The organism is Pseudomonas sp. RIT623 (assembly GCF_004519305.1).
In the GTDB taxonomy this organism is placed as follows: Bacteria; Pseudomonadota; Gammaproteobacteria; order Pseudomonadales; family Pseudomonadaceae; genus Aquipseudomonas.
Genome location: NZ_SOZA01000033.1, coordinates 1 through 54,081, shown reverse-complemented (window position 1 = coordinate 54,081; position 54,081 = coordinate 1). Strand labels below are relative to the sequence as shown.

Sequence of the window (54,081 nt, the reverse complement as noted above, 5' to 3'; positions counted from 1 at the left end):
AGGGTTTGGCGTTAGCCTCTTGATCGGCAACGGCAACGGCCTCCCGGTTTTTTCGCGAATTGGCCATTTGCCCCCGGCAACCCCGGGCTTAACCTGAAAGTAGTTGCCACTCAGGAGAAACCCGATGCGAATCATCCACCTGCCCATTGCCCTGCTGACCCTAGGCCTGCTTGCCCCGCTGTCGCCCGCCTGGGCCCATGGCGACAAGCCTGACCAGGTGAAGATCCTGCAGGAGCAAGCCCCCAGCAATGCCCCCGGCAAGAAAGCCGTGATGCTCACTGTCAGCTATGGCCCAGGCCAAGCCTCCCCGGCGCATCAGCACCCAGGCGCGGTCATGGCCTACGTGCTGGAAGGGGCCGTCACCTCGAAACTCAACGACGAAGCAGAGAAAACCTACAAGGCCGGCGAGTTCTGGTACGAGGCGCCAGGTACCGTGCATAGCGTCTCGCGCAACGCCAGCAAGACTCAACCGGCCAAGCTGCTGGTCTGGAGCCTGGTGGACGAGGGGCGGCCAGTGACCGAGCCCCTGTCCCAATGATTGACAGCGGGGTTTACAGCGCGCCCTTCGCAGCCTGGATCAGGGCGTCATCCAGCACTTGGCTGGGCGCGACCTGGACGCTCTGGGTGTAGAAGGGCGGCAGCTTCTGCGCCAACTGCGCCACGGCCTGCGGCGTAACCCCCGGGTGCAGCAGCACGTATTGCAGGTTGGACGGGAACGACTGCGGCACCGGCCCCTCCATGGTCGAGCCATACGCACCGAAGGTCATCACCGCCTCGCTGGTGCGCGGGTCGGGAATGTACAGAAACACGAACGTACCGTATTTGGGATGGGTGAGGTACTGCTGCGCCTCGGCGCGCACCTGCGGGTCGTTGCTGTTCATCAGTTCCCAGCGCATCAGGGCATAGCGGCGCGTGGTTTCCATGAACGCCGTGCGAATGGGTGACTGCTTTTCCTGGCCGCCCAGGCATGCTAGCAGGTTGCCGAACGGATCCAGCAAGGCCACGGCGTTCATCGTGTCGGCATGGCGCGCGGTTTCCGTCAATGGTTTGGCCAGGCCCGCGCCCGGCATGCGCGGGTCGTCGAACTTGACCGTCAAGGCCCATGGGCTGAGTTCGGTCAGTGCCTTGCGCACCGGGCTATTGGCCGGTAGTGACGCCGGGTTCTTCAGTTGGTCAGGCGCCAGGCCGCTGTTGTTGCTCGCCTCGCGCACCGTATTGACGCTGGCGTCGAAGATCGAACCGGTCAGGCTGAACACCCGTGCGTCGATGATTTCCTTCGCGAAGATGGGGCCTGTCGAGCCTTGGTACTGCCGATTGATAGGTGTATCCACTGCGTAGTAGCCCCAGGTTTTCTGGGCTGTCTGGCGTACTTCCGGCGGCAGGGTCGGGAAGTTGAACTGGCTGTTGTAGTTGACCCCGGCATAGGTGTCGATGGCGCTGACGGCGACATTGAAGCCAGCGGTCAGCAGTGAGCCCGCGCACATCGCGCATGGGTCCAGGGTGGTGACCACGGTGAGCTTGCTGGGCTCCGGCAGGTTCATGGCCTGACGGTTGTCGTAGTACCACTGCACCAACTGGCGCTCGCCGTGGGCTGTCGGGTCATGAGGCAGGAATGGGGGCTGCGCGGTGCTGTTGGGGTAGGGCATCAGCACATTGTTGTGCATGGCCTTCAACACCTTGCCGGTGGCATTCTCGATGATGCAGCCGCCTACCGCGAAAGTCTTTTGCTGCGCGGCGAGAATGGCTTGGTCGGCGACGGTTTCCACGGCCTGCTGGGCGTTGCGAACGGTGTCCATGTTGACTCCCTGTCGTTGCTGCGCGAGGTGCGCAGGCAGACGATAGTCCAGGGCAGTCGGAACACAAGCGCCAGGCCGGAAAAGAAAAAACCTCCAGTGCTTGCGCATCTGGAGGTTTTCAGTGTTTGGCTCCGCGACCTGGACTCGAACCAGGGACCCAATGATTAACAGTCATTTGCTCTACCGACTGAGCTATCGCGGAATCTGCGCGTATCTTACCCATGGCCCGAGGGAAGTCAAGCTTCCCTCGGACAATCAAGCAGTTACAGCACCTCGACGATGGCCTTGGTGACCACGTGGATGTTGCTCTGGTTCAGTGCGGCGACTGCGATGCGGCCGGTGTCCAGGGCGTAGATGCCGAACTCGTTCTTCAGGCGTGCGACCTGGTCAACGGTCAGGCCCGAGTAGGAGAACATGCCGACCTGGCGGCCGACGAAGCTGAAGTCGCGGTTGGCGCCGTACTCGGCCAGCAGCTGGACCATCTGCTTGCGCATGCCGTGGATGCGAGTGCGCATCTCGGCCAGCTCGGTTTCCCACATCTGGCGCAGCTCGGCGCTGTTGAGCACGGCGGCGACGATGCTGGCGCCGTGGGTCGGCGGGTTGGAGTAGGTGGTGCGGATAACCCGCTTGACCTGCGACAGCACGCGGGTGCTCTCGTCCTTCGAGGCGGTGACGATCGACAGCGCGCCGACACGCTCGCCGTACAGGGAGAACGACTTGGAGAACGAGCTGGAAACGAAGAATTCCAGGCCCGACTCGGCGAACAGGCGCACGGCGAAGGCGTCTTCGTCGATGCCATCGCCGAAGCCCTGGTAGGCCATGTCGAGGAACGGCACGTGGCCCTTGGCCTTGACCACTTCCAGCACGTTCTTCCAGTCGTCCAGGGTCAGGTCGACGCCGGTCGGGTTGTGGCAGCAGGCGTGCAGGACGATGATCGAGCCGGCTGGCAGCTTGTTCAGGTCTTCGAGCATGCCAGCGCGGTTGACGCCATTGCTGGCCGCGTCGTAGTAGCGGTAGGTCTGCACCGGGAAGCCAGCGCTCTCGAACAGGGCGCGGTGGTTTTCCCAGCTCGGATCGCTGATGGCGACCACGGCGCCCGGCTGCAGGCGCTTGAGGAAGTCGGCGCCGATCTTCAGCGCGCCGGTGCCGCCAACGGCTTGCACGGTGACCACGCGGCCTGCGGCCAGCAGTGGTGATTCGGCGCCGAAGATCAGCTTTTGCACGGCCTGGTCGTACTGGGCGATGCCGTCGATCGGCAGGTAGCCGCGGGAGGCGTGCTGGGCGGCACGGGCGGTCTCGGCTTCGATCACCGCGCGCAGCAGCGGGATACGGCCTTCCTCATTGCAGTAAACGCCCACGCCCAGGTTCACCTTGTCGGTGCGGGTATCGGCGTTGAATGCTTCGTTGAGGCCCAGGATGGGATCGCGGGGTGCCAGCTCGACAGCGGAAAACAGGCTCATTGTTACCTTGGCTCTGATAGGAGAGTGATAGGGGCGCCACGCTCCAGCCGAAGGCACTGAAGCGGTGCACAAACGGGGAGTCAGTATAGTGATACCGACCGGTCACCGCGACAGTCTGCCGCTGCTTTTCCAGCGGTTTGCGCAAATATTTTTCGACCATTGGTCGAATTGCCCGGTCCATTGCAATGCGCGTTCACAGCTTGGCCTTGAAAGCCGCGCCCGGCGCGCGCATTTGGGTATAGACTACTGGCTAAATTTACAGTTGCCGCGACATCCACGAGGTCCGTCATGTCCGAGTTCCAGCTCGTCACCCGATTCCAGCCGGCCGGCGACCAGCCCGAGGCCATCCGCCTGATGGTCGAGGGCATCGACGCGGGCCTTTCGCACCAGACCCTGCTCGGGGTGACCGGTTCGGGCAAGACCTTCAGCATCGCCAACGTGATCCAGCAGGTGCAGCGCCCGACCATGGTGCTGGCGCCGAACAAGACCCTGGCGGCCCAGTTGTACGGCGAGTTCAAGGCGTTCTTCCCGAACAACGCGGTGGAGTACTTCGTTTCGTACTACGACTACTACCAGCCCGAAGCCTATGTGCCGTCGTCGGACACCTTCATCGAGAAGGATGCCTCGATCAACGACCATATCGAGCAGATGCGCCTGTCAGCGACCAAGGCGCTGCTGGAGCGGCGCGACGCGATCATCGTCACCACCGTTTCGTGCATCTACGGCCTGGGCAGCCCCGAGACCTATCTGAAAATGGTCCTGCACGTCGACCGCGGCGACAAGCTCGACCAGCGCGCCCTGCTGCGACGCCTGGCAGACCTGCAGTACACCCGCAACGAGATGGACTTCGCCCGCGCCACGTTCCGGGTGCGGGGCGACGTGATCGACATCTTCCCGGCCGAATCCGATCTCGAGGCCATTCGTATCGAGCTGTTCGACGACGAGGTGGAGAACATCGCCGCCTTCGACCCGCTGACCGGCGAGGTGATCCGCAAGCTGCCGCGTTTCACCTTCTACCCCAAGAGCCACTACGTAACCCCGCGGGAGACCCTGCTCGACGCGGTGGAGGGTATCAAGGAAGAGCTCAAGGAGCGCCTGGAGTACCTGAACACGCACAACAAGCTGGTCGAGGCCCAGCGCCTGGAGCAACGCACCCGCTTCGACCTGGAGATGATCCTCGAGCTGGGCTACTGCAACGGCATCGAGAACTACTCGCGCTACCTTTCCGGGCGCCCGGCGGGCGCGCCGCCACCCACCCTGTATGACTACCTGCCGCCGGACGCGCTGCTGGTGATCGACGAGTCCCATGTCAGTGTTCCCCAGGTCGGCGCCATGTACAAGGGCGACCGCTCGCGCAAGGAAACCCTGGTGGAGTACGGCTTCCGCCTGCCGTCGGCGCTGGACAACCGGCCGATGCGCTTCGACGAGTGGGAGGCGGTGAGCCCGCAGACCATCTTCGTTTCCGCCACCCCGGGGCCCTACGAGGCCGAGCACGCCGGGCGCGTGGTCGAGCAGGTGGTGCGCCCGACCGGCCTGGTCGACCCGCAGGTCGAGGTGCGTCCGGCGCTGACCCAGGTCGACGACCTGCTGTCGGAGATCGGCAAGCGTGTCGCCCAGGGCGAGCGGGTGCTGGCTACCACCCTGACCAAGCGCATGGCCGAGGACCTCACCGACTACCTGGCCGACCACGATGTGCGGGTGCGCTACCTGCACTCGGACATCGATACCGTGGAGCGGGTCGAGATCATTCGCGACCTGCGGCTGGGCACCTTCGATGTGCTGGTGGGCATCAACCTGCTGCGCGAAGGCCTGGACATGCCCGAGGTGTCGTTGGTGGCGATCCTCGATGCCGACAAGGAAGGTTTCCTGCGTTCCGAGCGCTCGCTGATCCAGACCATTGGCCGCGCCGCGCGCAACCTCAACGGCAAGGCGATCCTCTACGCCGATAACATTACCGGCTCGATGCAACGCGCCATCGACGAGACCGAGCGTCGTCGCGAGAAGCAGTTGGCCTTCAACCAGGCCAACGGCATCGTGCCCAGGGGGGTGGTCAAGGACATCACCGACATCATGGAAGGCGCCACCGTGCCAGGCGCGCGCAGCAAGAAGCGCAAGGGCATGGCCAAGGCTGCGGAGGAGGCCGGGCGCTACGAGGCCGAGCTGCAGAGCCCGGCCGAGATCACCAAGCGCATCAAGCAACTGGAGGAGAAGATGTTCCAGTTCGCCCGCGACCTGGAGTTCGAGGCCGCGGCGCAGTTGCGCGACGAGATCGGCAAGCTGCGCGAGCGGTTGCTGGCTAGCTAAAGCCCTATGCAATCCTTGTAGGAGCGGACTTGTGTCGCGAAAGGGCTGCGGAGCAGCCCCAGGATCTCAGCGTCAAGGCAGAAATGGTCGGGGCCGCTTTGCGGCCCCGCGACACAAGGCCGCTCCTACAGGTCAGGTGCAACTCGATCAGTGCGCTTCGCCCGCCTTCAACCCCTGCGGCAACTTGCGCGTAAGCAACACCGCCAACATGCTCACCGCCAGCCCGATCCCGACAAAATGGAAGGCGTCGTTGTAGGCCATGATCAACGCCTGCTGGTGGGTGATTTCGCTCAGCTTGCCCAGCGCGGCGTTGTCGCTGCCCAGGCGCTCGGCCAGTTGCGCCAGGCGCTCGGCCACTTGCGGGTTGCTTGGTACCAGCGCCTCGCGCAGGTAGTCGAAATACACCTTGGTGCGGGCATCCAGCAGCGTCGCCAGCAGGGCGATGCCGATGGCGCCGCCCAGGTTGCGCAGGATGTTGAACAAGCTCGACGCCGACCCCGCATCCTGGGGTTGGATATACGCCGTGGCGATCAGCGAGATGGTGACCATGATCATCGGCTGGCCAATGGCGCGGATTACCTGGATCTGGTTGAACTGCGGCCCAGCGAAGTCGGGGTTGAGCACCCCGGAGCAGAAACTGGCCACGCCGAACAGGCAAAAGCCCAGGGCGCAGAGCACCTTCGGCGAGATCACCTTCATCAATTGCGGCACGAGCGGAATCAGGAACAGCTGCGGGATGCCCATCCACATGATCACCTCGCCGATCTGCAGGGCGTTGTAGCCCTGGATCTGCGCCAGGTACAGCGGCAGCAGGTAGATCGATCCGTACAACCCCACGCCCATGCCCAGGCTGGCGATGCTCGACAGGCCGAAGTTGCGGTTGCCGAGGATGCGCAGGTTGATCAGAGGGTGGGCGCGGGAGAACTGCAGGATCACGAACAGGATCAGGCTGAGCAGGGCGACCGTGCCAAGGCTGACGATCAGGCTCGATTCCAGCCAGTCCTTGCGATGGCCTTCCTCGAGAAACACTTGCAGGCAACCCAGGCCCAGGCCGAGGCTGACAATGCCGGCGTAATCGGTGCTTTTCAGCAGTTCCCAGTGCGCGGCCTTCTTTTCCAGGCCGTAGAGCAGGCCGGCGATCATCACCAGCCCCGGCGGGATGTTGATGTAGAAGATGTATTCCCAGCCCCAGTTCTCGGTCAGCCAGCCGCCCAGGGTCGGGCCGATCGAAGGGGCGAAGGTGGCGGTCATGGCGAACATGGCCATGCCCTTGGCGCGGTGGTGTTCGGGCAGCTTGATCAGGGTCAGGGTGAAGGCCAGTGGGATCAGCGCGCCACCGGTGAAGCCCTGCAACGCGCGGAACAGGATCATGCTTTCCAGGTTCCAGGCCATCGAGCACAGCAGCGATGACGCCAAAAAACCCAGCGATACCCACACCGCCAGTCGTCGTGCCGAGAGCAACTGCACCAGCCAGGCGGTGAGGGGGATCATGATGATCTCCGCCACCAGGTAGGACGTGGAGATCCATGAGCCTTCCTCCAGGGTCGCCGATAGCGCGCCCTGGATGTCCTTGAGCGACGAGTTGGTGATCTGGATGTCCAGCACCGCCATGAAGGCACCCAGCATCACGCTCATCACCGCGATCCAGTCGCGCCGGCTCGGCTCCTGCGTTGGGCGCAGCAGTTGGTCACCGGCCATCCGCGTTGCCGTCGCGCAGGTCGACCGTGGCCGTGACCGACATGCCCGGGCGGATGCGGCCATGCAGCGGATTGTCGGCGGCGAAGGTCAGCTTGACCGGGATGCGTTGCACCACCTTGGTGAAGTTGCCGGTGGCGTTGTCGGGCGGCAGCAGGCTGAACTGCGCGCCAGAGGCGGCGAACAGGCTGTCGACGCGGGCTTCGATGGGCGTGTCGGGGTAGCTGTCGAACAGCAGTTCGGCGCGTTGACCGGGGTGCATCCTGCCGATCTGGGTTTCCTTGAAGTTGGCCTGCACCCAGATGTCCTCGTCCGGGACGATCGACAGCAGGTAGGCGCCAGCCTGCACAACCTGGCCATTGCGCGCGCTGCGCTGGCCTATGGTGCCGCTGATCGGCGCATGGATCGCGCAGCGGGTGAGGTTGAGTTCGGCCTGGGCCAGGTCGGCGCGGGCGTTGGCAATTTGCGCGTCGAGGCGCTTGAGCTCGGCACCCAGCGCATCGACCTGCTGGCGCTGGCCCTTGAGGTCGGCCTGGGCCTTGTCCACCTGCGAACGGGCGACGTGGCTTTCCGCCGCGAGGGTGGTGACCCTTTCCTCGGAGACGAAGCCCGGCTTGCGCAGGGCCTGGGCGCGGTTGAGGTCGAGCTGCGAGCGGTCGAGGGTGGCCTGGCTGGCCGCCACCTGGGCCTGGCCGGCGGCGATCAGGCTGCCCTGTTGGACCAGGCGGCTCTGCGCCTGTGCCAGCTCCGCCTCACGGGTGGCCAGGGCGGCGCGGGCGCGGGCCACGGCCAGTTCGAAGTCAGCCGTCTCCAGGCGCACCAGCAGGTCGCCTTGACGCACATGCTGGTTGTCCTCCACCGGAACCTGGTCGATGCGCGCGGCCAACTGGCTGGAGATGCGGGTGATCTCGCCCTGGACGTAGGCGTTGTCGGTGCTCTCGTAGAAGCGCCCCTTGAAGTACCAGTGGGCAAGGAAGGCGAGGGCGACCAGCAGCACCAGGGTGATGAAGATCAGCAGGCGGCGTTTGAGTTGGGCGGGCATGGGGGACCAGGATTGCAAAAGTGTAAGCAAATTTAACAGCGGTACCCGGCCGGCTCACAAGTGACGATAGCGCCATTGCTGGAGCCCGGTGCCTGCTCCCTGCTAACATTCGGCCTTTGTTTGAATCTTCGTTCGAGACTCACCATGACCACCGTTCGCACGCGTATCGCGCCATCGCCCACCGGCGACCCCCATGTCGGCACCGCCTACATCGCCCTGTTCAACTACTGCTTTGCCAAGCAGCACGGCGGTGAGTTCATCCTGCGGATCGAAGACACCGACCAGTTGCGCTCGACCCGCGAGTCGGAGCAGCAGATTTTCGACGCCCTGCGCTGGCTGGGCATCGAATGGAACGAAGGGCCGGATGTCGGCGGTCCGCATGGCCCCTACCGGCAGAGCGAACGTGGCGAGATCTACGCCCAGTACGCCAAGCAACTGGTCGATGCCGGTCACGCCTTCTATTGCTTCTGCACCGCCGAAGAGCTGGAGCAGATGCGCGCCGAGCAGATGGCCCGCGGCGAAACCCCGCGCTACGATGGCCGCGCCCTGTTGCTGAGCGCCGAGGAAGTGCAGCGTCGCCTGGCCGCCGGCGAGCCGCACGTAATCCGCATGAAAGTGCCGAGCGAAGGCATCTGCGTGGTGCCGGACATGCTCCGTGGCGACGTCGAGATCCCGTGGGACCGCATGGACATGCAGGTGTTGATGAAGAACGACGGCCTGCCGACGTACTTCCTGGCCAACGTGGTCGACGACCACCTGATGGGCATCACCCACGTCCTGCGTGGCGAGGAATGGCTGCCGTCGGCGCCGAAGCTGATCAAGCTGTACGAGTACTTCGGTTGGGAGCAGCCCAAGCTGTGCTACATGCCGCTGCTGCGCAATCCGGACAAGTCCAAGCTGTCCAAGCGCAAGAACCCGACCTCGGTGACCTTCTACGAGCGCATGGGCTTCATGCCCGAGGCGATGCTCAACTACCTGGGTCGCATGGGCTGGTCGATGCCCGACGAGCGCGAGAAGTTCTCCCTGGCCGAGATGGTCGAGCACTTCGACCTGTCGCGCATCTCCCTGGGCGGCCCGATCTTCGACATCGAGAAGCTGTCGTGGCTCAACGGCCAGTGGCTGCGTGAGCTGCCGGTGCAGGAGTTCGCCGCGCGGGTACAGAAGTGGGCGTTCAACAGCGACTACATGATGCAGATCGCCCCGCACGTGCAGGGCCGGGTCGAAACCTTCAGTCAGATCGCCCCGCTGGGCGGCTTCTTCTTCGAAGGCGCGCTCAAGCTCGACGCCAAGCTGTTCGAAAGCAAGAAGTTGTCCGCCGACCAAGTCCGCCAGGTGCTGCAGTTGATCCTGTGGAAGCTGGAAAGCTTGCGCCAGTGGGAAAAAGACCGTATCACCGGCTGCATCCAGGCCGTGGTCGAGGCGCTGGAACTCAAGCTGCGTGACGCCATGCCGCTGATGTTCGCCGCCATTACTGGCCAGGCCAGCTCGGTGTCGGTACTCGACGCCATGGAAATCCTCGGCCCCGACCTGACCCGCTACCGTCTGCGCCAGGCCCTGGACCTGCTGGGCGGCGTGTCGAAGAAAGAAAACAAGGAATGGGAAAAGCTGCTGGCGAACATCGCCTGATCCAGCTTTCGCTGAACCTGTAGGAGCGGCCTTGTGTCGCGAAAGGGCCGCATGGCGGCCCCGGCGATTCATGTACTGATGTTGAAATCGAGGGACCGCCATGCGGTCCTTTCGCGACACAAGGCCGCTCCTACACGGGCCGTGGCTGCGAAGTACACCGGGGCAGGGCGGTAAGTGATTGTTATCTGTGAAAAAAATTTTGAATAATTTCAAAAATTCGTTTGACAGCCTCGTAATCCGATCTTAATATGCGCCCCGTCCACAGCGATGAACGCAAACGAAACGCCAGGCACCCAGCCAGCGCTTCGGTTCAGAGCGACATTGTGGGGCTATAGCTCAGCTGGGAGAGCGCCTGCATGGCATGCAGGAGGTCAGCGGTTCGATCCCGCTTAGCTCCACCAAATTCCGCTTGATGGCCAAGGCTGTCAGGCAAGACCGGTTCCAGCAAACGGGTCTTGAAGGTAAGAAGGTTCGTCCCCTTCGTCTAGTGGCCTAGGACACCGCCCTTTCACGGCGGTAACAGGGGTTCGAGTCCCCTAGGGGACGCCAGTTTTGCACAAGCGATGTTCAACATGTCGCTGGGCCGAGAGGCTAGAAATCCGGGGCTATAGCTCAGCTGGGAGAGCGCCTGCATGGCATGCAGGAGGTCAGCGGTTCGATCCCGCTTAGCTCCACCAATTTTGCCGCGATTCGCGAAAGCGGGTCGGCACGAAGGTTACGTCCCCTTCGTCTAGTGGCCTAGGACACCGCCCTTTCACGGCGGTAACAGGGGTTCGAGTCCCCTAGGGGACGCCACTTTTACCCGCGTTTTGCGGGAGTTGAAAGGCTCATCATCAGATGGATGAGCCTTTTGTTTTACTCGGGGCTATAGCTCAGCTGGGAGAGCGCCTGCATGGCATGCAGGAGGTCAGCGGTTCGATCCCGCTTAGCTCCACCAATTCGCCGCGTTGCGTGAAAACGTAACGGCACGAAGGTTATGTCCCCTTCGTCTAGTGGCCTAGGACACCGCCCTTTCACGGCGGTAACAGGGGTTCGAGTCCCCTAGGGGACGCCAATTTTTTACCCGCGTTTTGCGGGACTTATAAGGCTCATTCGATTATTGAATGGGCCTTTTGTTTTTTCCGTCCTCCCAAAAGCTGCCGCGGCGAACCCAGGCCGAAAATTCTGCTTGCCAATAAATATTATAAGCATAATATGTCGATCATAATATTCGAGGTGAGCCATGAGCGACAAAAAGAGCCAAACCCGCGAACGGATCCTCGAGGCTGCCCGCGCTGCGGTGATCCAGCAGGGGCCCGCCGAGCCAAGCGTCAGCCAGGTGATGGGCGCTGCCGGGTTGACCGTGGGGGGCTTCTACGCTCACTTCCAGAGCAAGGACGAGTTGATGCTCGAGGCGTTTCGTCAATTGCTCGATGAGCGTCGGGCCTTGCTGGCCCAGCTCGACCCGAACCTGGTGGGTACCGAGCGGCGGGCATTGGCTGCGGCGTTCTACCTGTCGCGCAAGCACCGTGACACTGAAGTGCAGGCTTGCCCCATCCCCAGCGCCCTGGGCGAGATGCAGCGCCTGCCGGATGCTTTCCGTGAGGTGCTGGGCGAGCACATCGAGCTGATGACCGCGCAAATGGTCGACCGCCCGGAAGACATCGACAAAGCGCTCGCCGACCTGGCCCTGATGATCGGTGGCTTGTCTTTGGCCCGTGCCCTGGGGCCTGGCGAGCTGTCCGACCGGATCCTGCGTGCTGCCAAATCGGCAGTGATCTGAACCTCCTGACCCCTGGAGCAAGGCGATGACCACCCTTAGCTGGATTCGCCGTGTCAACGGCACTCTCGGCCACTTGGCCCCCGAACATGTCGCCGGCAGGATGCACCGCGCCTTCATGAGCCCGCGAAGTCTGCCGCCCAAACCGTGGGAGTTGCCACTGCTGGCCAAGGCCGAACGCATCACCCTGCGCTTCGGTCTGTCGGCATTGCGCTGGGGGCAGGGTCCGACCGTGCTGTTGCTGCATGGTTGGGAAGGGCGGCCGACCCAGTTTGCCGCGTTGATCGAAACCCTGGTCGACAGCGGGCACACCGTGGTGTCGCTGGACGGGCCGGGGCACGGCCGTTCACCGGGTGAGAAGGCCAATGTGGTGTTGTTCGCCCGCGCCCTGCTGGAAGCGGCGGCCGAACTGCCGCCGTTGCGCGCCGTGATCGGCCATTCCATGGGTGGCGCCAGCCTGTTGCTGGCCCTGCAATGGGGGCTGCGCACCGATGCCGCGGTCAGTATCGCCGCGCCGGCGCAGCTGCTTGGGGTGTTGCGCGGTTTCGCCCGGCGGCTTGGCCTGCCGGCGCGCGCCCGGGCGGCGTTCATACGCCAGGTGGAGCGCGATGTCGGGGTGCAGATCAGCCGTCTCGATGTCAGTGGCTACCAGTTGGACATACCCGGGCTGGTGGTGCATGCCGAGGACGACAAGCTGGTTCTGGCCAGCGAAGCGCCGCTGATCCACAAGGCGTGGTTCGACAGCCGCCTGCTATTGCTCGAGGAGGGTGGCCACCTGCGGCTGCTGGCCGATCCACGCCTGGGCCAGGCCGTGCTGGAGCTGCTGGCGCGCAGCACCCAGCGCGCGCGGCAAAGCGCCTGAGCATCCGTTACACTCTGGCCGGTCACTGGAATCGCGGGAGCGGGCATGAGCTGGGATCTGGCAGCACCATTCATTATCGACCTTCGGGTCGGCAGCGAGGACATCGATGGCCTCGGCCACGCCAACAACGCCGTCTACGTCACCTGGCTGGAGCGTTGCGCCTGGCGCCATTCCCAGCGCCTGGGCCTGGACCTGGCCGAGTACCGGCGCCTGGACCGGGCCATGGCGGTGGTCCGCCATGAAATCGACTACCTCGCCGCCGCCTACGAAGACGACGAGTTGCAACTGGCCACCTGGATCATCGACTGGGACCAGCGCCTGCGCATGACCCGGCGTTTCCAGCTCAAGCGCCCGGGGGACGGTGTCACTTTGCTGCGCGCGCAGACCACCTTCGCCTGCATCGAGCTGTCCAGCGGCAAGCCGCGGCGCATGCCGGCGGAGTTCCTCGACGGTTACGGCCCGGCGCTGATCGGCAGCTGAACGGCGGCGGATTTTTGCTAGACTGCGGCCTTTTTCGCGGCGAGACCCTGACATGCAAATTGCCCTGGCCCCCATGGAGGGGCTGGTCGACAACATCCTGCGCGACGTCCTGACCCGGGTGGGCGGCATCGATTGGTGCGTCACCGAGTTCATTCGCGTCTGCGACCGCCTGCTGCCGGCGTCGTCGTTCGACAAGCTGGCTCCGGAGCTGCGCCAGGGCGCGCGCACGGCGGCAGGCGTGCCGATGCGCGTGCAGCTGCTTGGCTCCGACCCGGTGTGCCTGGCCGAGAATGCGGCCCTGGCCTGCGAGCTGGGCGCGCCGGTGATCGACCTGAACTTCGGCTGCCCGGCCAAGACCGTCAATAAGTCGCGGGGCGGGGCGGTGCTGCTCAAGGAGCCGGAATTACTGCATGCGATCCTGTGTGAGGTGCGCCGCGCGGTGCCGGCGCATATCCCGGTCACGGCCAAGATGCGCCTGGGCTACGACAGCCCCGATGGCGCGCTCGATTGTGCCCGGGCCTTGGCCGAGGGCGGCTCGGCGCACCTGGTGGTGCATGCGCGTACCAAGGTCGAGGGTTACAAGCCACCGGCCCATTGGGAATGGGTGGCGCGGGTGCAGGATGTGGTCAAGGTGCCGGTGTTCGCCAATGGCGAGATCTGGACCGTCGACGATTGGCGGCGCTGCCGTGAGGTCAGTGGAGCCGAGGACATCATGCTGGGGCGTGGGCTGGTGTCGCGCCCGGACCTGGCCCTGCAGATCGCCGCGGCCCGTGATGGCGTCGAGTACCAGCCGATGAGTTGGGAAGAGCTGCTGCCGCTGCTGCGCGAGTTCTGGCGCCAGGCCCAGGCCAAGCTGTCGCCGCGCTACGCGCCGGGACGGATGAAGCAGTGGCTGGCCATGCTGACCCGTGGCTACCCCGAGGCGGTGGCGTTGTTCGCCGAGTTGCGTCGGGAGGATGACTGCCAGCGGATCAGTGGCTTGCTGGGGGTGCAGATGCAGGCTGTCGAGGCATGTGTCGCCTGAGCTGGCTCTATCGCGGGGCAAGCCCGCTCCCGTGAAGCCATATGGCGATGAGTTTCACTCGATCGTGAATTTTTTCAGCCCAGCCCTTGAAAGCCTTTCGCCCGGACATATCTCTTGAGTACGCGATGCCGAAGTCGGGTCGCGTAATGACTTTACTTGCTGAATCTCAGGAGTTCATGACCATGACCACCGCTTTCTCTCTCGCACCTCTTTTCCGCAACTCTGTGGGTTTCGACCGTTTCAACGACCTGTTCGAAGCCGCCGCACGTAACGAGGCCGGTAGCAGCTACCCGCCCTACAACGTGGAAAAGCATGGCGATGATCAATACCGCATCGTGGTTGCCGCCGCCGGCTTCCAGGAACAGGATCTCGACCTGCAGGTTGAAAAAGGCGTCCTCACCGTTATCGGCGGCAAGCGCGACAACAGCAGCGAAGGCGTCACCTTCCTGCACCAGGGCATTGCCCAGCGCGCCTTCAAGCTGTCGTTCCGCCTGGCCGACCACATCGAGGTCAAGGGCGCTGGCCTGGCCAACGGCTTGCTCAGCATCGAGCTGCTGCGCGTGGTGCCGGAAGAGGCCAAGGCCAAGCGCATCCCGATCAATGGCGAAAAGCCTGCGCTGAACTGAGTTCGGCGGGATGAATGAAAGGGCACCTGCGGGTGCCCTTTCTGCTTTGCAGGCCCCTGTAGGAGCGGCCTTGTGTCGCGAAAGGGCCGCATGGCGGCCCCGGCGATATCAGCTTGATGCACGAATCCGGGGCGTTTCGCACCCCTTTCGCGACACCAGGCCGCTCCTGCAGGGGCGCGTGGTTTTCAGTAATCCGCTGGTGTTTCCAGCAGCATCTGGCGGAACTCCGGCAGGGGTAATGGCCGGCTATGCAGGTAGCCCTGGTATAAATGGCAGCCCAGCCGCTCGAGGAATTCCAGCTGCTCGCTGAGCTCGACGCCCTCGGCGATCACCGTCAGTTCCAGGCTGCGGGCCATGGCGACGATGGCGCGGACGATCTCGGCGTCGTTGGGGTCTACCGGGGCGTCGCGCACGAAGGTCTGGTCTATCTTCAGCGTGTCCACCGGCAGGCGCTTGAGGTAGGTCAGCGACGAATAACCGGTGCCGAAATCGTCCATGGCGAAGCTCACGCCGTAGCGCTTGAGTTCGCGCATCTTGCTGATGGTGTCTTCGAGGTTCTGGATGACGATGCCCTCGGTGATCTCCAGCTTGAGGATGTGCCGGGGCAGGCGGAAGTCGTCCAGGCTGCGCAGTACCCGCTCGACGAAGTCGTTCTGGCGAAATTGCCGTGGGCTGATGTTGACGCACAGGCTGAAGTCGTTGGCGTCGATCAAGCCGTCGGCCAGCATGCGCGCGCAGGCATCGCAAGCTTCGTCGAGGATCCAGCTGCCAACTTCGAGGATCAGGCCGCTTTCCTCGAGTACCTGGATAAACTGCGCCGGCGGTTGCTGGCCCAGTTGCGGGTGGTGCCAGCGCAGCAGCACCTCGGCGCCGACGATGCGATTGTCGCGGGCGTCGACCTGGGGTTGGAAGTGCAGCGCCAGCTCGCCCCGGGCCAGGGCCAGGCGCAGGTCGCTCTCCATGCGCAGGCGCTCGCTGGCGGCCTTTTGCATGGTGGTGTGGAACAGCTGGGTAGTGTTGCGCCCGGAGTCCTTGGCCCGGTACAGGGCGATGTCGGCGCGCTTGAGCAGGTCGGCCGGGGTGGCGCCGTGGTCGGGGATCAGCGCCACGCCGATGCTCGGCGTCACCTGCAGGCGCTGGCCGTCCAGCGACATGGGCTCGGCCAGCAGCTCGCGCAGGGTGTCGGCTAGTTCCCGGACCTTGCCCTCCACCAGCTCGCGACTGCCTTCAAGACCACTGAGCAGCACCACGAACTCGTCGCCGCCCAGGCGCGCCACGGTGTCCTCCAGGCGCACGCTGGCCTCCAGGCGCGCGGTGATGATCTTCAGCACCGTGTCGCCCACTGGGTGGCCCAGCGAGTCGTTGATGTGCTTGAAGTGGTCAAGGTCGAGGAACAACAGCGCGCCGCGCAGGTTGTGGCGCTTGAGCAGGGCGATCTGCTGGCTCAGGCGGTCCATCAGCAGGGCGCGATTGGGCAGGTTGGTCAGCGGGTCATGGTAGGCCAAGTGGCGGATCTGCGCCTGGGCGTTCTTCAGCAGGCTGACATCGCGGGCGGTGAGCAGCAGGCAGTCGGTTTCGTTGAGGCTGATCGGCTCCACCGAGACTTCCACGGTGAGAATGTCGCCGCGCTTGTTGCGCCCGAGCATTTCCCGGTGGTGCACGCGGCCACGTTCGCGCAGTTCGTTGAGCAGGGCGCCGCGCTGCTTCTCGTCGGCCCAGATGCCGATCTCGTACACCGTGCGCCCGACCACCTCGGCGGCGCTGTAGCCGGTCAGGCGGCTGAACCCGTCGTTGACCTCCAGGTAGCGTCCGCTCTGGCGCTCGGTGATGGTGATGGCGTCGGGGCTGGAGTGGAAGGCCTTGGCGAATTTCTCCTCGCTGGCCTTAAGCGCGGCCTCGGCGCGCTGTTGCTGGGTGATGTCGCGCAGGGTGGTGACGCTGCAGGGCTGGCCATCGACGCTGATCAGGCGGCTGGAGATCACGCAGGTCAGGGGCGTGCCGTTGCGATGGTTGACTCCCACCGCCACGTTGCTCAGGGCCTGGTCGCGGATCACCCGTTCGATGCGCTGCGCGCGTTCAGCCGATTCGGCCCACAGGCTTAGCTCCTCGGCGGTGTGGCCGAGCACCTGTGCGGTGCTCCAGCCGAAGGTCTGGCTGAAGGCCGGATTGATCTCGATGAACTGGCCGGTGTCCTGGCGGGTCACGCAGATCGGGTCGGGGCTGACCTGGAACAGGCTGGCGAATTTCTCTTCCGAGGCGCTCAGGCGCTGCTCGCGCTCGACTTGTTCGGTGATGTCGAGCAGGGTGCCGGCCATGCGCAGCGGGTTGCCCTGGTCATCGCGGTACAGCCGCGCGCGGCTTTCGATATAGCGTGAGGCGCCGTTGTCCAGTTGCACCTGGTAGGTGATCTGGTAGTTGCCGGCGGGCCCTTCACGCAGGCTGCGGTAAGCCTGGCGCATGGCGTTGCGCTCCTGTTCGGGCACGCCTTCGAAGAACGCCTCGAACGATTCGTGGAACGGCACCGGGTCCAGGCCGTGCAGTTGGGCGGCGCGGGCGGAGCCGTAGAGCATGCCGCTGGGGATGTGCCAGTCCCAGGTGCCCAGTTGGGCCGAGTCCAGGGCCAGGTCGAGGCGCTCCTGGCTGTCCTTGAGCGCTTGTTCGGCGCGCTTGTGCTCGCTGGTGTCGACGAAGGTGCTGATCAAGTAGGTGACCCCCTCCATCTCGATGCCCTGGGTGCAGAGGATGCCGTCGTGGATCTTGCCGCTGGTGGCGCGGAACTGCACCTCCAGGGTCAACGGGCCGCTGCCGGCACGGGTGGCGTCCAGCACCTGGTGGCGTTGCTCGGGGTTGACCCACAGGCCCAGTTCCAGGCTGGTCTTGCCGACCACCTGGGCCCCTGGCCAGCCGAACATGTGCTCGAAGTGCTGGTTGACCTCGATGATCAGGCCGTCGTGGCGGCGGGTTAGGAGGATGGCGTTGGGGCTCAGATGAAACAGCGTGGCGAAGCGCTTCTCCGAGTTGATCAGCGCGGTTTCCCGCTCGCGCTGGCGAGTGATCTCGCGGATTACCCCGATCATCTGCGGCCGGCCATTGGCGTCGTGGGTCAGGCTGCCGTTGATCTCCAGCCAGTGCATGCTGCCGTCGGGCCACTGGATGCGATGGCGCATGGCCTGCTCGATCGGTTCGCCGTTGACCACCGCCTGGAACGCCTGGCGGGTGCGGGCGCGATCTTCCTCGGGCAGCAGGTCGAGGTAGTCGATGTCGTTGGGCAACGGGCGTTGCGGGTCGAAACCGAACAGCGCCTGGGTGCCGCGTGACCAACTGACCCGACCGCTCTCGATGTCCCACAGCCAGGCGCCCAGGCGGGCGCCGTTGAGCGCGGCGAGCAATTGTGGCGCGTTCTGCCAGGCCTGCTCCGATTCCTGGGGGTCGGCCGCCGGAATGCGGGGTAGGCGCGCAAAGCGGTTTGCTGATTTGGGCATCGGTACCAGACCTTTGGCGAATGAAGCTTCCCTGTAGCGCTGACGACCGGTCAGGCGGACCCTGCGTGGCTGTCGAGCAGTGCCATGAAGGCCCTGGCCGCGTTCGACAGCGTACGCTCCGTGTGCAGAATGTAGCCTAGCTGGCGCGACAGCTGTATGCCCGGCAGGGCGATGGGCGCCACCTGTTCGTCGAGCATGGTGCGCGGCAGCACGCTCCAGGCCAGGCCGATGGAAACCATCATCTTGATGGTTTCCAGGTAGTTGGTGCTCATGGCGATGTTCGGCGCCAGGCCCTGGCTTTCGAACAACCGCTGAACGATATGGTGGGTGAAGGTGTTGCCGCCGGGGAAGACCGCCGGGTGGCGGGCCACATCGGCCAGGCTCACGCTGGCGTTGCTGGCCAGCGGATGCTCGGGCGAGGCGACGAAATCCAGGGCGTCGTCCCATACCGGCACGGCGCGCACCAGGTGGTGTGGCTCGGGCGCCAGGGTAATCACGGCAATCTCGGCGCGGCCATGCAGCACTTCGTCGTAGGCCGCCTCGGAGTCGAGGAACTCGATGTCCAGCGCCACCGCCGGGTACTGGCGGGTAAAGGCGCGCAGCAGCGGTGGCAGGCGGTGCAGGCCGATATGGTGGCTGGTGGCGAGGGTCAGGCGACCGCTCACCGCCCCGCTGAGGTTGGTCAGCGCGCGGCGCGTATCGTCGAGCACATTGAGGATCTGGTAGGCGCGGGGCAGCAGGGCGCGACCGGCCTCGGTCAGGGTCACCTCGCGGCCTAGGCGGTCGAACAGGCGTACGTCCAGTTGCTGCTCGAGCCCGGCGATGCGCTTGCTGATGGCCGGCTGGGTCAGGTGCAGGCGTTCGCCGGCGCCAGAGAAACTGCCGGTTTCGGCGATGGCGATGAAGGCGCTGAGGTTGGCCAGGTCCATCTATTTAAATTCCTGATGGTTATGCAAAGCATGAAAATTATGAATTTGAGTTATTCAATCTATCGCCATAGCATCGTCCGTACAAGCCAAGGGGTCTTTGGCATAGAAAGACGCTGATGAGGAACAGTCTGATGGCTGGCAAAACGCTCTACGACAAACTCTGGGAAGCTCATGAGGTCAAGCGCCGCGATGACGGCTCTTCCTTGATCTACATCGATCGCCACATCATCCACGAAGTGACCTCGCCCCAGGCGTTCGAAGGCCTGCGTCTGGCCGGGCGCAAGCCTTGGCGCATCGATGCCAACATCGCCACCCCCGACCACAACGTGCCGACCACGCCAGAGCGCAAGGGCGGCATCGAGGCCATCGTCGACCAAGTGTCGCGCCTGCAGGTGCAGACCCTCGACGAGAACTGTGACGAATATGGCATCGTCGAATTCAAGATGAATGACGAGCGTCAGGGCATCGTCCACGTCATCAGCCCGGAGCAGGGCGCCACCTTGCCGGGCATGACCGTGGTCTGTGGCGACTCGCACACCTCCACCCACGGCGCGTTCGGCGCCCTGGCCCATGGCATCGGCACCTCCGAGGTCGAGCACGTGCTCGCCACCCAGTGCCTGGTGGCCAAGAAAATGAAGAACATGCTGGTGCGCGTCGAAGGCCAGTTGCCCGACGGCGTCACCGCCAAGGACATCGTCCTTGCCGTGATCGGCAAGATCGGCACCGCCGGGGGCAATGGCCATGCCATGGAATTCGCCGGCAGCGCCATCCGTGAGCTGTCGATGGAAGGCCGCATGACCATCTGCAACATGTCCATCGAGGCCGGCGCGCGTGTCGGCCTGGTGGCCACCGATGCGACCACCGTTGCCTATGTCGAGGGGCGTCCCTATGCGCCCAAGGGCGAGCAATGGACGCGCGCGGTAGAGGCCTGGAAAGACCTGGTGTCTGACGCGGATGCGGTGTTCGACACCGTTGTCGAGCTGGATGCCGCGCAGATCAAGCCGCAAGTCAGCTGGGGCACCTCACCCGAGATGGTGCTTGCGGTGGACCAGCGTGTGCCGGACCCGGCCGCCGAGGCCGACCTGATCAAGCGTGGCTCGATCGAGCGGGCGTTGAAATACATGGGCTTGAGCGCCAACCAGGCGATCACCGATATCAAGCTCGACCGCGTGTTCATCGGTTCGTGCACCAACTCGCGTATCGAGGACCTGCGCGCCGCCGCCGAGATCGCCAAGGGCCGCAAGGTTGCCGCCAGTGTCAAGCAAGCCATCGTCGTGCCGGGCTCGGGCCTGGTCAAGGCCCAGGCCGAGCGCGAAGGGTTGGACAAGATCTTCCTCGAGGCTGGTTTCGAGTGGCGTGAGCCTGGCTGCTCGATGTGCCTGGCGATGAACCCGGACCGCCTGGAGAGCGGCGAGCATTGCGCGTCCACCTCCAACCGCAACTTCGAGGGTCGCCAGGGCGCCGGTGGCCGTACCCACCTGGTCAGCCCGGCCATGGCCGCCGCCGCCGCGGTGACCGGCCACTTCATCGACGTCCGCGAGTTGATCCAAGGGAGCGCAGCATGAAAGCCTTTACTCAGCACACCGGTCTTGTAGCGCCATTGGATCGTGCCAACGTCGACACTGACCAGATCATTCCCAAGCAGTTTCTCAAGTCGATCAAGCGCACCGGCTTCGGCCCCAACCTGTTCGATGAGTGGCGCTACCTGGACGTGGGCCAGCCCTACCAGGACAACAGCAAACGCCCGTTGAACCAGGAGTTCGTGCTCAACCACGCCCGTTATCAGGGGGCCAGCGTTTTGCTGGCCCGTGAGAACTTCGGTTGCGGCTCAAGCCGTGAGCATGCCCCATGGGCGCTGGATGAATACGGCTTCCGTAGCGTGATCGCGCCGAGCTTTGCCGACATTTTCTTCAACAACAGCTTCAAGAACGGCCTGTTGCCGATCATTCTCGACGCCGCTGAAGTCGATGAACTGTTCAAGCAGGTCGAGGCTAACCCGGGGTACCAGCTGACCATCGACCTCGAGGCCCAGGCGGTGACCCGCCCGGACGGCAAGGTGCTGAAGTTCGAGATCGATGCCTTCCGCAAGCATTGCTTGCTCAACGGCCTTGATGATATTGGCCTGACCCTGCAGGACAGCGCGGCGATCAAGGCGTTCGAAGGGCGCCACCGCGCCAGCCAGCCTTGGTTGTTCCGCGATTGATCGCCGGTGGCGGCGGGCTTGTTTCGCGTTAAGACCCATTGGACACTGAGTTTTCCGGCGCGCCCGTAGGGCGCGCCGCTTGATTGGATAGAGGAACGCATGAGCAAGCAGATTCTGATTCTCCCTGGTGATGGCATCGGCCCGGAAATCATGGCCGAGGCGGTCAAGGTGCTGGAGCTGGCCAACGACAAGTTCCAGCTCGGTTTCACCTTGGCCCATGACGTGATCGGCGGCGCCGCCATCGACAAGCACGGCGTGCCGCTGGCCGACGAAACCCTGGAACGCGCATGCCAGGCCGACGCGGTACTGCTGGGCGCCGTGGGCGGGCCGAAATGGGACAAGATCGAACGTGACATCCGTCCCGAGCGCGGCCTGCTGAAGATCCGCTCGCAACTGGGGCTGTTCGCCAACCTGCGTCCGGCCATCCTCTATCCGCAACTGGCCGATGCCTCGTCGCTCAAGCCCGAGATCGTCTCTGGCCTGGATATCCTCATCGTCCGCGAGCTGACTGGCGGCATCTACTTCGGTGCCCCGCGTGGCCAGCGCGAGCTCGACAACGGCGAGCGCCAGGCTTACGACACCCTGCCATACAGCGAAAGCGAAGTGCGCCGCATCGCCCGTGTCGGCTTCGACATGGCCCGTGTGCGCGGCAAGAAACTGTGTTCGGTGGACAAGGCCAACGTGCTGGCCTCCAGCCAGTTGTGGCGCGAAGTGGTCGAGGACGTGGCCAAGGATTACCCGGATGTCGAGCTGAGCCATATGTACGTCGACAACGCCGCCATGCAGTTGGTGCGCGCGCCCAAGCAGTTCGACGTGATGGTCACCGACAACATGTTCGGCGACATTCTGTCGGATGAGGCTTCCATGCTCACCGGTTCCATCGGCATGCTGCCGTCGGCGTCGCTGGATGCCAACAACAAGGGCATGTACGAGCCGTGCCACGGTTCGGCGCCGGACATCGCCGGGCAGGGTATCGCCAACCCACTGGCGACCATCCTCTCGGTGTCGATGATGCTGCGCTACAGCTTCAACCAGGCGGCCGCCGCCGAGGCGATCGAGCAGGCCGTGAGCCGCGTGCTGGACCAGGGCCTGCGCACTGGCGACATCTTCTCCGAGGGCTGTCGCAAGGTGGGCACGCAGGAAATGGGCGACGCAGTAGTCGCAGCGCTGCGGAATCTGTAATCTCTCTGGCCCGCCACCAAAAACTCCCGGTGGCGGCCCACTTTTAGCAAAGGTGTAGTTGCGATGAAACGTGTAGGTCTGATCGGTTGGCGTGGAATGGTCGGTTCCGTGCTCATGCAGCGGATGCTCGAAGAGCAGGACTTCGACCTGATCGAACCGGTGTTCTTCACCACCTCCAACGTCGGTGGCCAAGGCCCGAACGTGGGCAAGGATACTGGCCCGCTCAAGGACGCCTACAGCATCGACGAGCTCAAGACCCTCGACGTGATCCTGACCTGCCAGGGCGGCGACTACACCAACGAAGTGTTCCCCAAGCTGCGCGAAGCCGGCTGGCAGGGTTACTGGATCGACGCCGCTTCGTCCCTGCGCATGCAGGATGACGCGGTGATCATCCTCGACCCGGTCAACCGCAAGGTCATCGACCAGCAGTTGGATGCGGGCACCAAGAACTACATCGGCGGCAATTGCACTGTCAGCCTGATGCTGATGGGGCTGGGTGGGCTGTTCGAAGCCGGCCTGGTCGAGTGGATGAGCGCCATGACCTACCAGGCGGCCTCCGGTGCCGGCGCGCAGAACATGCGTGAGCTGATCCGCCAGATGGGCGGTATCAATGCCGCTGTCGCCGATGACCTGGCCAATCCGGCCAGCGCCATCCTCGACATCGACCGCAAGGTCGCCGAGGCCATGCGTGGCGAAGCGTTCCCGACTGAAAACTTCGGCGTGCCACTGGCCGGCAGCCTGATTCCGTGGATCGACAAGGAGCTGCCGAACGGGCAGAGCCGTGAAGAGTGGAAGGCCCAGGCCGAGACCAACAAGATTCTCGGTCGCTTCAAGAACCCGGTGCCGGTGGATGGTATCTGCGTGCGCATCGGCGCCATGCGTTGCCACAGCCAGGCGCTGACCATCAAGCTGAACAAGGACGTGCCGCTGGCTGATATCGAGGGCATGATCAGCCAGCACAACCCTTGGGTGAAGTTGGTACCTAACCAGCGTGATATCAGCATGCAGGAGCTGAGCCCGACCAAGGTGACCGGGACCCTGAACGTGCCGGTCGGGCGGTTGCGCAAGCTGAACATGGGGTCGCAGTATCTCGGTGCCTTTACCGTTGGCGACCAGTTGCTGTGGGGGGCTGCCGAGCCGCTGCGGCGTATGCTGCGGATTTTGCTGGAGCGGTGACCTGGGTGGTTTGAGCTTGGATTTTGAAGGACCCGTGTTGCGAGAGTGATGCGGGTTTTTTTATGGGTGTCAGATTCGTTGTTTGTTGTTTGTTTTGATGATTTTATTCGCATTCATTTGCGATGTTGACGCATAGTCACCTTTCCGCCCTTACGGCGGGTTACTTTGGTCTTGGCCAAAGTAACCAAAGCCGCTGCGCTCCATTCATCCGGCCCTACGCTTCGCTCCGGGTTCCCTCACTGCGGCCTTGCTCCCGGGAGGACCGCGCTGTAGGGCCCATCCTGGGCCCCAGCGCTTGACGGGCATCCATGCCCGTCACCTCCCTTCGCAAGGCCTGCGTTCGGCCTCCTGAAGTCGCGAAGTTAGGGGCGGCGCCTGCACTGGTGCAGCTAGTCGCTAGTTGAATGTGTAGGAACTCTGGATCGCATCGCGGGGCAACACATTTCCAACTAACAAACCAAAAATCTCTGCTCTTGATCTGCTCTTGATCTGCTCTTGATCTGCTCTTGATCTGCTCTTGATTTTGCTTCTAAGCGCGCGATAGTTCAGACAACACAAATTGCGACTTCAGGAGGCCGAGCGGAGTTCTTGCGTAGTGGGGCGACGGCCATGGATGGCCGTCGAGCGCTGGGGCCCAGGATGGGCCCTACAGCGCGGTACCCACGGGAGCAAGAACGGAGCGAGGGAACCCCGGAGCGGAGCGTAGGGGCCGTATGAACGGAGCCGAACGGTTTTGCCCACTTTTGCCAAGACAAAAGTGGGCCGCCGTAAAGGCGGAAGGGTGACTGTAAGTCGACATCGCGAATGAATGCGCATACAAAAGCCAAAACAATCGCCCTGAACCTGAACCTGAACCCAAACCTATCTCCCACCCCACAATCCAAGTAAAGTGCCGCTCCCCCGCCGTACCCCCGCAGAAGGAACCGATCCCATGACCAGCCCCGCCCTAGACATAGCCGTAGTCGGCGCCACCGGCACTGTCGGTGAATCCCTCGTGCAGATCCTCGAGGAACTGGCCTTCCCGGTAGCCACATTGCACCTGCTGGCCAGCATGGAATCGGCAGGCAGCAGCGTGATGTTCGCCGGTAAGAAGCTGAAGGTCCGCGAGGTGGACAGCTTCGACTTCGCCCAGGTGAAATTGGTGTTCTTCGCCGCCAGCCCCGCCGTCAGCCGCAGCTTCGCGCCCAAGGCCAGCGCCGCCGGCTGCGCGGTGATCGACCTGTCCGGCGCGTTGGACGGTGCCACCGCGCTGGTCCCGGAAGCCAATGGCGAGCGCATCGCCGAACTGCCGCAGCCCGCGCGGATCACTAGCCCGAGCGCCGGCGCGGTGGCCCTGGCGGTGGCCCTGGCACCGCTCAAGGGCCTGCTGGATATCGAGCGTGTGCAGGTCAATGCCTGCCTGGCCGTTTCAGAACTGGGCCGCGAAGCGGTCAGCGAACTCGCCCGGCAGACCGCCGAACTGCTCAACGCCCGCCCCCTGGAGCCGCGCTTCTTCGATCGCCAGGTCGCCTTCAACCTGCTGCCCCAGGTCGGTACGCCCGACGAACAGGGCCACACGGCCGTAGAGCGCCGGCTGGTCGGCGAACTGCGCCAATTGCTCGACCTGCCGCAACTGAAGATTTCCGTAAGCTGCATTCAAGTCCCGGTGTTTTTCGGCGATAGCTTCAGTGTGGCGGTGCAGAGCCGTCGCCCGGTCGAGCTGGCAGCCGTCAACGCCGCGTTGGAGGCTGCCGACAGCATCGAGCTGGTCGAGCCCGGCGATTATCCGACGCCAGTGGGTGACGCGGTGGGCCAGGACGTGGTCTATGTTGGACGTGTACGCCATGGTGTCGATGAAGACCAGCAGCTCAATCTTTGGCTGACCACCGACAATGTGCGCAAGGGCGCGGCGCTCAACGCCGTGCAGACCGCGCAATTGTTGATAAAACACATGGCGTAAAAGATACTGCGAGCTATTTTGTCCTGCACCGCAACAGGGTTTTTGGGACGGTTCTTACAAGGGAAGAGTTCATGCTTCGAATTCGCAAACTGGTTCTGGCCATCGCGGCCGCCTCGGCGCTGTCGTCCGGCGTGGCGAACGCTCTGGGGTTGGGGGAGCTGACCCTGAAGTCGGCGCAGAACCAGCCGCTGGATGCCGAGATCGAACTGCTCGACGTGCGCGACCTCACCGCGGCGCAGATGGCCCCGAGCCTGGCGCCGCCCGAAGAGTTCGCCAAGGCCGGGGTGGCCTTCCCGCCTTACCTCGAAGACCTCACCTTCACCCCGGTGATCAACCCCAACGGGCGTAGCGTGCTGCGGGTCACCTCCAGCAAGGCGTTGCCGGAACCGGTGGTCAAGTTCCTGGTCCAGGTCATGTGGCCCCAGGGCCGCCTGCTGCGCGACTACAGCGTGCTGCTCGACCAGGCCAAGGCCCAGGGCAGCGATGCCGCCCAGGCCAATGTCACTCCGCCAGTGAGCGCCGGCAGCTACACCACCAAGCGCCGTGACACCCTCTGGCAGATCGCCGCGCGCAACAGCAATGGCGGTTCGATCCAGCAGACCATGCTGGCGATCCAGGCGCTGAACCCGGATGCCTTCATCGGTAACAACATCAACCAGCTCAAGACCGGGCAGGTATTGCGCCTGCCTGATCAACAGCAGGTGCGGAGCATTCCCCAGGCCGAAGCCAACCGTGAGGTGGCCGAGCAATACGCCGCCTGGCGCGAGGGCCGTCGCCTTGGCCCGCGAGCCCGGCAACTGGATGCCACCCGCCGTGGCGAGGCCGGCGCCGCGCCAGCGCGCATCGCCCAGGGTGACAACCTGCGCCTGGTGGCGCCCGGCGGCAAGGCGGCAGCGGGGGAGGCCAAGGCGCTCAGCGACAAGCTCGCCGTGGCCCAGGAAAGCCTCGACACCAGCCGTCGCGACAACGACGAGCTGAAAAGCCGCATGACCGACCTGCAGAGTCAGCTGGACAAGCTGCAGCGTCTGATCGAACTGAAGAACGACCAGCTGGCGCGCCTCGAAGCCCAAGGCGCGGCGCCTGCGCCAACGGCGCCCGCGGCGCTGCCGGGCGAACCTGCTCCGGCGCAGCCGGCGGTCAACGCCCAGCTGACACCGACCGAGCCGGTGGTCAGTCCGGCGCCGGCCGCCGCCGACACCGCGCCACAGGATGCCGCGGCCGAGGTGCCGGCCGCTGAAACGCCGAGCGTGCTCGACGAACTGCTGGGCAACCCGCTGCTGCTAGGGCTGATCGCCGGTTCCGCGTTCCTGGTGCTGCTGCTGTTGCTGTTGCTCCTGGCACGCAAGCGCAAGGCCCAGCAGGAGGCCGAGAAGCACCTGCGCATGGCGCGGGCGCTGGCCGAGGAGGGTGAGCGTAGCCCCGACCTGGACCTGCCACCGAGCAGCTTCGAAGGCCTGGACGTGTCGGCGCCGAGCGTGACCTTGGCGCCGGCCGTGGTCGCCGCTTCGGCAGCCGCCGCAGCAGCAGCCGAGAAGCCAGCGGCGCCAGCGCCTGCCGAAGTGGCTGTGCCAGCGGTTGATCCGCGCGCGGCGCTGCTTGCCGAGGTGGACGAAAGCCTGGCCCGCGGCCGCCTCAACCACGCCGCCGATCTGCTCGAGGCCGCCGTGGCCTCCGACCCGCAGCGCAGCGACCTGCGCCTGAAACTGATGGAAGTCTACGCCCGCCAAGGCGACCAGGACGCCTTCGCCGGGCAGGAGCGCAAGCTGCAGGACAACGAGCAGAATCAGGCCGAGGTCGCCTCGCTCAAGGAGCGCTTCCCGGCCATGCTCGGGGTCGCCGCCGTTGCCGCTGGCGCCGCGGCCTTGGCGGCGGAGATGGACGAGCAGTACGTCCAGGAACTGCTGCAGGAGCAGGAGCCGGCCGTCGTTGAAGCCGAACCTGAAGCCGTGGCGCCGGCCGAGCCTGAGCCGGTTGTCGCCCCCGAGCCTGAAGTCGCCCTGGCGCCAGCCATCGAAGAGGCCGACCTGGACAGCGCCTTCGACCTGAGCCTGGATGACGACCTGCCGGTGGATGACCTGTCGGTGGCGGATGCGCTCGACCTGTCGGGCCTGGAGGACATCGCCCCGGCCACGGCGCCGGTGGCGCAAGAGCCAGCGCCGGCGCCGGTCGCCCCGGCTACCGACGCCGACGACGATTTCGAGGCGCTGCTCGCCCAGGCCCAGGCCACGCCGCAGAATGTCGACGACCTGGCCGATTTCGACCTGAATGTCGACGAGCCGCAGGCACCGGCCAGCGCCGATGAAGCCCCGGTTGACGTGGCCGCGGAACTGGCGGCATTCGAGTCGATGCCCGAGTTCGACCCGATTTCCGAGTTGGAGCTGCCCGACGACTTCGATTTGTCGCTGTCGCTGGAGGACGATTCGCCAGCGGCGAAGAACTTCGCCTCCGAACTGGACGACGTCAACGCTGAGCTGGACAAGCTGTCGCAGAACCTCGAGGCGCCCGCGCCGGCTGAGCCGACCTTCACCGCCGCAGACGCAGCGCTAGAGCCCGAGCCGTTGGACGACCTGGACTTCGACTTCTTCTCCGGCAGCGATGAAGTGGCCACCAAGCTCGACCTGGCTCGCGCCTATATCGACATGGGCGACCACCAGGGCGCCCGCGATATCCTCGACGAGGTGGTCAAGGACGGTGACGACAGCCAGCGCCAGGAAGCCAACGAGATGCTCTCCCGACTGGTCTGAGATCGACGTTGAAGCTCGCGGGGCAAGCCCGCCCCCACAGCTCATCGAAGAGCTTGTGGGGGCGGCTTGCCCCGCGATCGTTTCGGCCCTGGCGCGGTTTGTCGTTATACTGCGCGCCTTTGGTTACATCATCAGGTTGCCCGCCCTTGGACATCATCGACACCGCCGCCGCCGAATCGGCGGCCGAAGGCTACACTCGCATCGCCCTGGGCGTGGAATACAAAGGTTCGCGCTATCGCGGCTGGCAGCGCCAGGCCAGTGGCGTGCCCAGCGTCCAGCAGGCGCTGGAGCAGGCGCTGTCGAAGGTCGCCGACGAGCCGATCAGCGTGATCTGCGCTGGGCGCACCGACGCTGGCGTGCACGGCTGCGGGCAGATCGTGCATTTCGATACCCGTGCCGTGCGTGACCAGCGCGCCTGGACCCTGGGCACCAATTACAACCTGCCCCACGACATCAGCGTGGTCTGGGCCACGCCCATGCCGGCGCATTTCCATGCTCGCTTCAAGGCCTGTGCGCGGCGCTACCGCTATGTGATCTATAACGATCCGATCCGCCCGGCGCACCTGGCCGAGGAGGTGACCTGGAACCACCGGCCACTGGATGTCGAGCGCATGGCCATGGCGGCGCAGTACCTGTTGGGGACTCACGACTTCAGTGCCTTCCGCGCCAGCCAGTGCCAGGCCAAGTCGCCGATCAAGCATATCCACCACCTGCGCGTCTCCCGCCATGGCCAGATGATCGTGCTCGATGTGCGGGCCACGGCGTTCCTGCACCACATGGTGCGCAACATCGCCGGCGTGCTGATGACCATCGGTGCCGGCGAGCGTCCGGTGGAATGGGCCCGCGAAGTGCTCGAGGGGCGCAACCGCCGTGAGGGCGGGGTCACCGCGCACCCCTATGGCCTGTACCTGGTGCAGGTGGAGTACCCCGAGGAGTACGCCTTGCCGCAGCGTTACATCGGCCCACACTTTCTTACCGGCTACGAGGCGCTGGCGCACTGACGGGGCAAGGCGCATTTGCTACCATCGACGCTTTCACCGATCAACCAAGGTTCGCCGCCCATGAGCAACGTTCGCAGCAAGATCTGCGGGATTACCCGCATCGAGGATGCCCTGGCCGCGGTCGAGGCCGGCGCCGACGCCCTCGGTTTCGTCTTCTATGCGAAAAGCCCGCGGGCGGTGGACGTGCGCCAGGCGCGGGCGATCATCGACGCGCTGCCGCCGTTCGTGACCACCGTTGGTTTGTTCGTCAACGCATCGCGTTGCGAGCTTAACGAGATCCTCGAGGTGGTTTCCCTGGACCTGCTACAGTTCCACGGCGATGAGGCTCCGGCCGATTGCGAGGGCTACCACCGTCCTTGGATCAAGGCCCTGCGGGTGCGTCCCGGGGATGACCTGGAAGCCGCCTGCCGACATTACGCCGGCGCCCGTGGCATCCTTCTGGATGCTTATGTGCCAGGTGTGCCGGGGGGGACCGGCGAAGCCTTCGACTGGTCACTGATTCCGCAGCGCCTGAGCAAGCCGATCATCCTTGCCGGTGGCCTGTCGGCGGACAACGTCGCCCAGGCCATTCGCCAGGTGCGCCCCTACGCGGTGGATGTCAGCGGCGGAGTGGAACAGGCCAAGGGCATCAAGGACGCGGCGAAGATCGAGGCCTTCATGCAGGCGGTGAAGCAGGCGTGAACGCGGATGTGACGGCTGGCCGCGCGCCATCGTCCATAACTTTCGCAGCCCGGTGCTGCCAGGCCGCGCCAGTGCGCGGGGCAGGCTGGGGAAAAATTGAAGGTGGGGCGGTGCATGGCGAGGCCATGGCCGGCCCATCGTCGCTTTACACAAGAATTTGAGCTCAAGGGCAGGGCAGGGCCGTCAGGGTCCCCCGGCCAATACTGGAGAAAGCAAGCATGAGCAACTGGTTGGTAGACAAACTGATCCCTTCGATCATGCGTTCCGAGGTGAAGAAGAGCTCGGTGCCGGAAGGGCTGTGGCACAAGTGTCCGTCCTGCGAGGCCGTGCTGTATCGTCCGGAGCTGGAAAAGACCCTCGACGTCTGCCCCAAGTGCAACCACCACATGCGCATCGGCGCACGTGCGCGTATCGACATCTTCCTCGATGCCGAAGGCCGCGCCGAACTGGGTGCCGACCTGGAACCAGTCGACCGCCTGAAGTTCCGCGACGGCAAGAAGTACAAGGATCGCCTGACCGCCGCGCAGAAGCAGACCGGCGAGAAAGACGCGCTGATCTCCATGAGCGGTACCCTGATGGGCATGCCGATCGTGGTCAGCGCCTTCGAGTTCTCCTTCATGGGCGGTTCCATGGGCGCCATCGTAGGTGAGCGCTTCGTGCGTGCGGCCAACTACGCGCTGGAGCACCGTTGCCCGATGGTCTGCTTCTCCGCCTCCGGTGGCGCGCGCATGCAGGAAGCACTGATCTCGCTGATGCAGATGGCCAAGACCTCCGCGGTGCTGGCGCGCCTGCGTGAAGAAGGCATCCCGTTCATCTCGGTGCTGACCGACCCGGTCTACGGCGGTGTGTCCGCCAGCCTGGCGATGCTCGGCGACGTGATCGTCGGCGAACCCAAGGCGCTGATCGGCTTCGCCGGCCCACGGGTGATCGAGCAGACCGTGCGCGAAAAACTGCCGGAAGGCTTCCAGCGCAGCGAGTTCCTGCTGGAACACGGCGCCATCGACCTGATCATCTCTCGTGAAGAGCTGCGTCCGCGCCTGGCTCGCCTGCTGGCGCAAATGACCGGCCAGGCCACGCCGGAAGCGGCCAAAGAGGTCGCCGCGGTCGCGTGATGAACCAGCGCACCTTGGGCGACTGGCTCGCCTACCTCGAACAACTGCACCCTTCGGCCATCGACATGGGCCTGGAGCGTTCGCGACAGGTGCTTGCGCGCCTGGGCCTGGGCACGCTGGCGCCCCGTGTGGTCACGGTGACCGGCACCAACGGCAAGGGTTCGACCTGTGCCTTCGTCGCCGCGTTGTTGCGTGCCCAGGGGCTCAAGGTCGGGGTCTACAGCTCGCCGCACCTGCTGCGCTACAACGAGCGGGTACTGCTCGATGGCGCCGAGGCCAGCGATGAGCAGCTGTGCCAGGCCTTCGCCGCCGTCGAGGCGGCGCGGGGCGAGATTTCGCTGACTTATTTCGAAATGGGCACCCTGGCGGCGTTCTGGCTGTTCAGGCAGGCGGCGCTGGATGCCGTGGTGCTCGAGGTCGGCCTGGGTGGCCGGCTGGATGCGGTCAACCTGGTGGATGCCGATATTTCGCTGGTCACCAGCATCGGCGTCGATCACACCGATTATCTGGGCGACACCCGTGAATCGGTGGCGTTCGAGAAGGCCGGGATCTTCCGCGCCGGCAAGCCGGCCCTGTGTGGCGACCTGGATCCTCCGCAACCCTTGCTGGACAAGGTGCGCGAGCTGGATTGCCCGTTGTTCCTGCGTGGACGTGATTTCGACCTGGATAGCAGCGTTGACCACTGGCATTGGCGTGGTCGCCAGCTCGACGGTTCGCCCGTTGAGCTGCGTGACATGCCGTTGCTCGACCTGCCCATGGAGAATGCCGCCTTGGCCTTGCAGGCCTTCCTGCTGATGGGGCTAGCGTGGGATGCCGGCAAGGTTTGTCAGGCTTTGCTGGATACCCGTATCACCGGCCGTCTCGATCGACGTGAGCTGCTGCTCCAGGGCAGGCGTGTGGAGTTGTTGCTGGATGTCGGCCATAACCCTCACGCCGCCGAGTACCTGGCCCGTCGCCTGGCTGCGCGCCCGGTGAGGGGGCGACGCCTGGCGGTCTTCGGCCTGTTGGCCGACAAGGACCTGGCCGGCGTGCTTGCGCCGCTGCGCGGTCAGGTCGCCGACTGGGCGGTGGCGCCGCTGCACACGCCGCGCAGCCGCCCGGCCGCGGAACTGGCGGATGCCTTGACGAACCTCGGGGCGCCGGTGAAGTCTTACGCCAGTGTTGCTGCTGCGCTCGAAGGGCAGTGCGCGCAGGCGACGGCGGATGACCAGATCCTGCTGTTCGGTTCGTTTTTCTGCGTCGGCGAGGCCTTGGCCTGGCTCGAGCGGCAGGTCCCAGAGGATGGAGTAGATGGCAGTGCTGGATAAAGGGATGAAACAGCGCATGGTCGGTGCGCTGGTGCTGGTGGCGCTGGCGGTGATCTTCCTGCCGATGCTGTTCACCCGCGAGGACGAGATGCGCCAGGTGCGCGTCGAGGCGCCGCAAGCGCCGGCCATGCCGAGCCTGCCGCAGGTGCAGGTGGAGCCGGTGGCGGTGCCCGAGCCGCAGCCATTGCCCGAACCGGTGGTGGTCGAGGAATCCAGCGCGCCAGTGGCCACGCCCAGCCAGCCGATTGCCCCGTCGCCATCGGCGGCCAAGCCCCAGGTTCAGGCGCCAGCGCCTGCGCCCAAGACTGCGCCGGCCCCGGTGGCCAGCGCGCCAGCCGCCAAACCGACGGTGCCAGCGAAGATCGACGTCAACGGCTTGCCGGTGAGCTGGTCGATCCAGTTGGCCAGCCTGTCCAACCGCGCCGGTGCCGACACCTTGCAGAAAACCCTGCGCAGCCAGGGCTACAACGCTTACATCCGCTCGGCCGATGGCATGAACCGGGTGTTCGTCGGGCCCTTGATCGAGCGCGCCGAGGCTGAGCGGCTGCGTGACGTGATCAATCGCCAGCACAATCTGAAAGGTTTCGTGGTGCGGTTCCAGCCCGAGCGTGGCTGACGCCTATCGCGGGAAATGCACGTCCCCCCTGTAGGCGCGGCCTTGTGTCGCGAAAGGCTGCAGGGTAGCCCCAGGATTTCAGTGCCAAAGCAGAAATTGCCGGGGCTGCTGCGCAGCCCTTTCGCGACACAAGGCCGCTCCTACAAGCGCGCGTAGGATTTTGCAGGCGTGGGATTGCCCCGCGAGGGTTTTTCTAGTCGGTAAAACTGTCCCCAGAGTCAGCCTGCAGCCCTTCAAACTCCTGACATTCCGCTTACCTCAACCCCCCTTGCTCTGGTAAAATGCGCCGCCTCAAACGTCGGCAGGCAGCACCGTGGCATTTACCTGGGTTGATTGGGCGATCATCGCGATCGTCGCCATTTCATCACTGATCAGTCTCAAGCGCGGCTTCGTCAAGGAAGCCTTGTCCCTGCTCATCTGGATAGTCGCCGGCGCGGTGGCCTGGATGTTCGGCGGGTCGCTTTCACAGTACCTGGAAAGCTATATCCAGACCCCTTCCGCGCGGGTCATTGCCGGCTGCGCCATACTGTTCGTCGCCACCTTGCTGGTGGGGGCGATGCTCAACTTCCTTATCGGCGAGCTGATTCGCGTGACCGGGCTGTCCGGCACCGACCGCTTTCTCGGCATGGCCTTCGGCGCCGCGCGCGGGGCCCTGCTGGTGGTGGTGGCCGTCGGGCTGCTGAGCCTGGGGCCGGTACAGCAGGATCCGTGGTGGCAGGAATCACGCCTGATACCACAATTTCTATTGGTAGCCGACTGGTCGAAAAACCTCATACTGGGGTTCACCGGCCAGTGGATGTCCAGTGGGGTCAGCGCACCCGTTGACCTTCCGTTCAAGGAACAGCTGCTCGGACCTACCCGGCCCTGAGCGCTTTTCACTCAAGTTTCATCAAAGTAGGGGTTGCGTCGCATGTGTGGCATCGTCGGTATCGTCGGTAAGTCGAACGTCAATCAGGCGCTGTATGACGCGCTAACCGTGCTCCAGCACCGCGGCCAGGACGCTGCCGGTATCGTGACCAGCCACGACGGCCGGTTGTTCCTGCGCAAGGATAACGGCCTGGTGCGCGACGTCTTCCAGCAGCGCCACATGCAGCGCCTGGTGGGCAGCATCGGCATCGGCCATGTGCGTTACCCGACCGCCGGCAGCTCGACCTCGGCCGAGGCCCAGCCGTTCTACGTCAACTCGCCATACGGCATCACCCTGGCGCATAACGGCAACCTGACCAACGTCGAGCAGTTGGCCAAGGAGATCTACGAGTCCGACCTGCGCCATGTCAACACCAACTCTGACTCCGAAGTGCTGCTGAACGTGTTCGCCCATGAGCTGGCGGTACGGGGCAAGCTGCAGCCGACCGAGGAAGACGTGTTCGCTGCGGTTTCCCACGTGCACAGCCGCTGCGTCGGCGGCTACGCGGTGGTGGCGATGATCACCGGCTACGGCATCGTCGGCTTCCGCGACCCCAACGGTATCCGCCCGGTGGTGTTCGGCCAGCGTCACACCGACGAAGGCGTCGAGTACATGATCGCCTCGGAAAGCGTGGCCCTGGACGTGCTCGGCTTCACCCTGATCCGCGACCTGGCGCCGGGCGAGGCGGTCTACATCACCGAAGAAGGCCAGCTGTTCACCAAGCAGTGCGCGCAAAGCCCGAAACTGCAGCCGTGCATCTTCGAGCACGTTTACCTGGCGCGCCCGGACTCGATCATCGACGGCGTCTCGGTATACAAGGCGCGCCTGCGCATGGGCGAGAAGCTGGCCGAGAAGATCCAGCGCGAGCGCCCGGACCACGACATCGACGTGGTCATCCCGATCCCCGACACCAGCCGCACCGCCGCCCTTGAACTGGCCAACCACCTGGGCGTGAAGTTCCGCGAAGGCTTCGTCAAGAACCGCTACATCGGCCGGACCTTCATCATGCCCGGCCAGGCCGCGCGCAAGAAATCGGTACGCCAGAAGCTCAACGCCATCGAACTGGAGTTCCGTGGCAAGAACGTGATGCTGGTGGACGACTCGATCGTGCGCGGCACCACCTGCAAGCAGATCATCCAGATGGCTCGCGAAGCCGGCGCGAAGAACGTCTACTTCTGCTCCGCGGCCCCTGCGGTACGCTACCCCAACGTCTACGGCATCGACATGCCGAGTGCACACGAACTGATCGCCCACAACCGCACCACCGAACAGGTGGCCGAGTTGATCGGCGCCGACTGGCTGGTCTACCAGGACCTGCCGGACCTCATCGACTCGGTCGGTGGCGGCAAGATCAAGATCGAAAACTTCGATTGCGCGGTGTTCAACGGTGAGTACGTCACCGGCGATATCGACGAAGCCTACCTCGAGCGTATCGAGCAGGCTCGCAACGACCTGGCCAAGGTGAAGAACCAGGCCGTCAGCGCGATCATCGACCTGTACAACAACTGATTTGGGAGCGACGGCATGACCGATCAATGGGATGCCGGTCGACTGGACAGTGACCTCGAGGGTGTCGGCTTCGACACCCTGGCGGTGCGCGCCGGTCAGAACCGTACACCGGAGGCCGAGCACAGCGAAGCGCTGTTCCTGACCTCCAGCTATGTCTTCCGCACGGCCGCCGACGCCGCCGCGCGTTTTGCCGGCGAAACGCCGGGCAACGTCTACTCGCGCTATACCAACCCCACCGTGCGCGCCTTCGAAGAGCGCCTGGCAGCCATGGAAGGTGCCGAGCAGGCCGTGGCGACCTCCACCGGCATGGCGGCGATCCTCGCCGTGGTCATGTCGCTGTGCAGCGCCGGTGACCATGTGCTGGTGTCGCAGAGCGTGTTCGGCTCGACCATCAGCCTGTTCGAAAAATACTTCAAGCGCTTCGGCGTGCAGGTGGACTACGTGCCGCTGGTCGACCTGGGCGGTTGGGAAAAGGCCATCAAGGCCAATACCAAGCTGTTGATTGTCGAGTCGCCGTCCAATCCGCTGGCCGAGCTGGTGGATATCAGCGCCCTGGCCGAAATCGCCCATGCCCGTGGCGCGCTGCTGGTGGTGGACAACTGCTTCAGCACCCCGGCCTTGCAGCAACCGCTCAAACTCGGTGCCGACATCGTGTTCCACTCGGCGACCAAGTTCATCGACGGCCAGGGCCGTTGCATGGGGGGCGTGGTGGCCGGGCGCAGCGAGCAGATGAAGGAAGTGGTGGGCTTCCTGCGCACCGCCGGCCCGACCCTCAGCCCGTTCAACGCCTGGGTCTTCACCAAGGGCCTGGAGACCCTCAAGCTGCGCATGCGCGCCCACTGCGAGAGCGCCCAGGCGCTGGCCGAGTGGCTCGAGCAGCAGGACGGGATCGAGAAGGTCCACTACGCCGGCCTGCCGAGCCACCCGCAGCATGCACTGGCCAAGCGTCAGATGAGCGGTTTCGGCGCGGTGGTCAGCTTCGAGGTCAAGGGCGGCAAGGAAGGCGCCTGGCGTTTCATCGACGCCACCCGGGTGATTTCGATCACCACCAACCTGGGCGACAGCAAGACCACCATCGCCCATCCGGCGACCACCTCCCACGGCCGCCTGACGCCGCAGGAGCGTGAAGCGGCGGGTATCCGTGACAGCCTGGTGCGCGTGGCGGTCGGCCTCGAAGACGTGGCCGACCTGCAGGCGGACCTGGCGCGCGGCCTGGCGGCGCTGTGATCGACTGGAAGGGTGGCGAGCCGGACCATAACGGTCGGGTGGCCCTGGTGACCGGCGCCGCGCGCGGCATCGGCCTGGGCATCGCCGCCTGGCTGGTCTGCGAAGGCTGGCAGGTGGTCCTCAGCGACCTCGACCGCCAGCGTGGGCCCACGGTGGCCAAGGCGCTGGGTGACAATGCCTCGTTCATCAGCATGGACGTGGCCGACGAGGCCCAGGTCAGTGCCGGGGTGTCCGAAGTGCTGGGCCGCTTTGGCCGGTTGGATGCCCTGGTGTGCAACGCGGCGATCGCCAACCCGCACAACCAGACCCTCGAGAGTCTGTCGCTGGCACAGTGGAACCGTGTGCTGGCGGTCAACCTCAATGGCCCGATGTTGCTGGCCAAGCATTGTGCCCCTTACCTGCGTGCCCATGGCGGGGCGATCGTCAACCTGACGTCCACCCGCGCCCGGCAGTCGGAACCGGACACCGAGGCCTATGCGGCGAGCAAGGGTGGCCTGGTGGCCCTGACCCACGCCCTGGCCATGAGCCTGGGGCCGGAGATTCGCGTCAACGCTGTCAGTCCTGGCTGGATCGATACTCGTGATCCGTCGCAGCGTCGTGCCGAACCGCTGACCGAAGCCGATCATGCCCAGCATCCGGCGGGCAGGGTAGGGACGGTGGAGGATGTCGCGGCACTGGTGGCGTGGCTGCTGTCGCGCCAGGCGGGGTTCGTCACCGGCCAGGAGTTCGTCGTCGATGGCGGCATGACCCGCAAGATGATCTACGCCTGAGTGGCAAGTTCCAAGCTTCAAGCTGCAAGAGGGGACCGTGACGTCCCCTTTGTCTTTATCTGGGTCGAGTACGGTAGTGAGGGCGGCGAGAGCTTTTTCTTGTCGCTTGCCGCTTCAAGCTTGCGGCTGTTTTTCCCCTTTTTGAAAAAAACTTCAATGGGGGTATTGACTTAGCATCGGTACCTGCGTAAATTTCGCGGCCTCAGCGAAGCAAACGCAACAAGCAACATCGCGGGGGTGATTAGCTCAGCCGGGAGAGCATCTGCCTTACAAGCAGAGGGTCGGCGGTTCGATCCCGTCATCACCCACCACTTCCTGAGGCGTTCCTGGTTCAGCGGTTTCGAACGAAGCCCGCTGGCAGAGAGGAACAGGACGCAAGTCCAGCACTGCGCGGCGGTAGTTCAGTCGGTTAGAATACCGGCCTGTCACGCCGGGGGTCGCGGGTTCGAGTCCCGTCCGCCGCGCCATTTTATTCCAGATGGGTGCTTGCACCGGTCTGAGGCCGCAAGGCCAGATCCCAGTTTCAATCAGGCGCAAGCCTGAACGATACGCAGCGGTAGTTCAGTCGGTTAGAATACCGGCCTGTCACGCCGGGGGTCGCGGGTTCGAGTCCCGTCCGCTGCGCCATCTTCTGCCACGAGTTCCTTGAACAGCTTGTGGCAAACCAGGAAAGGCGATTACAAGTCGCCTTTTTTGTTGCCTGGCTTTCGCGCACCTGCGCTTGAAAGCTCAGATCCCAGTTTCAATCGGGTGCAAGCCCGAACGATACGCAGCGGTAGTTCAGTCGGTTAGAATACCGGCCTGTCACGCCGGGGGTCGCGGGTTCGAGTCCCGTCCGCTGCGCCATCTTCGCCTCGAGGCCCTTGAACACCTCGAAGCTACAAAAAAAGCGACCTCAGGGTCGCTTTTTTTGTGCCTGGCATTTGCCACGCCGACTGTTCACAGGCGGAAGTTACCGACCAAACCTTGCAGTTCATCACCCAGGCGCTTGAGCCCGGTCGACGCCGTTTCTATTTCCCGGGTGGCATCGAGCGAGTGCTCGGCCACATCCCGCACATTGTCTACATTGCCGCGAATGGTCTCGACCACGGCGTTCTGCTGCTCGGTGCTGGCGGCAATCTGCTGGTTCATGCCCTGGATATCATCGACGCTACGGGTGATGACCTGTAGCGCCGCGCCGGCCTGGTTGGCCAGTTGCACGGTGTCGCCGGCCACGTGGCGGCTGCCATGCATCCGTTCGACGGCGCGACGGGCGCCAGCCTGCAAGGTGGCGACCAGGGTCTCGATCTCGGCGGTGGAGCGCTGGGTGCGCTGGGCCAGGCCACGTACCTCGTCGGCGACCACCGCGAAGCCGCGCCCGGCCTCACCGGCGCGCGCGGCTTCGATGGCGGCATTGAGCGCCAGCAGGTTGGTCTGCTCGGCCACCGAATGGATCACGGTCATGATGCTGCCGATCTGTTCGGTGGCGGCCGACAGTTGCTGCACGGCTTCGGTGCTGTCGTCGATGTCCTCGGCCAATTGGATGACCTGGCGTTGGGTGTCGATCACCACCTGCCGGCTCAACGCGGCCTGGTCGCTGGCCTCGCGAGTGGCCGCGCTGGCCAGTGAGCTGTTCTGGGCGACTTCCTGCACCGCGCAGGCCATCTGGCTCATGGCGGTCGCCACCTGATGGGTTTCGCCACGCTGGCTGATGGCGCCATGGCTGGTGCGCTCGATCACGCTGGCCAGTGCCGTGGAAGCCCCGACCAGCCGTGCGCTGACCTGGCCGATGCCTTGCAGGATGCCACGCAGGTTGGCGCTGCTGCGCTCCAGTGCGCGCAGCAGCAGGCCGAACTCGTCCTGGCGAGCGGGCAGGCTGGTGGCGCGCAAGTCGCCCTCGCCGATGCGACGCGCCATGTCGAGGGCTTGCAGCAAGGGGGTGCAGATCTGCCGGATGAGCAACCAGGCCACCAAACATGCCAGCAGCAGCGTCAGGCAGAACAGGCTGAGCATCAGGGCGCGGCGCTGGCTGAACTCATGGGCGCTGACCGCGTTCTGCTCGGTGATCAGGGTGTTGATCTGCCCTATCGCCAGCAGCACCTGCTCCAGTTGCTGCCTGCCGGCCGCCCCGGCCAGTCGTTCGGTGCCCCCCTGCAGGCGTCGGTCAAGGTTTTGCAGGTATTCGCGCATCAGGGTACGGGTAGCGCCCAGGGCGGCCTGGGCCTGCGGGTAAGGCATTTTCGCCAGGTTTTCATCGATCAGCTTGTCCATCTGCCGGTAGGCCTGGCGCAAGGTGGCGAGGTCGGCAGGGGCGTGGTCAAGGGCGTAGGCCAGCTGGGCGGCGCGGATATCGTTTAGGTTATCGAGAATGTAGTTCACCGATACCAGGCGTTCGGCGCGGTGGGTCAGGCTGCCCAGGCTGAGGGTGGCAGTGAGGGCGAGCAAGGCGACCAGGACCACCATCGGGGTGAGGCTCAGGAGTAGTTTCAGGCGTACCGAGAGATTTTTCACCGCGAGTTCCTTGAACGTTCATACGTGGGGGCGCACGAGTCTAACGGTGGAATATCAGTTGTTCAGTTAGGCTGTTTTTGGTAGGTCAGTAGGAAGGATCTCCCGTGGATGTAGTCCCATTCTTGAGCTAAACAGCGAGTGCTTTACATGAACCTTTCGCCGTCGAGGTTTCGGTGGCTCATGGATGTGTTGCACAATAGGCACCCTTCGATTTACCCGGAATCCACGATGTCCAGATCTACCGTCTACGGTGCGCTCGGGCTGGCCCTAGTGCTGGCGGGCGTGGCCGGTTGCTCGTCGAAAAAGACCGCCGTGTACGAACACGAGAACTTCGACGACTCAGGGACCTTTTCGCGCACCTTCGCGGCCAGCGAGGCCGGCAGTTGCGAGGCGGCGCGTCGTGCCTTGCTCAGCCAGGGCTATATCATTACCAGTAGCGATGCCAATCAGGTCGCCGGCAACAAGAGCTTTCAGCAGAACGCGGAAAACCACCTGCAGATCAGTTTCAACATCACCTGTGTGCCGGACATGGGCGACAAGCAACGCTCGACGATGTTCGCCAATGCCCTGCAGGACCGTTACGCGCTGAAGAAGTCCAACACCTCCGCCAGCCTGGGGGTGGGCGTGCTGGGTTCGGTGTCGATGCCGATCGGCTCCACCGACGACTCGATGGTCAAGGTCGCCAGCGAGACGGTCACCGCCACGCAGTTCTATGACCGTTATTTTGCCTTGGTGGAAAGCTACCTGCCCAAGCCCAGGCAGCCGGAGAAAACCGAGGCTGTCGCACCGAAGGTGGACAAGCCGGCAGCCGACCTGGGCCTGCCGGAGCCTGCCCCCAGTGCCCTGGCGCCCGAGCAGCCGGCCGCGGTGCCGGCCAGCGAGGCGCCTGCCGCTGCGCTGGTGGATGACAGCAAGGGTTCGCAACCCATCGCCCCGCCCATCGAGGCGGCCCCGATTCAGGTGCAGCAGGAAGCGCCCGAGCCCGCCGCGCAGTAGCGCCTGTGCCCGGTTCGCCAGGCCGAAACCGTTGTAGGAGCCGGCTTGCCGGCGAACACCGGCGCAGCCGGTGCCATCCTCCGCGTCGCTTGGTTCGCCAGCAAGCTGGCTTCTACGGGCCGGGCAACTAGGGTAGCCGCTGGCGGCGGAACGCCCCCGGGGTCAGCCCGGTCCAGCGCTTGAACGCGCGCTGGAAGGCCTCGGCCGAAGCAAACCCCAACAGATAGGCAATTTCGCCAAAGGCCAGCGCCGTGTCGCGAATGTAGGTCTCGGCCAGATCGCGGCGCGTGTCGTTGAGCAGGTCGCGAAACCCGGTGCCTTCCTCGGCCAGCTTGCGGCGCAGGGTCCAGGGCGGCATTTGCAGGTGCCGCGCCACTTCCTCCAGGTCCGGCTCACGCCCGCCGTTGAGCAAAGGCCCCAGCAGGTGGGTGATACGCTCGCCCAGGCTGCGGATACGGGTGCGTTGGGTCAGTTCCGTCTCGCACAGTTGCAGCAGGTGCTGCCAGGTACTCGGGCAATGCTGCGGGTTGGCCAGGGCCAGGGTGGCCCTGCCCAGGCGCAACTGGTTGGCGGTGGCGCCGAACTGCACCGGGCCGGCGCACAGGCCCTGGTACTGCGCGGCATAGGGGGGAGGCTCGAATTCGATCTCCAGGCGCTCGGCCTGCACGGCCTGGCCCGCCAGGCTGGAGAGCTGTGTCAGCCAGCCGCTGAGCAAGGAGTCGACCACGAAGCGGTTGTAGTGGTTGTAGGGGCTGATGGAATAGAACCGCAGCCAGGCGCCCTGGTGGTCTTCGATGAACTGCGATTGCCCGCGGTAATTGCCGGCGTAAAGGGGCTCGAAGCGCAGCAAGGTGCGGGCGGCATCGCCCAGGGTCGGCGCCTGGGCCGCGGTCACCCCGGCCAACCCGGCCTGGGCCAGGCGGCTCAGGCGGCCGATATGCAGGCCCAGTGCCGGCTCGCCGCACAGGGCGATGGCCGCATGGCCCAGGTGCATGTAGCGCGGGATCGACAAGCGCGCGCCGGCCTCGGCCAGGCGTGGCGCATCCAGGCCGTAGCGCAGCAGCAGGGGGTGTGGATCATGGCCCAGCGCCTGCAAGGCGTCGGCCAGCGGCTGGATGAAGCCTACCGACAGGTCACCCAGGCGTACGCGGGGGCGGGGCATGGCCCTACAACCACAGGTTGAGCAGGCGGGCGCCCTGGCTGGCGTTGCCAACCCACAACGTGCCGGCCTGGCTGGCGAAGCCCTGGCCATCGCTGCCCAGCTCCCAGAACTGGCCGCGCATGAACACGCTCATGCTGGTGATGCCGGCGGCACCAGACTGGGTCAACTGCTGCCAGGCGCTCTGTTCGCTGACCTGGCCACGTTGTAGCGCCAGGCCGTTGCTTTGCGCCTGATGGCGATTGCCGCGCCAGGGGGTTTGCCAACTGTGCTTGCCGCTGAGGAACGCCGGGTTGGCGATCAGCTCCACCGATTGCCTGGCCAACTGTTGGTAATTGTCCGGATACCAGCTATCGCTGCCAACCAGCACGCCCAGGCGCCCGGCCGGGGTCTGCAGCACCTGCAAGGGGTGCGCGCGCCCGTCGTGGATGTAGCGGCGGTTCTCGCTGTCGGGGTATTGCTGGTGCTGCGGCTGGCCCAGCAGCGAGCCGTCGCCAGCGAACACCAGGCTGCTGTTGAACAGCGGGCCATTGCCGGCGCGCAACACGCCGTCCTGCACATAGGGGGCCGGCAGGACGATCGAGCCGGCCACCAGGGTGACGCCGAATTCACGGGCCAGGTTGCCGAACAGTTGCTGGTAGTCGGCGGCCATCTGCGCGGCCTTCATGCGCAAGTGCGCGTCCGAGCGCCGATCGTCGCCGCTGGCGCTGAGCATTGCCAGGCCATAGCGCAACGGGTTGCTCAGCTCCAGCCATTGCCAGGCCTCGCGGCGCTGGGTCACCTGGTACAACTCGCGTTTTTCGCCGCGGGCCCACAGCCAGGTGCCGATATGCTCCGGTAGCACCACCACGGTGCGTGGGTTGATCAGCCCCTGGTCGCGGGCCTGTTGCAGGTAGGCCGAGAGCTTGCGGTGCAGGCGGGTGAGGTTCTGGTAGTCGACCGGGTAGAGCAGCGGCTCGACGCCCAGCAGGTTGCCGTGCTCGCCCGGCACGCCCTGGTTGAGCGCCAGTTCGATGCGCAGGTCGGACAGGTAATGGCCTTCTGGTCGTTGCAGGGTCCAGAAGCCGTAGCCGCACAGGGCGGTGATGAGGACCAGCGCGAAGGCACCGGTTAGCAGTTTTCGCATGGCGTGGATTTTCGCAGGCATGAAATGGCCATGGGCAGCATCAAGGGGGCGCGCAATTCGATTCAGTGGTAACAAGCGGCTGCCCGGATCATATCAAAGCTGCCGCTTGCAGAGGCGGCGGATTTCACCTCCCACTTCAGCGCCTGCGGGCAAGGCCGCCACGCTGGGCGGCCTCGGTCTTGGTGGTGTCAGTTCTGCGCGGTTTTCTGCGCCGCGTCGAGCTTCACCGTTTCCTCGAGGGTGAAACGTCCCAGGGGGTTCTGCAGGAAGTGCTGGATGTTGCTGCGCGAAATGTTGATGTACGGGCTGTAGTAGAGGTCGATCCAGTGCACGTCCTGCTTGGCCAGCTGCTGGAGGTCCTGGTACATCTGCTTGCGCTTGCCAGCGTCGGTTTCCACCCGGGCCGCCGCCACCAGGTCCTTGACCTTGTCGTTGTGATAGCGGGTCATGTAGTTCATGTTGGTGTCGTGGCCGAGCACGAAGGTGGTCTTCTGGTCCGGGTCGAGCACGTCGTTGGTCCAGTACATCACCGACAGGTCGTAGTCGCCGTCGACCAGCATCTGCCAGCTTTGGGTCGGATCGACCTTCTGCAGGTTGGCGGTGATGCCGACATCGGCCAGCTGCTTTTGCACCAGCACGGCGATCTGCTCGTCGGCCTCGTTGCCGGCGTTGACCACATAGTTGATCTTCAGCCCCTCGGCGCCGGCTTTTTTCAGCAGCGCGCGGGCCTTGGCCGGATCGAACGCGCGCTGTGGGTTGTCGGCGTTGTGGTAGAGCGCGCCCTTGGGAATGTACGAGTAGGCGACTTCGCCATGGCCGAAGGTGACGGTGTCGACCAGCGCTTTCTTGTCGATCGCCAGGTCGATGGCCTCGCGTACCTCGGCCTTGCCCAGCAAGCCTTTCTCATGGTTGATGAGCAGGTGGTCCTCACGGGTCGACGGGTCGATGTGGATGGTCAGGTTCGGGTCTTTCTGCAAGGCGTCGACTCGGGAGAAAGGCACGAAGATCGCCGAGTCCAGCTCGCCGGCCTGGACCTTGAGCATGCGTGTGTTGTCGTCGGGGATCGAGATCCATTCCACGCCATCCAGGCTGACCTTGTCGGCCTGCCAGAAATAGGGGTTCTTCTCCAGGATCACCCGGTCGCCGCGCAACCACTCCTTGACCTTGAAGGCGCCGGACGTTACTGGCTCCTGGGCGTAGGCGTCCTCGCCGATGGCGTCCATGGCTTTTTTCGACAGGATCGAGACGTTGGCGGTGGCCAGTTGCGCGAGGAACGGCACCGACTTGTTCTTCAGGGTCACCACCAGGGTGCGCTCGTCCGGCGCCTCGGCCTTGTCGATGATCTTGTAGGAGTCGGCCCACAGCGAGCCCGGGTTGTCGCGAATGCGCAGCAAGGAGAAGGCCGCATCGCCGGCGGTCAGCGGCGAGCCGTCGGAGAACTTGGCTTCGCGCACCTTGAAGGTGTAGGTCAGGCCGTCGTCGGAGATCTTCCAGCTTTCGGCCAGGCCCGGCAGCAGTTGGGTGCCGCTGTTGTCCACGCGGATCAGTACGTCGTAGACATTGGCGAAGACCCAGCTGTCGCGGTTCTGCGCGCTCTTGATCGGGTCGAAGGTGGTGCTCTCCTCGCGACAGCCGATGGTCAGCACGCCGGCTGCCTGGGTCATGCCACTGGCCAGGGTGCTGGCGGCCAGCACGGCGGCGGTGAGTAATTTCAATGCTGCGGGCTTCATGCTCAATCTCCGTTTGATGGTCATGATTGGGTGTCAGTACGGCAATTGCGGGTGGATGCAGGCATGGCGCCGGGCACCCTGCGTGTGGCTGGGGGGCGCGCTGTCGCGACACTGTGGCAGCGCATGCGGGCAGCGAGGGTGGAACGCGCAGCCCGCGGGCACCTGCAACGGGCTCGGTGGCTCGCCGGCCAACGGCTGCGCGGGCAGGCCGCGGGCCGGGTCGATGTCGGCAATGGCCTGGACCAGCGCGGCGGTGTAAGGGTGGCGCGGGTTGTCGAATACCTCGCGCACCGGGCCTTCCTCGACGATCTGGCCCAGGTACATCACCGCCACCCTATCGCACAGCTGGCGCACCACGCCCAGGTCGTGGGTGATGAACAGCAGCGCCAGGCCCATGCGCTCGCGCAGTTCCAGCAACAGGTTGATGATCTGTCCCTGGATCGACACGTCCAGGGCGGCGACGCATTCGTCGGCGACGATCAGCCTGGGTTCGATGGCCAGGGCCCGGGCGATGCCGACCCGCTGGCATTGGCCGCCGCTCAGCGCGCCGGGCTTGCGCTCGGCCAGTTCGGCGCGCAGGCCGACCAGCTCGAGCAGTTCGACAACCCGTGTGGGGATCTGTGCGGCTGGCACCTTGCGCTGCACCTGCAGCACCTCGGCGAGGATCTGGCCAACGCGCTGACGCGGATTGAGCGCGGTGTAGGGGTCCTGGAAGATCATCGCGGCTTCGCGGCGCAGACGCGCGACCGCCTGTTTGTCACCCTGGCCGATATCGAGGCCGTCGAACAGCACCTGCCCGCCAGTGGCGGGCGTCAGTTGCAGGACGGCCCTGGCCAGGGTGCTCTTGCCGCAGCCCGATTCGCCCACCAGGCCGAGCGTCTGGCCGGCTGCCAGGGTCAGAGAGGCGCCGTTGACCGCGTTCAGTTGGCGCGGGCGCAGGTTGAACAGGCCGCTGCCGGCGACGGAAAACTGCACCTGCAGGTGCTTGACCTGCAACAGCGGGGTCATGCCGAACCTCCGCCGAGCAATGGCAGATGACAGGCCAGGCGCTGGCCTGCGCCGATGTCGCGCAGGGCCGGTGGTTGTTCGCGACAGACCGGCTTGGCCTGGTTGCAGCGCGGCTCGAAGCGACAGCCAGGAGGCGGGGCGTCGAGCAGGGGCGGTTGCCCGGCAATGCTGTTCATTCGTCGTGCCTGCCCCTGGGCGGCTGGGTGACAGGCCAGCAGCCCGGCACTGTAGGGATGGCGCGGCTGCGCCAGCAGCGCATGCTTGCTGGCGTGTTCGCAGAGGCGCCCGGCATACATCACGGCGACGCTGTCGCAGGTTTGCGCGACCACGCCCAGGTCGTGGCTGATGAGGACCATCGACAGCCCCCGGCGGTCGCGCAGATCCAACAGCAGGCGCAGAATCTGCGCCTGCACGGTGACGTCCAGGGCCGTGGTCGGCTCGTCGGCGATCAGCACCTGCGGGTTGCAGCCCAGCGCCACGGCGATCATCGCCCGCTGGCGCATGCCGCCGGAGAACTCGTGGGGGTAGTTGTCGACCCGGGTTTGCGGATCGGGGATGCCTACCTGGCGCAGGATTTCGATGGCCTCTGCCCGGGCCTCGCGGCGCGAGGCGCCCTGGTGCAGGCGCACGCCCTCGGCGATCTGCGCGCCGATGCGCATCAGCGGGTCCAGGTGGCTGCTGGGGTTCTGGAAGATCATCCCCAGGCCGTGTCCGCGCATACGGCGCATGCCGGCTTCGTCCAGGCTCAGCAGGTCCTGCCCCGCCAGGCGCACAGCCTCGCCTTCGGCGCGCAGGTTGGCAGACGGCAGCAGGCGCATCAGCGCCCGGCAGGCCAGGGTCTTGCCCGAGCCGCTTTCGCCGACCAGGCCGAGGATTTCGCCTGGGCCCAGGTCGAACGACAGCCGATCGACCAGGGTGATATCGCCATGGGCGGCCCGGGCTATCACGCTCAACCCGCGCACCTGCAGCAGTGCGGTGCTCATGAGCGGTCTCCCAGGCGGTCGGCGACGCCATCGGCGAGCAGGCTAAAGCCCATGGCCAGGGTCACCACGGCCAGGCCTGGGAAGGTGCAGATCCACCAGGCGCTGGTGATGAAGCTCTGCCCCTCGGCGACCATGGTGCCCCATTCCGGGGTCGGCGGTTGCACGCCCAGGCCCAGGTAGCTGACGGCGGCGCCGTTGAGCAGGACCAGCACGGCGTCCGACATGCAGAACACCACCGAGCCGAACAGGGCATTGGGCAGCAGGTGGCCGAACAGGATGCGCCGGTGGCCAAACCCCAGGCTGCGGGCCGCCAGGGCGAAGTCGCTGTGCTTGAGCACCAGGATCTGCGAGCGGATCAAGCGCGCGTAGGACACCCAGCCGACCAGGGCCATGGCGATATAGAAACTACCCAGGCCGGGGCCGAGGATGGCCATGATCGCCAGCATCAGCACCAGGAACGGGAACGCCAGGACGATATCCACCAGGCGCATGCAGGCGTTGTCCAGCCAGCCGCCGAGGTAGCCGGCCAGTGCGCCGAGGGTGGTGCCGAGCAGGAACGGGAAGATTACCCCGACCAGGGCCATTTGCAGGTCGATGCGTGCGCCCCAGATCACCCGCGAGAGTATGTCGCGGCCAAAATTGTCGGTGCCGAAGGGGTGTGCCAGGCTGGGGGCGGCCAGGCGCAGCTCGGCGTTCTGCAGCAGCGGGTCGAACGGCGCCACCCAGGGCGCGCACAAGGCCAGCAGGCACCAGCCGAGGACGATGATGAGGCCGCCATACAGGGTCAGGTGGCCCTGGCCCAGGGGGATGCGCAGGCGCCAGGGCCGGTCCAGCGCCAGGGGAGGGTTGAGGCTCATCGGATGTTCACTCGCGGATCGAGGGTGGCGGTCGCCACATCGGCGATGAAGTTCACCGCCACCGTGGCGCAGGCCAGCACCATGGCCACGCCCTGGACCACCATGTAGTCGCGGGTGAAGATCCCGCGGACCAGCAGCTGGCCGATGCCGGGCAGGGAAAACAGGCTTTCGATCACCACGCTGCCGCTGATCAACCAGCCGATGTTGACCGCCAGCAGGTTGATGGTCGGTACCATGGCGTTGGGCAGCACGTGGCGGCGTAGCAGCGCCCCTTCGCCCAGGCCGCGGGCGCGAGCGGCGGTGACGTGGTCGGCCTGCAGCTCGAGGAGGATGCTGGCGCGCAGGTTGCGCACCAGCACCGCCGACAGCGCCAGGGCGATGGTCAGGCACGGCAGCACCAGGTGGTGCAGCTTGTCGGGCCAGGTGCGGCCATAGCCGGACACCGGGAACAGGCCCCAGTGCACGCTGAACAGCAAAATCAGCATCAGGCCCAGCCAGAACGCCGGTAGGCCCAGGCCGGCGGTGGTGAACAGGCGGATCAGGTGGTCGGCCCAACCGCCCTTGTGGCGGGCGGCGAGCACCGCCAGCGGCACGGCGATGAGCAGCGCCAGCAGCACGCTGCCCAGCACCAGCATCAGGGTTGGTTCGATGCGGCTGGCGATCAAGGGCAGGGCGTCGATCTTGTACAGCAGCGACTTGCCGAGGTCGCCGTTGAGCAGGTTTTTCAGGAAGTACAGGTATTGCAGCCACAGCGGCTCGTCCAGGCCGAACTGGGCGCGGATCTTGAGGATCGCGTCCGGCGTGCTACGCGCGCCAAGCAGCACCCGTGCCGGATCGCCCGGGATCGAGCGGACCAGCACGAAGGTGATCAGGCTGATGCCGAACAGCACCGGCAGCAGTTGCAATGGGCGGATCAGGACGAAGCGATAGCGTGCCAGGTTCATCGCTCAACCCCGGTTGCGTTGCAGGAAATCCAGCAACACCGGGAAGTAGGCCTGGGGTTCCTCGTAGAAGGGCATGTGGCTGCTGTTGGGGAACACGTGCAGTTCGGCCCGGTCGTGCAGCGCTCGTTTCATGCGCATGGCGCAAGCCGGGGTCAGCTCATCGTGCTGGCCGGTGGTGATCAGCACTGGCATGTTGAACGCGCGCATCTGTTCGAGGCGGTTCCAGTCCTTGAGGTTGCCGATGTAGAGGAACTCGTTGGGGCCTTGCATGGCGGTGTAGGGCGCCATGTTCCAGTCGTCCAGCGAGCGCTTGACCGGCGCCGGCCATTCGTCCAGCCGGCACACGTGGCGGTAGTTGAGCAGGGTAATGGCCGCCTGGTACTGCGGGTGATCGAGGGTGCCCAGGGCCTCGTGGCGCTGCATCATCGCCACGGTTTCGCTGCCCAGCGCGCCGCGCAGGCGTTCCAGTTCGGTGATCAGGTGCGGGATGTCGCCGACGGTGTTTTCCAATATCAGGCTTTTCAACGCCTGCGGATGATGGATGGCGTACTCGATGGCCAGCCAGCCGCCCCAGGAATGCCCCAGCATGTGCACCCGCCCCAGGTCCAGGGCCTGGCGCACCTGCTCGACTTCGGCCACGTAGCGGGTGATGTCCCACAGGCGCTCGTCGTCGGGGCGGTCGGAAGCGCCAGTGCCCAACTGGTCGAAGGCGACTACGCGGATGCCCTGGTCCTTGAGCCAGGCATGGGCGTCGCGCAGGTAATCGCAGGGTAGCCCCGGCCCGCCGTTGAGGCACAGCAGAACCTCGTCCCCCGCGCCAAAGCTGTACACCACGAGATTGTGGCCATCGACCGATACGTTGAACTGCTGGTCAGGTTGCATCTCACGCCACATCGCTACTCTCCTGTTGGCAATGGTTTACAGCTATACCTAGCGCAGGAGAATGCTCTGCCTACAAGCTAGTGGTTCCTATAGGTTTTGTCTGGCAGTCCCACGCCGAGCCGTGGCATTCTACGTGGCGGATTTCAAGATGGAAATCCAAAGGGTATACACAGGGAGTGCAAGGAATGCAGGCCAAGCTGGCTGACCTCAATACCCGTCTGGCCTCGGACAGCAGCCTGGACGAACAGATGGACAGCGTCGCCGCCGCCGCGGCGCAACTGGGCTTCGATGCCCTGGTGTACGACTACAGCCCGGTGCCGCTGGATCACGTCGGCGAGCTGATCACACCCAGCGTGGTGCGTTTGCGGCAGACCCCGAAGGACTGGCAGGACCTGTGGTGCACCGAGGGCTTCTACCAGATCGACCCGGTGCAGCAGTTGGCCGTTTCCTCGGTCGCGCCGTTCAGCTGGTCGTACCTGCCCAAGGGCGAGACCGTCCTGCAGCGCATGATCGACCAGCGCCATGCCCCGGTGGTCGGCTACCTGCTCGATGCGCACCTGGCCTGTGGCGTGACCGTGCCGATCCACTTGCCCCGCGGCGGCCTGGCGACCCTCACCGGGCTGCGCCCCCAGGCCAGTCCGGCGGACCTGGAGGCGGCCCGGCACAGCCTCGCCGATTTCAGCTTGATCGCCCATGCCCTGCAGGAGGCCGCCTACCCCTTGCTCGACAAGGAGGCCGCCAGCCGCGTCATCCGCCTGACCCGGCGCGAGGTCGAGTGCCTGCGCTGGGCCGCCGAGGGCCTGACTGCCGGGGAAATCGCCGAAAAGCTCTGCCGCTCGCTGGCCACGGTGTCGCTGCACCTGACCTCGGCGATGCACAAGCTGGGGGCGAAGAACCGCGTCCAGGCGGTGGCCCGAGCGGTGCACTATCGCTTGCTCGACCGTTGATCGGCGCAACCGAAAACCTAGAGAACTCTCTAGTTATGCGTCGCCGCGTCGAGCGCTAAGGTGGGCGCCATGATTCGTATGGAGCCCGATGAAATGGAACTCATCAAATCGCATGAAGGGTTCGCCCCGTTCGGCGAGTACCAGACTTGGTACCGCGTCACCGGCGACCTGGCCTGTGGTCGCACCCCTCTGGTCATCCTGCACGGCGGTCCGGGCTGCACCTACGATTATGTCGACGCCTACAAGGACGTCGCGGCGGGTGGCTATCCGGTCATCCACTACGACCAACTGGGCAATGGCCGCTCGACCCACTTGCCGCGCAAGCCGGCCACGTTCTGGACCGTGAAGCTGTTCCTGGAAGAGCTCGACAACCTGCTCGAGCACCTGGGCATCGCAGAGCGCTATGCGCTGCTGGGTCAGTCCTGGGGCGGCATGCTGGCCAGCGAGCACGCGGTACGGCGGCCGCAGGGGCTGCGTTGCCTGGTGATCGCCAACTCACCGGCCGACATGCGCACCTGGGTCCAGGAGGCCAACCGCCTGCGCGAGGCGCTGCCCAAGGACGTCCAGGACACCTTGCTGCGCCACGAGGCGGTCGCGGACTACACCGCGGCGGACTACATCGCCGCCACCCGGGTGTTCTACGACCGCCATGTGTGCCGGCTGCAGCCCTGGCCCGACGAAGTGGCGCGGACCTTCGCCCAGGTGGAGGCAGACCCGACCGTGTACCACGCCATGACCGGGCCCAACGAGTTTCATATCATCGGCAGTACCAAGGACTGGACCATCGTCGATCGTCTGCCGCAGATCAACGTGCCGAGCCTACTGATCTCTGGTCGTTACGACGAAGCCACGCCGCTGGTGGTCAAGCCGTACCTGGATCTGATCCCGGGCATCCGCTGGGCACTGTTCGAGAATTCCAGCCACATGCCCCATGTGGAGGAGCGGGTGGCGTGCATGGGCACGGTGGTCAAGTTCCTCGACGAGAATCTCTGACGTTCGCGGCGTTCAATGATTTCCCTCTTGCAGGCCTGCTCGGTTCCTATCCGGCAGGCCTGAATTTTTTCTGGCACAGGTTGGGTCGCGGTTGCTGGCGAAGCAGGCCACGCGCGCCCCTGGTGAGTCTGTTCATAATGATCATCAACTTGTAACTTTCGATCATTGAGCGTGTTCAAACGCCTGTTTAATGTCAGCTTCAGACAAACGACGGGCCCCGCCGCACAGGAAGAGGCGCCCGCATTCCGTGATCACGCCACCTGTGGAGCCCCTCCATGGCAAATGCCCCATACCCGCACCTGCTGGCCCCTCTCGACCTGGGTTTCACCACCTTGCGCAACCGCACCCTGATGGGCTCGATGCACACCGGGCTGGAGGAGCGTCCCGGCGGCTTCGAACGCATGGCGGCGTACTTCGCCGAGCGCGCCCGGGGGGGTGTCGGCCTGATGGTCACCGGCGGCATCGCGCCGAACGACGAGGGCGGGGTGTATTCGGGCGCTGCGAAGTTGAGCACCGAGGAGGAAGCCGACAAGCACCGCATCGTCACCGAGGCGGTGCATGCAGCCGGCGGCAAGATCTGCCTGCAGATCCTCCATGCCGGGCGCTACGCGTACAGCCCCCGGCAGGTGGCGCCGAGTGCCATCCAGGCGCCGATCAACCCGTTCAAGCCCAAGGAACTGGACGAAGAAGGCATCGAGAAGCAGATCCGCGACTTCGTCACCTGCGCCAGCCTGGCCCAGCGTGCTGGCTACGACGGTGTCGAGATCATGGGGTCCGAAGGCTACTTCATCAACCAGTTCCTGGCCGCCCACACCAACCAGCGCACCGACCGCTGGGGCGGCAGCTACGAGAACCGCATGCGCCTGGCGGTGGAGATCGTGCGCCGGGTACGCGAGGCGGTGGGCCGCGAGTTCATCATTATCTTCCGCCTGTCGATGCTTGACTTGGTCGAGGGTGGCAGCACCTGGGACGAGATCGTGCTGTTGGCCAAGGCCATCGAACAGGCTGGGGCGACGTTGATCAACACCGGTATTGGCTGGCACGAGGCGCGTATCCCGACCATCGCCACCAAGGTGCCGCGCGCGGCGTTCAGCAAGGTCACCGCCAAGCTGCGCGGCGCCGTGCAGATTCCGCTGATCACCACCAACCGCATCAACACCCCGGAGGTGGCCGAAGCGGTGCTGGCCGAGGGTGATGCCGACATGGTCTCCATGGCCCGGCCATTCCTCGCCGACCCGGACTTCGTCAACAAGGCTGCTGCGGGGCGTGGCGACGAGATCAATACCTGTATCGGCTGCAACCAGGCCTGCCTGGACCACACCTTCGGTGGCAAGCTGACCAGTTGCCTGGTCAATCCGCGCGCGTGCCATGAGACCGAGCTCAATTACCTGCCGGTGCGGAACGTCAAGCGCATTGCCGTGGTTGGCGCCGGCCCCGCAGGCCTGGCGGCGGCCACCGTGGCCGCCGAGCGTGGGCATGAGGTGACGTTGTTCGACGCCGCTGGCGAGATCGGTGGACAGTTCAATGTGGCCAAGCGCGTGCCGGGCAAGGAGGAGTTCTACGAGACCCTGCGTTACTTCCGTAACAAGGTGAAGTCCACGGGGGTCGAACTGCGCCTGAATACCCGTGTCGACGTAGCCGCACTGGTGGCCGGCAAGTTTGATGAGGTCATCCTGGCCACTGGCATCGCCCCACGCACGCCGGCGATTCCCGGTATCGACAACGCCAAGGTGCTCAGCTACCTGGACGTGTTGCTCGAGCGCAAGCCAGTAGGTGAGCGGGTGGCGGTGATCGGTGCGGGGGGCATTGGTTTCGACGTATCCGAGTACCTGGTGCACAAGGGCGTGGCCACCAGCCAGGACCGTGAGGCGTTCTGGAAGGAGTGGGGAATTGATAGCCATCTTGAGGCCCGGGGCGGCGTGGCTGGCATCAAGGCTGAGCCGCATGCGCCGGCGCGCCAGGTGTACCTGCTGCAGCGCAAGAAGAGCAAGGTGGGTGATGGCCTGGGCAAGACGACTGGCTGGATCCACCGCACGGGGTTGAAGAACAAGCAAGTGCAGATGCTCAACAGCGTCGAGTACCTGGGTGTGGACGATGCTGGCCTGCATGTGCGTATCGGCGAGGGTGAGCCGCAGTTGCTGGCGGTGGACAACATCGTCGTCTGCGCGGGGCAGGAGCCACTGCGCGAGCTGCATGAGGGCCTGGTGGTGGCCGGGCAGTCGGTGCACCTGATTGGCGGCGCGGATGTGGCCGCTGAGCTGGATGCCAAGCGGGCGATCAACCAAGGGTCGCGGTTGGCTGCTGAGCTGTAATGGTCTGACCGACTTGGTTTGACAAGCTGGTTTCTACAGTGTTTGCGTATTATTCGTTACCCCTGTAGGAGCCGGCTTGCCGGCGAGTGGTTGTTCAGATAAAACTTGCTCTAAAGCTAAACTCCCTCCGGTTTTTCTTCGCTCTTCGCTCTTCGCTCTTCGCTGTTGCTATTGCTTCTAAGCGCGCGATAGTTT

General features: G+C 64.9%; 41 protein-coding genes, 11 tRNA genes and 2 pseudogenes. 37 read left to right on the top strand and 17 right to left on the bottom strand.

The features are described 5' to 3' along the window. Positions 1 to 124 precede the first annotated feature (124 nt). Positions 125 to 538, top strand: coding sequence for a cupin domain-containing protein (locus E3U47_RS19600; protein ID WP_134693309.1), 414 nt, complete (start codon positions 125 to 127; stop codon positions 536 to 538). A 13-nt stretch (positions 539 to 551) separates the two neighbouring features. Here E3U47_RS19600 and E3U47_RS19595 read toward each other — a convergent pair whose 3' ends face one another. The 3 genes from E3U47_RS19595 to E3U47_RS19585 form a co-directional block, all read right to left on the bottom strand. Then, on the bottom strand, positions 552 to 1,796 hold the full coding sequence (locus tag E3U47_RS19595; protein WP_134693308.1) for a nucleoside deaminase: 1,245 nt from the start codon (positions 1,794 to 1,796) through the stop codon (positions 552 to 554). Positions 1,797 to 1,922: 126 nt separating this feature from the next. Then, positions 1,923 to 1,998: transfer RNA gene (locus E3U47_RS19590), tRNA-Asn, on the bottom strand. Between the two features lie 61 nt (positions 1,999 to 2,059). Beyond that, the gene (locus E3U47_RS19585) at positions 2,060 to 3,256 is read right to left on the bottom strand and encodes an amino acid aminotransferase (protein WP_134693307.1); all 1,197 of its coding nucleotides are present in this window, start codon (positions 3,254 to 3,256) and stop codon (positions 2,060 to 2,062) included. A gap of 288 nt (positions 3,257 to 3,544) precedes the next feature. Here E3U47_RS19585 and uvrB point away from each other — a divergent pair, with 288 nt between their 5' ends. Then, positions 3,545 to 5,560, top strand: coding sequence for an excinuclease ABC subunit UvrB (uvrB, locus tag E3U47_RS19580; RefSeq protein WP_134693306.1), 2,016 nt, complete (start codon positions 3,545 to 3,547; stop codon positions 5,558 to 5,560). 147 nt (positions 5,561 to 5,707) lie between these two features. Here the strand turns inward: uvrB and E3U47_RS19575 are convergent, their stop codons facing one another. Beyond that, complete coding sequence (locus E3U47_RS19575; protein WP_177414258.1) at positions 5,708 to 7,198, bottom strand: MDR family MFS transporter; 1,491 nt, start codon at positions 7,196 to 7,198, stop codon at positions 5,708 to 5,710. Positions 7,199 to 7,247: 49 nt separating this feature from the next. Next, complete coding sequence (locus E3U47_RS19570) at positions 7,248 to 8,297, bottom strand: HlyD family secretion protein (RefSeq protein ID WP_134693304.1); 1,050 nt, start codon at positions 8,295 to 8,297, stop codon at positions 7,248 to 7,250. Positions 8,298 to 8,441: 144 nt separating this feature from the next. Between E3U47_RS19570 and gltX the strand changes: the two genes are divergently transcribed. The 12 genes from gltX (at position 8,442) to E3U47_RS19510 (ending at position 14,674) form a co-directional block, all read left to right on the top strand. Next, positions 8,442 to 9,923 (top strand): glutamate--tRNA ligase, encoded by a 1,482-nt coding sequence (gltX, locus tag E3U47_RS19565; RefSeq protein ID WP_134693303.1) that lies wholly within the window; start codon positions 8,442 to 8,444, stop codon positions 9,921 to 9,923. 325 nt (positions 9,924 to 10,248) lie between these two features. Further along, a tRNA-Ala gene (locus E3U47_RS19560) sits at positions 10,249 to 10,324 on the top strand. 72 nt (positions 10,325 to 10,396) lie between these two features. Next, a tRNA-Glu gene (locus E3U47_RS19555) sits at positions 10,397 to 10,472 on the top strand. A 52-nt stretch (positions 10,473 to 10,524) separates the two neighbouring features. Further along, positions 10,525 to 10,600 (top strand) — tRNA-Ala (locus E3U47_RS19550). 42 nt (positions 10,601 to 10,642) lie between these two features. Further along, positions 10,643 to 10,718: transfer RNA gene (locus E3U47_RS19545), tRNA-Glu, on the top strand. Between the two features lie 66 nt (positions 10,719 to 10,784). After that, positions 10,785 to 10,860: transfer RNA gene (locus E3U47_RS19540), tRNA-Ala, on the top strand. Between the two features lie 41 nt (positions 10,861 to 10,901). Next, positions 10,902 to 10,977 (top strand) — tRNA-Glu (locus tag E3U47_RS19535). Between the two features lie 168 nt (positions 10,978 to 11,145). After that, positions 11,146 to 11,685, top strand: a complete 540-nt coding sequence (locus tag E3U47_RS19530; protein ID WP_134693302.1) for a TetR/AcrR family transcriptional regulator — start codon at positions 11,146 to 11,148, stop codon at positions 11,683 to 11,685. Positions 11,686 to 11,710: 25 nt separating this feature from the next. Beyond that, positions 11,711 to 12,544 (top strand): alpha/beta fold hydrolase, encoded by an 834-nt coding sequence (locus E3U47_RS19525; protein WP_134693301.1) that lies wholly within the window; start codon positions 11,711 to 11,713, stop codon positions 12,542 to 12,544. Between the two features lie 45 nt (positions 12,545 to 12,589). Continuing rightward, positions 12,590 to 13,024, top strand: coding sequence for a thioesterase family protein (locus E3U47_RS19520; RefSeq protein WP_134693300.1), 435 nt, complete (start codon positions 12,590 to 12,592; stop codon positions 13,022 to 13,024). A 52-nt stretch (positions 13,025 to 13,076) separates the two neighbouring features. Further along, the gene (locus E3U47_RS19515) at positions 13,077 to 14,048 is read left to right on the top strand and encodes a tRNA-dihydrouridine synthase (RefSeq protein WP_134693299.1); all 972 of its coding nucleotides are present in this window, start codon (positions 13,077 to 13,079) and stop codon (positions 14,046 to 14,048) included. Positions 14,049 to 14,230: 182 nt separating this feature from the next. Then, a complete protein-coding gene (locus E3U47_RS19510) occupies positions 14,231 to 14,674 on the top strand; it encodes an Hsp20 family protein (RefSeq protein ID WP_134693298.1) in 444 nt (147 codons plus the stop codon). Positions 14,675 to 14,859: 185 nt separating this feature from the next. Here the strand turns inward: E3U47_RS19510 and E3U47_RS19505 are convergent, their stop codons facing one another. Further along, a complete protein-coding gene (locus E3U47_RS19505; protein ID WP_134693297.1) occupies positions 14,860 to 18,156 on the bottom strand; it encodes a PAS domain S-box protein in 3,297 nt (1,098 codons plus the stop codon). Positions 18,157 to 18,206: 50 nt separating this feature from the next. Further along, positions 18,207 to 19,085: a LysR family transcriptional regulator gene (locus E3U47_RS19500; RefSeq protein ID WP_134693296.1), complete on the bottom strand. Its 879-nt coding sequence runs from the start codon at positions 19,083 to 19,085 to the stop codon at positions 18,207 to 18,209. Between the two features lie 131 nt (positions 19,086 to 19,216). Here E3U47_RS19500 and leuC point away from each other — a divergent pair, with 131 nt between their 5' ends. The 19 genes from leuC (at position 19,217) to E3U47_RS19405 (ending at position 38,305) form a co-directional block, all read left to right on the top strand. Beyond that, the gene (gene leuC, locus E3U47_RS19495; protein ID WP_134693295.1) at positions 19,217 to 20,650 is read left to right on the top strand and encodes a 3-isopropylmalate dehydratase large subunit; all 1,434 of its coding nucleotides are present in this window, start codon (positions 19,217 to 19,219) and stop codon (positions 20,648 to 20,650) included. Further along, positions 20,647 to 21,288 (top strand): 3-isopropylmalate dehydratase small subunit, encoded by a 642-nt coding sequence (gene leuD, locus E3U47_RS19490; protein ID WP_134693294.1) that lies wholly within the window; start codon positions 20,647 to 20,649, stop codon positions 21,286 to 21,288. The genes leuC and leuD overlap by 4 nt, the downstream gene beginning before the upstream one ends. A gap of 99 nt (positions 21,289 to 21,387) precedes the next feature. Next, positions 21,388 to 22,470: a 3-isopropylmalate dehydrogenase gene (gene leuB / locus E3U47_RS19485; RefSeq protein ID WP_134693293.1), complete on the top strand. Its 1,083-nt coding sequence runs from the start codon at positions 21,388 to 21,390 to the stop codon at positions 22,468 to 22,470. 63 nt (positions 22,471 to 22,533) lie between these two features. After that, the gene (asd, locus tag E3U47_RS19480) at positions 22,534 to 23,646 is read left to right on the top strand and encodes an aspartate-semialdehyde dehydrogenase (RefSeq protein ID WP_134693292.1); all 1,113 of its coding nucleotides are present in this window, start codon (positions 22,534 to 22,536) and stop codon (positions 23,644 to 23,646) included. A 931-nt stretch (positions 23,647 to 24,577) separates the two neighbouring features. Next, positions 24,578 to 25,585, top strand: a complete 1,008-nt coding sequence (locus E3U47_RS19475) for an aspartate-semialdehyde dehydrogenase (protein ID WP_134693291.1) — start codon at positions 24,578 to 24,580, stop codon at positions 25,583 to 25,585. A 71-nt stretch (positions 25,586 to 25,656) separates the two neighbouring features. Continuing rightward, positions 25,657 to 28,329, top strand: a complete 2,673-nt coding sequence (locus E3U47_RS19470; protein WP_134693290.1) for a FimV/HubP family polar landmark protein — start codon at positions 25,657 to 25,659, stop codon at positions 28,327 to 28,329. A gap of 146 nt (positions 28,330 to 28,475) precedes the next feature. Continuing rightward, a complete protein-coding gene (gene truA, locus E3U47_RS19465) occupies positions 28,476 to 29,330 on the top strand; it encodes a tRNA pseudouridine(38-40) synthase TruA (protein ID WP_134693289.1) in 855 nt (284 codons plus the stop codon). A 60-nt stretch (positions 29,331 to 29,390) separates the two neighbouring features. Further along, positions 29,391 to 30,011 carry a phosphoribosylanthranilate isomerase gene (locus tag E3U47_RS19460; RefSeq protein ID WP_134693288.1) on the top strand — a complete coding sequence of 207 codons (621 nt, stop codon included), beginning with the start codon at positions 29,391 to 29,393 and terminating at the stop codon, positions 30,009 to 30,011. Positions 30,012 to 30,229: 218 nt separating this feature from the next. Continuing rightward, a complete protein-coding gene (accD, locus tag E3U47_RS19455; protein ID WP_134693287.1) occupies positions 30,230 to 31,123 on the top strand; it encodes an acetyl-CoA carboxylase, carboxyltransferase subunit beta in 894 nt (297 codons plus the stop codon). Next, positions 31,123 to 32,430 (top strand): bifunctional tetrahydrofolate synthase/dihydrofolate synthase, encoded by a 1,308-nt coding sequence (gene folC, locus E3U47_RS19450; protein WP_134693286.1) that lies wholly within the window; start codon positions 31,123 to 31,125, stop codon positions 32,428 to 32,430. The genes accD and folC overlap by 1 nt, the downstream gene beginning before the upstream one ends. After that, complete coding sequence (locus tag E3U47_RS19445; protein WP_134693285.1) at positions 32,414 to 33,046, top strand: SPOR domain-containing protein; 633 nt, start codon at positions 32,414 to 32,416, stop codon at positions 33,044 to 33,046. Before folC ends, E3U47_RS19445 begins: the two co-directional genes overlap by 17 nt. Before the next feature lie 313 nt (positions 33,047 to 33,359). Next, on the top strand, positions 33,360 to 33,914 hold the full coding sequence (locus E3U47_RS19440) for a CvpA family protein (RefSeq protein ID WP_134693284.1): 555 nt from the start codon (positions 33,360 to 33,362) through the stop codon (positions 33,912 to 33,914). 42 nt (positions 33,915 to 33,956) lie between these two features. Beyond that, positions 33,957 to 35,462: an amidophosphoribosyltransferase gene (gene purF, locus E3U47_RS19435; RefSeq protein ID WP_134693283.1), complete on the top strand. Its 1,506-nt coding sequence runs from the start codon at positions 33,957 to 33,959 to the stop codon at positions 35,460 to 35,462. Positions 35,463 to 35,477: 15 nt separating this feature from the next. Then, positions 35,478 to 36,689, top strand: a complete 1,212-nt coding sequence (locus E3U47_RS19430; RefSeq protein ID WP_134693282.1) for an O-succinylhomoserine sulfhydrylase — start codon at positions 35,478 to 35,480, stop codon at positions 36,687 to 36,689. Further along, on the top strand, positions 36,686 to 37,459 hold the full coding sequence (locus E3U47_RS19425) for an SDR family oxidoreductase (RefSeq protein WP_134693281.1): 774 nt from the start codon (positions 36,686 to 36,688) through the stop codon (positions 37,457 to 37,459). Before E3U47_RS19430 ends, E3U47_RS19425 begins: the two co-directional genes overlap by 4 nt. A 235-nt stretch (positions 37,460 to 37,694) precedes the next feature. After that, a tRNA-Val gene (locus tag E3U47_RS19420) sits at positions 37,695 to 37,770 on the top strand. A 79-nt stretch (positions 37,771 to 37,849) separates the two neighbouring features. After that, positions 37,850 to 37,926 (top strand) — tRNA-Asp (locus E3U47_RS19415). An 83-nt stretch (positions 37,927 to 38,009) separates the two neighbouring features. Next, positions 38,010 to 38,086: transfer RNA gene (locus E3U47_RS19410), tRNA-Asp, on the top strand. Between the two features lie 142 nt (positions 38,087 to 38,228). After that, positions 38,229 to 38,305: transfer RNA gene (locus E3U47_RS19405), tRNA-Asp, on the top strand. A 93-nt stretch (positions 38,306 to 38,398) separates the two neighbouring features. On the opposite strand, the pseudogene E3U47_RS25540 reads toward E3U47_RS19405, so the two are convergent. Both E3U47_RS25540 and E3U47_RS25535 read right to left on the bottom strand, forming a co-directional pair. Continuing rightward, positions 38,399 to 38,986, bottom strand: a pseudogene (locus E3U47_RS25540) (methyl-accepting chemotaxis protein); the annotation flags it as partial. 270 nt (positions 38,987 to 39,256) lie between these two features. Continuing rightward, a pseudogene (locus E3U47_RS25535) lies at positions 39,257 to 39,901 on the bottom strand (methyl-accepting chemotaxis protein); the annotation flags it as partial. Between the two features lie 276 nt (positions 39,902 to 40,177). Here E3U47_RS25535 and E3U47_RS19395 point away from each other — a divergent pair. Next, positions 40,178 to 40,945, top strand: coding sequence for a DUF2242 domain-containing protein (locus E3U47_RS19395; RefSeq protein WP_134693279.1), 768 nt, complete (start codon positions 40,178 to 40,180; stop codon positions 40,943 to 40,945). A gap of 127 nt (positions 40,946 to 41,072) precedes the next feature. Here E3U47_RS19395 and E3U47_RS19385 read toward each other — a convergent pair whose 3' ends face one another. The 8 genes from E3U47_RS19385 to E3U47_RS19350 form a co-directional block, all read right to left on the bottom strand. After that, the gene (locus E3U47_RS19385) at positions 41,073 to 42,107 is read right to left on the bottom strand and encodes an AraC family transcriptional regulator (protein ID WP_134693278.1); all 1,035 of its coding nucleotides are present in this window, start codon (positions 42,105 to 42,107) and stop codon (positions 41,073 to 41,075) included. A 4-nt stretch (positions 42,108 to 42,111) separates the two neighbouring features. Further along, entirely contained in the window at positions 42,112 to 43,230 is a 1,119-nt protein-coding gene (locus E3U47_RS19380) for a nitrilase-related carbon-nitrogen hydrolase (RefSeq protein WP_134693277.1), read from the bottom strand. A gap of 188 nt (positions 43,231 to 43,418) precedes the next feature. Beyond that, a complete protein-coding gene (locus tag E3U47_RS19375) occupies positions 43,419 to 44,960 on the bottom strand; it encodes an ABC transporter substrate-binding protein (protein WP_134693276.1) in 1,542 nt (513 codons plus the stop codon). A 33-nt stretch (positions 44,961 to 44,993) separates the two neighbouring features. Continuing rightward, entirely contained in the window at positions 44,994 to 45,968 is a 975-nt protein-coding gene (locus E3U47_RS19370; RefSeq protein ID WP_134693275.1) for an ABC transporter ATP-binding protein, read from the bottom strand. Continuing rightward, entirely contained in the window at positions 45,965 to 46,951 is a 987-nt protein-coding gene (locus E3U47_RS19365) for an ABC transporter ATP-binding protein (RefSeq protein ID WP_134693274.1), read from the bottom strand. Before E3U47_RS19365 ends, E3U47_RS19370 begins: the two co-directional genes overlap by 4 nt. After that, positions 46,948 to 47,808 carry an ABC transporter permease gene (locus tag E3U47_RS19360; protein WP_134693273.1) on the bottom strand — a complete coding sequence of 287 codons (861 nt, stop codon included), beginning with the start codon at positions 47,806 to 47,808 and terminating at the stop codon, positions 46,948 to 46,950. The genes E3U47_RS19365 and E3U47_RS19360 overlap by 4 nt, the downstream gene beginning before the upstream one ends. Continuing rightward, positions 47,805 to 48,752 carry an ABC transporter permease gene (locus E3U47_RS19355; RefSeq protein WP_134693272.1) on the bottom strand — a complete coding sequence of 316 codons (948 nt, stop codon included), beginning with the start codon at positions 48,750 to 48,752 and terminating at the stop codon, positions 47,805 to 47,807. The genes E3U47_RS19360 and E3U47_RS19355 overlap by 4 nt, the downstream gene beginning before the upstream one ends. A 3-nt stretch (positions 48,753 to 48,755) precedes the next feature. Further along, positions 48,756 to 49,646 carry a proline iminopeptidase-family hydrolase gene (locus E3U47_RS19350; RefSeq protein ID WP_134693271.1) on the bottom strand — a complete coding sequence of 297 codons (891 nt, stop codon included), beginning with the start codon at positions 49,644 to 49,646 and terminating at the stop codon, positions 48,756 to 48,758. Positions 49,647 to 49,819: 173 nt separating this feature from the next. Here E3U47_RS19350 and E3U47_RS19345 point away from each other — a divergent pair, with 173 nt between their 5' ends. From E3U47_RS19345 to E3U47_RS19335, 3 genes are all read left to right on the top strand, one after another. Next, positions 49,820 to 50,581 (top strand): LuxR family transcriptional regulator, encoded by a 762-nt coding sequence (locus E3U47_RS19345; protein WP_134693270.1) that lies wholly within the window; start codon positions 49,820 to 49,822, stop codon positions 50,579 to 50,581. Positions 50,582 to 50,674: 93 nt separating this feature from the next. Continuing rightward, on the top strand, positions 50,675 to 51,574 hold the full coding sequence (locus E3U47_RS19340; RefSeq protein WP_134693269.1) for a proline iminopeptidase-family hydrolase: 900 nt from the start codon (positions 50,675 to 50,677) through the stop codon (positions 51,572 to 51,574). A 275-nt stretch (positions 51,575 to 51,849) separates the two neighbouring features. Further along, positions 51,850 to 53,886: an NADPH-dependent 2,4-dienoyl-CoA reductase gene (locus E3U47_RS19335; RefSeq protein WP_134693268.1), complete on the top strand. Its 2,037-nt coding sequence runs from the start codon at positions 51,850 to 51,852 to the stop codon at positions 53,884 to 53,886. Positions 53,887 to 54,081 lie beyond the last annotated feature (195 nt).

Excerpts from the sequence above, each read along its gene's own strand:
- E3U47_RS19570 (WP_134693304.1), bottom strand. The coding sequence starts at position 8,297 with ATGCCCGCCCAACTCAAACGCCGCCTGCTGATCTTCATCACCCTGGTG.
- E3U47_RS19500 (WP_134693296.1), bottom strand. The coding sequence starts at position 19,085 with ATGGACCTGGCCAACCTCAGCGCCTTCATCGCCATCGCCGAAACCGGC.
- E3U47_RS19360 (WP_134693273.1), bottom strand. The coding sequence starts at position 47,808 with ATGAGCCTCAACCCTCCCCTGGCGCTGGACCGGCCCTGGCGCCTGCGC.
- E3U47_RS19345 (WP_134693270.1), top strand. The coding sequence starts at position 49,820 with ATGCAGGCCAAGCTGGCTGACCTCAATACCCGTCTGGCCTCGGACAGC.
- leuD (WP_134693294.1), top strand. The coding sequence starts at position 20,647 with ATGAAAGCCTTTACTCAGCACACCGGTCTTGTAGCGCCATTGGATCGT.
- E3U47_RS19340 (WP_134693269.1), top strand. The coding sequence starts at position 50,675 with ATGGAACTCATCAAATCGCATGAAGGGTTCGCCCCGTTCGGCGAGTAC.
- asd (WP_134693292.1), top strand. The coding sequence starts at position 22,534 with ATGAAACGTGTAGGTCTGATCGGTTGGCGTGGAATGGTCGGTTCCGTG.
- E3U47_RS19430 (WP_134693282.1), top strand. The coding sequence starts at position 35,478 with ATGACCGATCAATGGGATGCCGGTCGACTGGACAGTGACCTCGAGGGT.
- E3U47_RS19335 (WP_134693268.1), top strand. The coding sequence starts at position 51,850 with ATGGCAAATGCCCCATACCCGCACCTGCTGGCCCCTCTCGACCTGGGT.
- E3U47_RS19365 (WP_134693274.1), bottom strand. The coding sequence starts at position 46,951 with ATGAGCACCGCACTGCTGCAGGTGCGCGGGTTGAGCGTGATAGCCCGG.
- E3U47_RS19375 (WP_134693276.1), bottom strand. The coding sequence starts at position 44,960 with ATGAAGCCCGCAGCATTGAAATTACTCACCGCCGCCGTGCTGGCCGCC.
- folC (WP_134693286.1), top strand. The coding sequence starts at position 31,123 with ATGAACCAGCGCACCTTGGGCGACTGGCTCGCCTACCTCGAACAACTG.
- E3U47_RS19515 (WP_134693299.1), top strand. The coding sequence starts at position 13,077 with ATGCAAATTGCCCTGGCCCCCATGGAGGGGCTGGTCGACAACATCCTG.
- E3U47_RS19355 (WP_134693272.1), bottom strand. The coding sequence starts at position 48,752 with ATGAACCTGGCACGCTATCGCTTCGTCCTGATCCGCCCATTGCAACTG.
- E3U47_RS19385 (WP_134693278.1), bottom strand. The coding sequence starts at position 42,107 with ATGCCCCGCCCCCGCGTACGCCTGGGTGACCTGTCGGTAGGCTTCATC.
- E3U47_RS19460 (WP_134693288.1), top strand. The coding sequence starts at position 29,391 with ATGAGCAACGTTCGCAGCAAGATCTGCGGGATTACCCGCATCGAGGAT.
- leuB (WP_134693293.1), top strand. The coding sequence starts at position 21,388 with ATGAGCAAGCAGATTCTGATTCTCCCTGGTGATGGCATCGGCCCGGAA.
- uvrB (WP_134693306.1), top strand. The coding sequence starts at position 3,545 with ATGTCCGAGTTCCAGCTCGTCACCCGATTCCAGCCGGCCGGCGACCAG.
- E3U47_RS19525 (WP_134693301.1), top strand. The coding sequence starts at position 11,711 with ATGACCACCCTTAGCTGGATTCGCCGTGTCAACGGCACTCTCGGCCAC.
- E3U47_RS19445 (WP_134693285.1), top strand. The coding sequence starts at position 32,414 with ATGGCAGTGCTGGATAAAGGGATGAAACAGCGCATGGTCGGTGCGCTG.
- E3U47_RS19475 (WP_134693291.1), top strand. The coding sequence starts at position 24,578 with ATGACCAGCCCCGCCCTAGACATAGCCGTAGTCGGCGCCACCGGCACT.
- E3U47_RS19600 (WP_134693309.1), top strand. The coding sequence starts at position 125 with ATGCGAATCATCCACCTGCCCATTGCCCTGCTGACCCTAGGCCTGCTT.
- accD (WP_134693287.1), top strand. The coding sequence starts at position 30,230 with ATGAGCAACTGGTTGGTAGACAAACTGATCCCTTCGATCATGCGTTCC.
- E3U47_RS19505 (WP_134693297.1), bottom strand. The coding sequence starts at position 18,156 with ATGCCCAAATCAGCAAACCGCTTTGCGCGCCTACCCCGCATTCCGGCG.
- E3U47_RS19530 (WP_134693302.1), top strand. The coding sequence starts at position 11,146 with ATGAGCGACAAAAAGAGCCAAACCCGCGAACGGATCCTCGAGGCTGCC.
- E3U47_RS19520 (WP_134693300.1), top strand. The coding sequence starts at position 12,590 with ATGAGCTGGGATCTGGCAGCACCATTCATTATCGACCTTCGGGTCGGC.
- E3U47_RS19585 (WP_134693307.1), bottom strand. The coding sequence starts at position 3,256 with ATGAGCCTGTTTTCCGCTGTCGAGCTGGCACCCCGCGATCCCATCCTG.
- E3U47_RS19350 (WP_134693271.1), bottom strand. The coding sequence starts at position 49,646 with ATGTGGCGTGAGATGCAACCTGACCAGCAGTTCAACGTATCGGTCGAT.
- E3U47_RS19380 (WP_134693277.1), bottom strand. The coding sequence starts at position 43,230 with ATGCGAAAACTGCTAACCGGTGCCTTCGCGCTGGTCCTCATCACCGCC.
- E3U47_RS19510 (WP_134693298.1), top strand. The coding sequence starts at position 14,231 with ATGACCACCGCTTTCTCTCTCGCACCTCTTTTCCGCAACTCTGTGGGT.
- purF (WP_134693283.1), top strand. The coding sequence starts at position 33,957 with ATGTGTGGCATCGTCGGTATCGTCGGTAAGTCGAACGTCAATCAGGCG.
- E3U47_RS19395 (WP_134693279.1), top strand. The coding sequence starts at position 40,178 with ATGTCCAGATCTACCGTCTACGGTGCGCTCGGGCTGGCCCTAGTGCTG.
- gltX (WP_134693303.1), top strand. The coding sequence starts at position 8,442 with ATGACCACCGTTCGCACGCGTATCGCGCCATCGCCCACCGGCGACCCC.
- E3U47_RS19595 (WP_134693308.1), bottom strand. The coding sequence starts at position 1,796 with ATGGACACCGTTCGCAACGCCCAGCAGGCCGTGGAAACCGTCGCCGAC.
- leuC (WP_134693295.1), top strand. The coding sequence starts at position 19,217 with ATGGCTGGCAAAACGCTCTACGACAAACTCTGGGAAGCTCATGAGGTC.
- E3U47_RS19470 (WP_134693290.1), top strand. The coding sequence starts at position 25,657 with ATGCTTCGAATTCGCAAACTGGTTCTGGCCATCGCGGCCGCCTCGGCG.
- E3U47_RS19370 (WP_134693275.1), bottom strand. The coding sequence starts at position 45,968 with ATGACCCCGCTGTTGCAGGTCAAGCACCTGCAGGTGCAGTTTTCCGTC.